The sequence below is a fragment of the Ochrobactrum sp. SFR4 genome (assembly GCF_019730395.1).
GTDB lineage: Bacteria > Pseudomonadota > Alphaproteobacteria > Rhizobiales > Rhizobiaceae > Pseudochrobactrum.
The window spans coordinates 1-57,671 of record NZ_JAAPBB010000012.1; the positions used below are offsets into that span (position 1 = coordinate 1).

General features: G+C 51.0%; 56 protein-coding genes, 3 tRNA genes and 2 pseudogenes. 6 read left to right on the forward strand and 55 right to left on the reverse strand.

What is annotated here, in order from left to right; all coding sequences use genetic code 11:
- From HBA93_RS13790 to HBA93_RS13800, 3 genes and pseudogenes are all read right to left on the reverse strand, one after another.
- Window positions 1-191: pseudogene (locus tag HBA93_RS13790) on the reverse strand (hypothetical protein); the annotation flags it as partial.
- Between the two features lie 12 nt (window positions 192-203).
- Window positions 204-1,061, reverse strand: coding sequence for a tRNA 2-thiocytidine(32) synthetase TtcA (ttcA, locus tag HBA93_RS13795; protein ID WP_121993448.1), 858 nt, complete (start codon window positions 1,059-1,061; stop codon window positions 204-206).
- Window positions 1,062-1,320: 259 nt separating this feature from the next.
- Window positions 1,321-2,436 (reverse strand): DmpA family aminopeptidase, encoded by a 1,116-nt coding sequence (locus HBA93_RS13800; protein ID WP_221723662.1) that lies wholly within the window; start codon window positions 2,434-2,436, stop codon window positions 1,321-1,323.
- Between the two features lie 1,167 nt (window positions 2,437-3,603).
- Here HBA93_RS13800 and uvrA point away from each other — a divergent pair.
- The gene (gene uvrA / locus HBA93_RS13805) at window positions 3,604-6,525 is read left to right on the forward strand and encodes an excinuclease ABC subunit UvrA (RefSeq protein ID WP_221723663.1); all 2,922 of its coding nucleotides are present in this window, start codon (window positions 3,604-3,606) and stop codon (window positions 6,523-6,525) included.
- Window positions 6,526-6,612: 87 nt separating this feature from the next.
- On the opposite strand, the gene HBA93_RS13810 is transcribed toward uvrA, so the two are convergent.
- On the reverse strand, window positions 6,613-8,172 hold the full coding sequence (locus HBA93_RS13810; protein WP_221723664.1) for an NAD(P)H-hydrate dehydratase: 1,560 nt from the start codon (window positions 8,170-8,172) through the stop codon (window positions 6,613-6,615).
- A gap of 377 nt (window positions 8,173-8,549) precedes the next feature.
- Between HBA93_RS13810 and HBA93_RS13815 the strand changes: the two genes are divergently transcribed.
- Complete coding sequence (locus HBA93_RS13815) at window positions 8,550-8,888, forward strand: P-II family nitrogen regulator (protein WP_028233793.1); 339 nt, start codon at window positions 8,550-8,552, stop codon at window positions 8,886-8,888.
- Between the two features lie 66 nt (window positions 8,889-8,954).
- Window positions 8,955-10,364, forward strand: a complete 1,410-nt coding sequence (gene glnA, locus HBA93_RS13820) for a type I glutamate--ammonia ligase (protein WP_121993363.1) — start codon at window positions 8,955-8,957, stop codon at window positions 10,362-10,364.
- 178 nt (window positions 10,365-10,542) lie between these two features.
- Here the strand turns inward: glnA and HBA93_RS13825 are convergent, their stop codons facing one another.
- The 4 genes and pseudogenes from HBA93_RS13825 to HBA93_RS13840 form a co-directional block, all read right to left on the reverse strand.
- The gene (locus HBA93_RS13825; protein WP_221723665.1) at window positions 10,543-11,343 is read right to left on the reverse strand and encodes an ATP12 family chaperone protein; all 801 of its coding nucleotides are present in this window, start codon (window positions 11,341-11,343) and stop codon (window positions 10,543-10,545) included.
- 41 nt (window positions 11,344-11,384) lie between these two features.
- Window positions 11,385-12,038 (reverse strand): HAD-IA family hydrolase, encoded by a 654-nt coding sequence (locus tag HBA93_RS13830; RefSeq protein ID WP_221723666.1) that lies wholly within the window; start codon window positions 12,036-12,038, stop codon window positions 11,385-11,387.
- Between the two features lie 65 nt (window positions 12,039-12,103).
- Window positions 12,104-12,964 (reverse strand): annotated as a pseudogene (locus HBA93_RS13835) (DMT family transporter); the annotation flags it as partial.
- Between the two features lie 139 nt (window positions 12,965-13,103).
- Window positions 13,104-14,087: an RluA family pseudouridine synthase gene (locus tag HBA93_RS13840; RefSeq protein ID WP_221723668.1), complete on the reverse strand. Its 984-nt coding sequence runs from the start codon at window positions 14,085-14,087 to the stop codon at window positions 13,104-13,106.
- 507 nt (window positions 14,088-14,594) lie between these two features.
- Between HBA93_RS13840 and HBA93_RS13845 the strand changes: the two genes are divergently transcribed.
- Entirely contained in the window at window positions 14,595-16,391 is a 1,797-nt protein-coding gene (locus HBA93_RS13845; RefSeq protein ID WP_121993358.1) for a glucan ABC transporter ATP-binding protein/ permease, read from the forward strand.
- 164 nt (window positions 16,392-16,555) lie between these two features.
- Here HBA93_RS13845 and HBA93_RS13850 read toward each other — a convergent pair whose 3' ends face one another.
- The 33 genes from HBA93_RS13850 to rpsL form a co-directional block, all read right to left on the reverse strand.
- Window positions 16,556-17,869, reverse strand: a complete 1,314-nt coding sequence (locus HBA93_RS13850; RefSeq protein ID WP_221723669.1) for a replication-associated recombination protein A — start codon at window positions 17,867-17,869, stop codon at window positions 16,556-16,558.
- Window positions 17,870-17,953: 84 nt separating this feature from the next.
- Window positions 17,954-19,345 (reverse strand): DegQ family serine endoprotease, encoded by a 1,392-nt coding sequence (locus HBA93_RS13855; RefSeq protein ID WP_502910116.1) that lies wholly within the window; start codon window positions 19,343-19,345, stop codon window positions 17,954-17,956.
- 369 nt (window positions 19,346-19,714) lie between these two features.
- Complete coding sequence (gene rplQ, locus HBA93_RS13860) at window positions 19,715-20,140, reverse strand: 50S ribosomal protein L17 (RefSeq protein ID WP_121993355.1); 426 nt, start codon at window positions 20,138-20,140, stop codon at window positions 19,715-19,717.
- 42 nt (window positions 20,141-20,182) lie between these two features.
- Window positions 20,183-21,196, reverse strand: coding sequence for a DNA-directed RNA polymerase subunit alpha (locus HBA93_RS13865; protein WP_121993354.1), 1,014 nt, complete (start codon window positions 21,194-21,196; stop codon window positions 20,183-20,185).
- Window positions 21,197-21,301: 105 nt separating this feature from the next.
- Complete coding sequence (gene rpsK / locus HBA93_RS13870) at window positions 21,302-21,691, reverse strand: 30S ribosomal protein S11 (RefSeq protein ID WP_022710962.1); 390 nt, start codon at window positions 21,689-21,691, stop codon at window positions 21,302-21,304.
- A 236-nt stretch (window positions 21,692-21,927) separates the two neighbouring features.
- Window positions 21,928-22,296, reverse strand: coding sequence for a 30S ribosomal protein S13 (gene rpsM, locus HBA93_RS13875; protein ID WP_075654838.1), 369 nt, complete (start codon window positions 22,294-22,296; stop codon window positions 21,928-21,930).
- Window positions 22,297-22,885: 589 nt separating this feature from the next.
- Entirely contained in the window at window positions 22,886-23,470 is a 585-nt protein-coding gene (locus tag HBA93_RS13880; protein ID WP_022710959.1) for an adenylate kinase, read from the reverse strand.
- Window positions 23,467-24,807 carry a preprotein translocase subunit SecY gene (secY, locus tag HBA93_RS13885; protein ID WP_121993352.1) on the reverse strand — a complete coding sequence of 447 codons (1,341 nt, stop codon included), beginning with the start codon at window positions 24,805-24,807 and terminating at the stop codon, window positions 23,467-23,469. Before secY ends, HBA93_RS13880 begins: the two co-directional genes overlap by 4 nt.
- Before the next feature lie 152 nt (window positions 24,808-24,959).
- Window positions 24,960-25,433: a 50S ribosomal protein L15 gene (gene rplO / locus HBA93_RS13890; RefSeq protein WP_075654834.1), complete on the reverse strand. Its 474-nt coding sequence runs from the start codon at window positions 25,431-25,433 to the stop codon at window positions 24,960-24,962.
- A 20-nt stretch (window positions 25,434-25,453) separates the two neighbouring features.
- Window positions 25,454-25,651 (reverse strand): 50S ribosomal protein L30, encoded by a 198-nt coding sequence (gene rpmD, locus HBA93_RS13895; protein ID WP_022710956.1) that lies wholly within the window; start codon window positions 25,649-25,651, stop codon window positions 25,454-25,456.
- A 48-nt stretch (window positions 25,652-25,699) separates the two neighbouring features.
- A complete protein-coding gene (rpsE, locus tag HBA93_RS13900; protein WP_022710955.1) occupies window positions 25,700-26,260 on the reverse strand; it encodes a 30S ribosomal protein S5 in 561 nt (186 codons plus the stop codon).
- Window positions 26,261-26,536: 276 nt separating this feature from the next.
- Window positions 26,537-26,899: a 50S ribosomal protein L18 gene (rplR, locus tag HBA93_RS13905; RefSeq protein WP_075654833.1), complete on the reverse strand. Its 363-nt coding sequence runs from the start codon at window positions 26,897-26,899 to the stop codon at window positions 26,537-26,539.
- A gap of 12 nt (window positions 26,900-26,911) precedes the next feature.
- Complete coding sequence (rplF, locus tag HBA93_RS13910; protein ID WP_022710953.1) at window positions 26,912-27,445, reverse strand: 50S ribosomal protein L6; 534 nt, start codon at window positions 27,443-27,445, stop codon at window positions 26,912-26,914.
- Window positions 27,446-27,485: 40 nt separating this feature from the next.
- Window positions 27,486-27,884, reverse strand: coding sequence for a 30S ribosomal protein S8 (gene rpsH, locus HBA93_RS13915; protein WP_022710952.1), 399 nt, complete (start codon window positions 27,882-27,884; stop codon window positions 27,486-27,488).
- Window positions 27,885-27,897: 13 nt separating this feature from the next.
- A complete protein-coding gene (gene rpsN, locus HBA93_RS13920; protein ID WP_121993351.1) occupies window positions 27,898-28,203 on the reverse strand; it encodes a 30S ribosomal protein S14 in 306 nt (101 codons plus the stop codon).
- Window positions 28,204-28,229: 26 nt separating this feature from the next.
- Window positions 28,230-28,787 (reverse strand): 50S ribosomal protein L5, encoded by a 558-nt coding sequence (rplE, locus tag HBA93_RS13925; protein WP_121993350.1) that lies wholly within the window; start codon window positions 28,785-28,787, stop codon window positions 28,230-28,232.
- A complete protein-coding gene (gene rplX, locus HBA93_RS13930) occupies window positions 28,780-29,091 on the reverse strand; it encodes a 50S ribosomal protein L24 (RefSeq protein ID WP_022710949.1) in 312 nt (103 codons plus the stop codon). Before rplX ends, rplE begins: the two co-directional genes overlap by 8 nt.
- A gap of 13 nt (window positions 29,092-29,104) precedes the next feature.
- A complete protein-coding gene (gene rplN / locus HBA93_RS13935) occupies window positions 29,105-29,473 on the reverse strand; it encodes a 50S ribosomal protein L14 (RefSeq protein WP_022710948.1) in 369 nt (122 codons plus the stop codon).
- A gap of 79 nt (window positions 29,474-29,552) precedes the next feature.
- Window positions 29,553-29,783, reverse strand: coding sequence for a 30S ribosomal protein S17 (gene rpsQ, locus HBA93_RS13940; RefSeq protein ID WP_022710947.1), 231 nt, complete (start codon window positions 29,781-29,783; stop codon window positions 29,553-29,555).
- Window positions 29,784-29,795: 12 nt separating this feature from the next.
- A complete protein-coding gene (gene rpmC / locus HBA93_RS13945) occupies window positions 29,796-29,996 on the reverse strand; it encodes a 50S ribosomal protein L29 (RefSeq protein WP_022710946.1) in 201 nt (66 codons plus the stop codon).
- 11 nt (window positions 29,997-30,007) lie between these two features.
- On the reverse strand, window positions 30,008-30,421 hold the full coding sequence (gene rplP / locus HBA93_RS13950; RefSeq protein WP_022710945.1) for a 50S ribosomal protein L16: 414 nt from the start codon (window positions 30,419-30,421) through the stop codon (window positions 30,008-30,010).
- A gap of 39 nt (window positions 30,422-30,460) precedes the next feature.
- Window positions 30,461-31,171, reverse strand: a complete 711-nt coding sequence (gene rpsC, locus HBA93_RS13955; RefSeq protein WP_022710944.1) for a 30S ribosomal protein S3 — start codon at window positions 31,169-31,171, stop codon at window positions 30,461-30,463.
- Window positions 31,171-31,560, reverse strand: coding sequence for a 50S ribosomal protein L22 (rplV, locus tag HBA93_RS13960; RefSeq protein ID WP_022710943.1), 390 nt, complete (start codon window positions 31,558-31,560; stop codon window positions 31,171-31,173). The genes rpsC and rplV overlap by 1 nt, the downstream gene beginning before the upstream one ends.
- A 2-nt stretch (window positions 31,561-31,562) precedes the next feature.
- A complete protein-coding gene (rpsS, locus tag HBA93_RS13965) occupies window positions 31,563-31,841 on the reverse strand; it encodes a 30S ribosomal protein S19 (protein WP_022710942.1) in 279 nt (92 codons plus the stop codon).
- A gap of 15 nt (window positions 31,842-31,856) precedes the next feature.
- Window positions 31,857-32,690, reverse strand: coding sequence for a 50S ribosomal protein L2 (rplB, locus tag HBA93_RS13970; protein ID WP_022710941.1), 834 nt, complete (start codon window positions 32,688-32,690; stop codon window positions 31,857-31,859).
- Window positions 32,691-32,710: 20 nt separating this feature from the next.
- Window positions 32,711-33,004 carry a 50S ribosomal protein L23 gene (locus HBA93_RS13975; protein WP_022710940.1) on the reverse strand — a complete coding sequence of 98 codons (294 nt, stop codon included), beginning with the start codon at window positions 33,002-33,004 and terminating at the stop codon, window positions 32,711-32,713.
- On the reverse strand, window positions 33,001-33,621 hold the full coding sequence (rplD, locus tag HBA93_RS13980) for a 50S ribosomal protein L4 (RefSeq protein WP_121993349.1): 621 nt from the start codon (window positions 33,619-33,621) through the stop codon (window positions 33,001-33,003). The genes HBA93_RS13975 and rplD overlap by 4 nt, the downstream gene beginning before the upstream one ends.
- Window positions 33,621-34,349 carry a 50S ribosomal protein L3 gene (gene rplC, locus HBA93_RS13985; RefSeq protein WP_022710938.1) on the reverse strand — a complete coding sequence of 243 codons (729 nt, stop codon included), beginning with the start codon at window positions 34,347-34,349 and terminating at the stop codon, window positions 33,621-33,623. Before rplC ends, rplD begins: the two co-directional genes overlap by 1 nt.
- A 26-nt stretch (window positions 34,350-34,375) precedes the next feature.
- Entirely contained in the window at window positions 34,376-34,684 is a 309-nt protein-coding gene (rpsJ, locus tag HBA93_RS13990; RefSeq protein ID WP_002964363.1) for a 30S ribosomal protein S10, read from the reverse strand.
- Window positions 34,685-34,765: 81 nt separating this feature from the next.
- Window positions 34,766-35,941 carry an elongation factor Tu gene (gene tuf, locus HBA93_RS13995; RefSeq protein ID WP_022710937.1) on the reverse strand — a complete coding sequence of 392 codons (1,176 nt, stop codon included), beginning with the start codon at window positions 35,939-35,941 and terminating at the stop codon, window positions 34,766-34,768.
- Window positions 35,942-36,005: 64 nt separating this feature from the next.
- The gene (fusA, locus tag HBA93_RS14000; protein WP_121994027.1) at window positions 36,006-38,090 is read right to left on the reverse strand and encodes an elongation factor G; all 2,085 of its coding nucleotides are present in this window, start codon (window positions 38,088-38,090) and stop codon (window positions 36,006-36,008) included.
- Between the two features lie 30 nt (window positions 38,091-38,120).
- Window positions 38,121-38,591 carry a 30S ribosomal protein S7 gene (rpsG, locus tag HBA93_RS14005; protein WP_121994028.1) on the reverse strand — a complete coding sequence of 157 codons (471 nt, stop codon included), beginning with the start codon at window positions 38,589-38,591 and terminating at the stop codon, window positions 38,121-38,123.
- A 69-nt stretch (window positions 38,592-38,660) separates the two neighbouring features.
- Complete coding sequence (rpsL, locus tag HBA93_RS14010) at window positions 38,661-39,032, reverse strand: 30S ribosomal protein S12 (protein ID WP_022709963.1); 372 nt, start codon at window positions 39,030-39,032, stop codon at window positions 38,661-38,663.
- Window positions 39,033-39,534: 502 nt separating this feature from the next.
- On the opposite strand from rpsL, the gene HBA93_RS14015 reads away from it, so the two are divergent.
- Window positions 39,535-39,843: a hypothetical protein gene (locus HBA93_RS14015; RefSeq protein ID WP_022709964.1), complete on the forward strand. Its 309-nt coding sequence runs from the start codon at window positions 39,535-39,537 to the stop codon at window positions 39,841-39,843.
- 216 nt (window positions 39,844-40,059) lie between these two features.
- On the opposite strand, the gene rpoC is transcribed toward HBA93_RS14015, so the two are convergent.
- The 12 genes from rpoC to HBA93_RS14075 all read right to left on the reverse strand — a co-directional run bounded on the left by rpoC (window position 40,060) and on the right by HBA93_RS14075 (window position 54,405).
- The gene (gene rpoC, locus HBA93_RS14020) at window positions 40,060-44,262 is read right to left on the reverse strand and encodes a DNA-directed RNA polymerase subunit beta' (protein WP_121994029.1); all 4,203 of its coding nucleotides are present in this window, start codon (window positions 44,260-44,262) and stop codon (window positions 40,060-40,062) included.
- Window positions 44,263-44,507: 245 nt separating this feature from the next.
- A complete protein-coding gene (rpoB, locus tag HBA93_RS14025) occupies window positions 44,508-48,644 on the reverse strand; it encodes a DNA-directed RNA polymerase subunit beta (protein ID WP_121994030.1) in 4,137 nt (1,378 codons plus the stop codon).
- 298 nt (window positions 48,645-48,942) lie between these two features.
- Entirely contained in the window at window positions 48,943-49,314 is a 372-nt protein-coding gene (gene rplL, locus HBA93_RS14030) for a 50S ribosomal protein L7/L12 (protein WP_121994031.1), read from the reverse strand.
- A 51-nt stretch (window positions 49,315-49,365) separates the two neighbouring features.
- Entirely contained in the window at window positions 49,366-49,884 is a 519-nt protein-coding gene (rplJ, locus tag HBA93_RS14035) for a 50S ribosomal protein L10 (protein ID WP_022709968.1), read from the reverse strand.
- A 374-nt stretch (window positions 49,885-50,258) separates the two neighbouring features.
- Window positions 50,259-50,957: a 50S ribosomal protein L1 gene (rplA, locus tag HBA93_RS14040; protein ID WP_116087607.1), complete on the reverse strand. Its 699-nt coding sequence runs from the start codon at window positions 50,955-50,957 to the stop codon at window positions 50,259-50,261.
- 4 nt (window positions 50,958-50,961) lie between these two features.
- A complete protein-coding gene (gene rplK, locus HBA93_RS14045; RefSeq protein ID WP_022709970.1) occupies window positions 50,962-51,390 on the reverse strand; it encodes a 50S ribosomal protein L11 in 429 nt (142 codons plus the stop codon).
- Between the two features lie 175 nt (window positions 51,391-51,565).
- Window positions 51,566-52,096, reverse strand: a complete 531-nt coding sequence (gene nusG / locus HBA93_RS14050) for a transcription termination/antitermination protein NusG (RefSeq protein ID WP_116087609.1) — start codon at window positions 52,094-52,096, stop codon at window positions 51,566-51,568.
- Between the two features lie 50 nt (window positions 52,097-52,146).
- Window positions 52,147-52,347, reverse strand: coding sequence for a preprotein translocase subunit SecE (gene secE, locus HBA93_RS14055; RefSeq protein WP_022709972.1), 201 nt, complete (start codon window positions 52,345-52,347; stop codon window positions 52,147-52,149).
- 344 nt (window positions 52,348-52,691) lie between these two features.
- A tRNA-Trp gene (locus HBA93_RS14060) sits at window positions 52,692-52,767 on the reverse strand.
- 63 nt (window positions 52,768-52,830) lie between these two features.
- Window positions 52,831-54,006: an elongation factor Tu gene (gene tuf, locus HBA93_RS14065; RefSeq protein ID WP_022710937.1), complete on the reverse strand. Its 1,176-nt coding sequence runs from the start codon at window positions 54,004-54,006 to the stop codon at window positions 52,831-52,833.
- A 215-nt stretch (window positions 54,007-54,221) separates the two neighbouring features.
- Window positions 54,222-54,295, reverse strand: a tRNA-Gly gene (locus HBA93_RS14070).
- A gap of 25 nt (window positions 54,296-54,320) precedes the next feature.
- A tRNA-Tyr gene (locus HBA93_RS14075) sits at window positions 54,321-54,405 on the reverse strand.
- Window positions 54,406-54,685: 280 nt separating this feature from the next.
- Between HBA93_RS14075 and rlmB the strand changes: the two genes are divergently transcribed.
- A complete protein-coding gene (gene rlmB / locus HBA93_RS14080; RefSeq protein WP_221723671.1) occupies window positions 54,686-55,576 on the forward strand; it encodes a 23S rRNA (guanosine(2251)-2'-O)-methyltransferase RlmB in 891 nt (296 codons plus the stop codon).
- Between the two features lie 212 nt (window positions 55,577-55,788).
- Here the strand turns inward: rlmB and HBA93_RS14085 are convergent, their stop codons facing one another.
- Both HBA93_RS14085 and HBA93_RS14090 read right to left on the reverse strand, forming a co-directional pair.
- Complete coding sequence (locus HBA93_RS14085; protein ID WP_122094261.1) at window positions 55,789-56,223, reverse strand: CBS domain-containing protein; 435 nt, start codon at window positions 56,221-56,223, stop codon at window positions 55,789-55,791.
- A gap of 187 nt (window positions 56,224-56,410) precedes the next feature.
- A complete protein-coding gene (locus tag HBA93_RS14090; protein ID WP_221723672.1) occupies window positions 56,411-57,148 on the reverse strand; it encodes a rhomboid family intramembrane serine protease in 738 nt (245 codons plus the stop codon).
- Window positions 57,149-57,671: the final 523 nt, after the last annotated feature.

Below are 57,671 nucleotides of genomic sequence, written 5' to 3' on the forward strand. Positions count from 1 at the left end.
GGGGGGGGGGGGGGGGGGGGGGGGGGGGGGGGGGGGGGGGGGGGGGGGGGGGCGGCGGGGACCAGGGGGGCAGCCGAGGGCTTCTGGCGGAGATCACCACTGTCCAGCCGGCGAAAGCGCGGCAGAATTTCAGTATCAGCGGTCGAGCTGAGCAAATCAGCCAGCCAGTTAATCTCGTGATGATCAAACATGTTCTGCTTCCGTTATTCTTCTGAGGGGGAGGATAGTTCCGGCGCCATCAGCGACGCAAAATCAAAAATCTTACGATCCAGCAAATGGCTCGGACGCACATTGGCCAGCGCACGGATCATCGTATCTTTACGACCTGGCATGCGCTTTTCAATATCGGTCAGCATGGCCTTCATCATATTGCGCTGTAGGCCATCCTGACTGCCGCACAGATCACAAGGAATGATCGGGAATTCCATCGCTGTGGCAAATTTTGCCAGATCATCTTCCGCCGCATAGGCTAATGGGCGCAAGACCAGCAAATCGCCTTCATCATTCAGCAGTTTCGGTGGCATCGACGCCAGACGACCACCATGGAACAGATTCATGAAAAAGGTTTCGAGAATATCTTCGCGGTGATGGCCAAGCACCAGCGCCGAGCAGCCCTCTTCACGCGCAACACGGTAGAGATTACCACGGCGCAAACGCGAGCAAAGCGCACAATAGGTCTGATTTTCCGGCACCTTATCCGTCACGATCGAATAGGTATCCTGATATTCAATGCGATGGGTAATCTGATTTTTGGTCAGATAATCCGGCAGAATATGTTTCGGAAAATTCGGCTGTCCCTGATCGAGATTGCAGGCAATCAGATCGACCGGCAACACACCGCGCCATTTCAAATCAAGCAGCAAAGCCAAGAGGCCGTAGGAATCCTTACCGCCGGAAAGCGCAACCAGCCAGCGGTCACCCGGACGCACCATGGCAAAATCATCCATCGCCTGACGGGTCTGGCGCAGCAAACGCTTGCGCAGCTTGTTGAAACCCACCGAGGACGGCACATTGCGAAACAGCGGATGACATCCGTCTCCGCCCATATCCTCATCGCTCATGGATGCATAATCATCCAGCTCCTGACTGATATCGGAAACCGGCGCAGGCTTGGCCAATTTGTCCTGCAAATCTGAACCTGTATCGCCGTTCAGGGCTGTGTCGTGAATATTCATAGATATCTCTGCTGCAAAAACTGCTGTTAGAGCGACCTTTGTGTGCCAAGTCTGGCACACGGCGCTCGATAGCATCGAATAAAGCGAACCGTCCACGTTCGCAACAAAGAAGCGGCTTTTCAGCCGCCTCTTCAATCAGAAATCGTTATTTCTTGAGCCTGTTATATTTTTTCATCACTTCCATAAGCCGGTCATGCGGAAGAGCGTAAGAGATGTTATCGTCCCGCCCCTTCATAGTTTCCGCCGCAATCATCGCATTGATAATCGCTTCTTCCGTAGCCAAGGCTGTGGCATGAATAAGCGGATCCATTTTATGATTAGAGACCATCTCCAATTGGCTATTTTCTTCACGGCTATAGGCATCAGGATTGGCCGTTGAAAAGGCAATGAAAATATCCCCGCTGCCATTGGCACCAAAACCACCGACACGACCAAGCCCGACAGAGACACGGCGTGTCAGTCGCTTGAGCTGATGCGGCAAAAGCGGCGCATCCGTTGCCACGACAACGATAATCGAGCCGCTCTCTTCACGCGTCCATGAGGTATCCTGCATCAGCTCAGTGATTTCCTCACCAACCGGCACACCGGCAATCATCAGGTCCTGTCTTCTGCCGAAATTGCCCTGCACCAGTACACCAACAGTATAGTCGCCCTCTTCATCGCTCAGTTTACGCGATGAAGTACCCGTACCACCTTTAAAGTGAAACAGGTTCATACCGGTGCCGCCGCCGACATTCCCCTCGGCAATTTTGCCGCCCGCAGCATTATCCAGCGCGGCATAGACATGCTCTTTCTTCACATGCATGCCGTTAATATCGTTCAGAATACCATCCCATGTTTCAGCAACCACCGGCAGAAGCCAGTAAAGGTCTTTGAAATGCGGCCCTGTCAGATCATTATCAATCAGCCAAGACACCACGGAATCCCGCACCACACCCACGCTGTGTGTATTGGTGATCGCAATCGGTCCTTCAAGGAAACCGCTCTCCTCAATCCATGTCGTGCCGGTCATCTCGCCATTACCGTTGAAAGATGTCCAGCCGGCAAAAACCGGATTAAATGTCTTTCCCCGTGGCAGGATAGCAGTGACACCGGTGCGCGCAGGGCCTTTGCCGGTTTCAAGCCTGCCCTCGCCCTCAATAATCGTCGAATAACCAACGGTCACGCCTTCAACATCGGTAATGGCATTATTCGAACCTGTTGTTCCTGTAAACGGAATACCGAGATCGCGTGCGCGCGGTTTATGCGATGTGCTTGTCATTAAAAATTTCCATATTCTGCAATCAAACAACTTCGCGATAGGCAGGAGCCACCTCGCACAAAACTGTTACAGACAAAAAACAACGTCTTTGTCCTGATTTTTGAGAACCCTCCGTAGCGGTATGTCGTCATGCTCCCCGATACCGCCGCGGGCATATAAGCACCGCAAATTTATCCGCGCAATTGCTTTCATTCCACCGTTACCGTCAGGTTTATGTCATCATCAGAATTTTGGGGAGAAGATAAATCAGGGAAGAGGCACATCTGCCTCGGCAACAAGTTTATACAACATACAAAAATGCCCTGCCGCTCACTTATTTTGGCGCGCAGGGCTTTTGATTGGGGTTCATCCCATTTTGCCGGTAGTCATTCGCCGACAAGATTTCAAATATCTGCCATGATGGCAGTTTATTTGCAGTAGAGATAAATTGTTGCTCTTTCAGTAAAACCACACTTCAACTTTCATTTGTGACAGTCTGGTTCCGAACCGCAGATATAGCATTCAGCCATATTTTCAGAACCGTACCACTTTCAGCAAATCCGTAACTGCATCATCTGTTGCCGAAGCATTCAGACAGGTAAATTGCGTTATTGACCATTCTATTCAAACTATTTTTCAGATAGCTTTCACAGAAATCCGGTAGTTTCAGAAAAAACATTATTTTTCGACGATATAATATCGTCATGCATGGTCAGGTGGACTCATCCTTATATTCCTCCTGTTTCGCGCGGAACAGTATAAGTTCCTGTCTGGGCTTTCGCCCGTCTTCAGCTGTTCGGGACTTACATCCCTTTCCTCCGCTGATGCTGAAGACAATTTCAGTGTGCTCTCAGGACAGCGCATCGTCAACTGATAGGTTTTCACATTATATTACATCGTCATTTGATGAACTTAGACAAGAAATCCTGCTTTGCAGCGATTACAACCAAAATCTGACTGGACTTAAGTTCATATTTTGTTCTATAACCTTTTGCAAAATTGCGGGAAAGCAGCTGGACTGTCATTAGTGCAGCGCAGTTTCGCAGAACAGAGTACAAATCCGGTCAATATTGAGTTTGAGCAGAGCACACCTATATAAATGTCTGAGTTTCGGCTGCGGACAGAGTAATCTCTGCTTGTCTGATTTAACCGGCCAATTGTTATGCATCCAACGCAGGCACAATGCTGATGAGCGATCAAAAATTTATCTCCATTCGCGGCGCCCGCGAACATAATCTGAAAAATATTGATATTGACCTTCCCCGTGACAAGCTGATTGTCATGACCGGCCTGTCCGGCTCGGGCAAGTCATCGCTCGCTTTCGATACAATCTATGCGGAAGGTCAGCGTCGTTACGTTGAGAGTCTTTCAGCCTATGCGCGCCAGTTTTTGGAAATGATGCAAAAGCCGGATGTTGACCAGATTGATGGTCTGTCTCCTGCCATTTCTATTGAACAGAAAACAACCAGCCGCAACCCGCGCTCAACGGTCGGTACTGTCACCGAGATTTATGACTATCTGCGCCTGCTCTATGCACGCGTTGGTGTTCCTTATTCTCCGGCTACCGGCTTGCCGATTGAAAGCCAGACAGTCAGCCAGATGGTTGACCGTGTGATGGCTTTTGAAGAAGGCACCCGCCTCTATATCATGGCGCCGATTGTACGCGGCCGTAAGGGTGAATACCGCAAAGAGCTCGCTGAACTGCAGAAAAAAGGCTTTCAGCGCGTCAAAATTGACGGTGTTTTCTATGAAATAGCTGACGCACCGGCGCTGGATAAGAAATACAAGCACGATATTGATGTGGTTGTTGACCGCGTTGTGGTGCGTCCTGATCTGGCTTCCCGTCTGGCCGACAGTCTGGAAACCTGCCTGCAACTGGCTGAAGGTCTGGCAATTGCAGAATTTGCTGACAAGCCGTTACCACCGGAAGAAACCGCAGCAGACAGCGTCAATAAATCCAAAAACGACACCCATGAGCGCGTGCTGTTCTCGGAAAAGTTCGCCTGTCCTGTCTCCGGCTTCACGATTGCTGAAATTGAACCGCGCCTGTTCTCCTTCAATAATCCGTTTGGTGCCTGCCCGACCTGTGACGGCCTTGGTTCACAGCAGGCCATTGATCCGAACCTGATTGTGCCGGATGAAACTCTGCGCATGAAAGACGGGGCAATCGCGCCTTGGGCAAAATCCTCTTCGCCTTATTACAATCAGACTTTGGAAGCACTGGGCAAAGCCTATGGTTTCAAGCTGACAGATAAGTGGCAGGATTTGAGTGAAGATGCCCAAAAGGCTGTGCTTCATGGTACCAAAGGCAAAGAAATTACCTTTGTTTATAAGGACGGCTCGCGCTCTTACGAAACAACCAAGACATTTGAAGGTGTTATTCCTAATCTGCAGCGCCGCTGGAAGGAAACTGATTCCAACTGGTCGCGTGAAGAGATCGAACGCTATATGTCGGCCACCCCTTGTCCGGCTTGCGCAGGCTATCGCCTGAAACCGGAAGCACTGGCAGTTAAAGTCGGCAAGATGCATATCGGCCAGTTAACGGAAATGTCGATCCGCAATGCAGATCAGTGGTTCAGCACGATTGACCAGCAGTTCAATGATAAACAGAACGAAATTGCTGCCCGTATTCTGAAAGAAATCCGTGAGCGCCTGCGCTTCCTCAACGATGTGGGGCTGGATTATCTGTCACTGTCGCGTAATTCCGGCACACTGTCCGGCGGTGAAAGCCAGCGTATTCGCCTCGCCTCGCAGATCGGCTCCGGTCTGACCGGCGTTCTCTATGTGCTCGATGAGCCATCCATTGGCCTGCATCAGCGCGATAATGCCCGTTTGCTCGACACACTGCGTCACCTGCGTGATCTCGGCAATACCGTGATCGTGGTTGAGCATGATGAAGATGCTATTCTCACTGCCGACTATGTCGTTGATATTGGTCCGGCAGCCGGTGTTCATGGCGGTCAGATTATTGCTAAGGGCACACCGTCCGAAGTGATAAACAATCCAAATTCTATCACCGGCAAATATCTGTCCGGCGCTTTGCAAGTTATGGTTCCGGCAGAACGCCGTAAGATTACAAAGTCCAAGCGTATTAAAGTTGTCGGCGCCCGTGCCAATAATCTGAAAAACGTAACCGGTGAAATTCCGCTCGGCACCTTTACCGCAGTAACCGGCGTGTCCGGTGGCGGTAAATCCACATTCCTGATTGAAACCCTGTATAAAGCTGCCTCACGTAAAATCATGGGCTCCCGCGAACATCCGGCAGAACACGACCGGATTGAAGGTTTGGAACTGCTGGATAAAGTGATTGATATTGATCAGTCCCCGATTGGCCGTACGCCGCGCTCCAATCCGGCCACTTATACCGGTGCATTCACACCAATCCGCGACTGGTTCGCCGGCCTTCCGGAAGCAAAGGCACGTGGCTATCAGCCTGGTCGTTTCTCATTCAACGTCAAAGGCGGGCGCTGCGAGGCCTGTCAGGGTGACGGTGTTATCAAGATTGAAATGCACTTCCTGCCTGATGTTTACGTGACTTGTGATGTTTGTAACGGCAAACGCTACAACCGCGAAACACTGGAAGTTCTGTTTAAAGGCAAGAGCATCGCCGATGTTCTTGATATGACGGTTGAAGAAGGTGTGGAATTCTTTGCTGCGGTGCCAAGTATCCGCGACAAGATGGAAACGCTGAACCGCGTCGGTCTTGGCTATATCAAGATCGGCCAGCAGGCGACCACCCTCTCCGGCGGTGAAGCCCAGCGCGTTAAACTCGCCAAAGAACTATCCCGTCGCGCAACCGGCAAGACGCTGTATATTCTTGATGAGCCAACCACAGGTCTGCATTTCCATGACGTTGCCAAACTGCTGGAAGTGCTGCACGAACTGGTCGATCAAGGCAATACGGTTGCTGTTATCGAGCATAATCTTGAAGTCATCAAAACCGCTGACTGGGTATTGGATCTCGGCCCTGAAGGCGGTGACGGTGGTGGTGAAATCGTCGCAGCCGGTCGTCCGGAAGACATCGTCGTGGAACCACGCTCCTATACCGGCCACTTCCTGAAGGAACTGCTGGAACGCCGTCCTGACGGAAAAACACTCGCAGCTGAATAAATAAAAACGCCGCCTCATAAAACAGGCGGCGTTTTTATTGAATAATACGAGAACGAAAAATCAGTTCTGTGGCCTGATTTTCTTATCTCAGTGCTTCCCGTTTCTCAGGGATATGCTGTCATTTGAGAGCAAGCCGTTTTTCTCAAGCTTTGCCCATATTTTTACAATCAGGTCAGGCATATCTTCGGCGATTAGGCCGGCCGGTGCTTCCTCAGCAAAACAATTTGCAGTTTCCGCATGTATCCACACCGCCGCACAGGCAGCCTCAAAAACCGGCATGCCCTGTGCGCATAGCCCTGCAATAATACCGGTCAGTACATCACCGGAGCCGGCAGTTGCCAGTAATGCATTGCCATTACTGTTAATTGCAGCACGGCCATCCGGTGCGGCAATTACCGTATCCGCGCCTTTATAAATCACTACACTATGGCTGAGCTGAGCAGCTTGCCGCGCTTTCTCAACCTTACTCTGACTATCTGTAACCAATCCGCCGAATAACCGCTGAAACTCTCCCTCATGCGGTGTCAGTACCAGCGAACAGCGTGATCGTTCTGCGGCAGCAAACAGTATTTGCGGCGGATCTTTAAATGCCGTGATTCCATCAGCATCCAGAACCAGTGCTTCCAAACCGGCTTCATCTGCACTATCCGCCAGTAATGCACATACCAGCTCCCGCGCCCTTGGCAGATCACCAAAGGCAGGTCCCAGAACCGCGGCTTTGACTTTTCTTGCTCTGATAAAATTCAGAACGTCAACAGTTTCACCTAACGGATACAGCATTGTGCCCGTCAGATGCGCGGCATGAACAGGTAATGCGTCCGGCGGTGCAATCATTGTCACCAACCCCGCCCCTGTACGCGCAGCGGCTGCAGCACTCAGACGTGCAGCACCGGTGGACATCATCCCGCCGGAAAACACCCCGACATGGCCACGTGTGAATTTATGGGCATTGATCTGAGCAACAGGCAGAACATCACGCCAGAGCTCCGGCAGATTTTCATAAAGCCTGACCGGTATTGTTTCGAATACCGTATTTTCAATGCCTATATCGCGGACATGCACTTCACCGCATAACTCACGTCCCGGCTGTAATAAATGCCCGGGCTTCTTACGGAAAAACGTAACCGTATGCTGCGCATGCACTGCCTCACCCTTAACCTGCCCGTCCAGTCCGGATACACCGCTTGGCAGATCAATGGCACAGACAGATACACCGGACATGTTCAGCCTTGTGATACAAGTTGCCAGCGCTCCGCTTACATCTCGCACAAGCCCCGCACCGAGCAAAGCGTCCACAACCAGCGAATAATCTTCAGGTATAAAATGGTGAAGCGGCAGAACCTGCCCGCCCGAAGACAAATAGTCAGCATAGGCAAGAGCCGCCTCACTGTTCGTTTTGGGTTGTTCCGTATAAAAACAAGCCACAGATATGCCCGCCGCCTTCAATAGCTTTGCGACGACATAGCCATCGCCGCCATTATTGCCGGAGCCACAGAGCACAGCGACAGAACGAACATCAGGCCAAAATCTGACAATCTCTTCAAGCACCGCCTGACCGGCGCGCTGCATCAGACGATAACCTGCAACACCACCCGTAATGGTAATCCGGTCAGCTTGCCCCATCTCTTCCGGCGTCAACAACTCCATATCAGGCTCCTGCGAGAATGCTTATTACTTCACACATGCTTATTTAGAACGCACAATGCCTAAATTTTAGGCAACTAAAATCCGGTATTCATATTTATCACTGCCATTTCTTCATGCAAAGGCAACGCAGATGCAGCCTTGCCTGAAATTTCTGCACATTCTTTGCCGTGTGTGAATTTCACCTTTCGGCATCATTTGAAAATAAATTAAACATTTCAACAGGCTGCATCAAAGACTGCCAATTAAAATTCTGCCTGCCCATAAAAAATTATAAAATTTTACCCGTCAGATTATAAATTCGCAGATTTTGGCATGATTTATGCTTATGATATTTCAAGGCCATGTAAGGCTCAGAAATAAACGGAGGCAGCATTCTGATGAAAAAAATCGAAGCTATCATTAAGCCTTTCAAACTTGATGAAGTCAAAGAAGCACTTCAGGACGTAGGCCTGCAAGGTATCACCGTTCTGGAAGCCAAGGGTTTCGGCCGTCAAAAAGGCCATACTGAACTGTATCGTGGCGCGGAATATGTTGTTGATTTTCTGCCAAAGGTAAAAATCGAAGTCGTGCTTGCCGATGATGCAGTCGATGCAGCGGTAGAAGCCATCCGTAAAGCCGCGCAAACCGGCCGTATCGGCGATGGTAAAATCTTTATCTCCAGCGTTGAAGAAGTGATCCGCATCCGTACCGGCGAAACCGGCCCTGATGCTATCTGATATGTAAGCCACCGGTTTTCCGGACAAAATTTTCTCAGTTTAACGTCGTTCAATAGGAAAATGCATATGACGACCGCCCATGACATTCTGAAACTGATCTCCGACAACGACGTAAAATTCGTTGACCTGCGTTTTACTGACCCTAAGGGCAAGCTGCATCACGTCACTATGGATGTGGGTATGGTTGATGAAGAAATGTTTTCTGACGGCGTTATGTTCGACGCCTCCTCCATCGGCGGCTGGAAAGCCATCAATGAATCCGACATGGTTCTGATGCCGGATCCGGCTTCCGCGCACATGGATCCGTTCTTTGCAGCATCCACACTGGTTCTGCTTTGCGATATTCTGGATCCGGTTACCGGTGAAAACTACAACCGCGATCCGCGCGGCACTGCCAAGAAAGCAGAAGCCTATGTGAAATCACTTGGCATCGGCGACACTGTTTTCATCGGCCCGGAAGCTGAATTCTTCATCTTCGACGATGTAAAATATAAGAACGATCCTTACAACACAGGTTTCAAGCTGGATTCCAGCGAACTGCCATCGAATGATGACACCGATTACGAAACCGGAAATATGGGTCACCGTCCGCGTGTTAAAGGCGGTTATTTCCCTGTTCCGCCAATCGACAGCTGTCAGGATATGCGCTCGGAAATGCTCACAGTTCTGTCCGAAATGGGCGTAACCGTTGAGAAGCATCACCACGAAGTTGCAGCCGCTCAGCACGAACTCGGCGTGAAATTCGACACCCTCGTCGCTAATGCCGACAAGATGCAGCTCTTCAAATATGTGGTTCACCAGACTGCAAATGCCTATGGCAAGACCGCAACCTTCATGCCGAAGCCGATCTTCGGTGACAATGGCTCGGGCATGCATGTTCACGTATCCATCTGGAAAGACGGCAAGCCGACTTTCGCCGGTAATGAATATGCCGGTCTGTCAGAAAGCTGCCTGTTCTTCATCGGCGGCGTGATCAAACATGCCAAAGCACTGAATGCCTTCACCAACCCTTCGACCAACTCTTATAAGCGTCTGGTTCCGGGTTATGAAGCGCCTGTTCTGCTGGCCTATTCCGCCCGCAACCGTTCAGCTTCCTGCCGTATTCCATTTGGTAATTCGCCAAAATCAAAGCGTCTGGAAGTCCGCTTCCCTGATCCGACAGCAAACCCATACTATTGCTTTGCTGCCATTCTGATGGCTGGTCTGGACGGTATCAAGAACAAGATTCATCCTGGTCAGGCAATGGATAAAGATCTCTATGATCTGCCGCCAAAAGAACTGAAAAAGATCCCTACCGTTTGCGGCTCGCTTCGTGAAGCGCTCCAGAGCCTCGACAAAGACCGTGCCTTCCTTAAAGCAGGCGACGTATTCAGCGATGATCAGATCGACAGCTTCATTGAACTGAAAATGCAGGAAGTCATGCGCTTTGAAATGGCTCCGCATCCGGTTGAATTCGATATGTATTACTCCTGCTGATACATCCTCCCGAAACAAGAAACCCCGCCAATGGCGGGGTTTTTTATTTACTTGGCAAATAGTGAATCTAATTGGCAGGAAATCAACGTAAGATACTGATTGTTTTATATTTATCGATATAAAAAAGCCGCGCCAGACAAACCGGCGCGGCTTAAATTTGCAGCAACTTTGCTGTTAATTACAGCACACGTACCAGCGCATCAGCAGCACGGATTTCCTTCTCCCGCCATGCACGACGTGCCTGCGCCTCTTCATCCTCACCCCACTGTTCAATCGTCCAGTCTTCATCAACATGAGCGGCTTTCCATGCCGTATCCACATCGATGGCACCTTTAAACAATGCCAGACCGGTGATTGCCGAGCCGCAAAGTGTGGTCATCACATGCAGAGCCGCCAGCGCGACAGGATCTGAAACCATTCGCAGATGCGCACCGAAAGCAGCCAGTGCTTCGCGTGGCTGCGCTACATGCATCAGGCCTTCTGTAACCTCGAAATTCGCACCGAGTGTAGCGGCCCAATCAAGCAGCGGATCCCAATGTTCACGCTGACGGTTAACCAGTTCTTTCGGGCTGTCTGCGCGGTAGCACAGCAGATCAGTACCGGCGAAGCGCAGAATTTCTTCCAGCACCGCCTGCGTTTCCGCAGCAACACCATCAATCGCCGTATTGACCAGACGGGTTGCAGGCATATCGGCCGGATTAATATGCGTATCCTGACGGGCAAATTCTTCTGCCACGATCTGCGCAGCCGCTTCCGTTGGCAGAACCAGCTTGTTACGCAGCGGCGTATTGACCAGCTTGCCATCCAGCAATATGGCAAAACCGCCAGCTTCATAGGCAGCGACAGTCACATCCTTATAGAAACGCTTCGGCAATGGCGTCAGCATCTGCTTTTGTGCGCGGATAACCGGATCAGGATCAGACAGCATCGCCTCGTGATCGAGCCGTGCCTGTTCGATATCTTCAAGAATATTGCGCATTTTATTTCCTAAATATTTCGGTTCAAAATCTCACCACGCCATCAGCGGGCAAGCTGACCCAACAAATCCGACGGATGATGCAATATAGTTGCTGCACCCGCTTCGCTTAATCTGTCTGGCTTATGATAGCCCCAGTTTACACCGATTGCTGTGGCACCGGCACTGCCTGCCATCATCATATCGTAAGTCGTATCACCGATTACAAAGGTCTGCGAGACATCACAACCCGTCTCATGGCAACATTCCAGCACCATTGCCGGATGCGGCTTGGACGGACAATCATCTGCACAGCGGGATACAAGAAAATTCCGGTCGAAACCATGGCGCTCCATCACCGAGATCACACCACGGCGGGATTTTCCTGTCACCATGCCCAACAGAATATCATCCTGCACAGCCAGAGCATCAATCAATTCGGAAATGCCGTCATAAAGCGGCTCGTCAAAATCATGTTCGAGCCGGATTTTACGAAATTGCTGCTTATATTGCTCGGTCAGATGCTCAACCTCAGCCCCCATAGGAATACCGGAAATCTGCGAAATCGCCAGATTGAGCGTCAGACCGATAATTTCCTGTGTCTCGCTTAGTTCCGGAACGCGCAGACCTGCATTCGCAAAGGTCTCGGCCATACAACGATGAATAACACCGCCGCTATTGACCAGCGTTCCGTCACAATCAAACAGCACCAGTTTCATAGTGAGGCTTTTTCCTGCATAGTTTTTGCCAAATCAGCATCAAATTGCTGTGCTGCTTTACGCACAGCAATACGCTGCGCATAATTAGCGATAAATAATCCGCCTGCGATCAGGCCAAGCGCTGCGAATAATTTCCAGCTCATAGGCTCGCCCAGCACAAATCCGCTCAGCATTACCCCGAAAGCAGGGATCAGCAGTGCAAAATTCGACAGTGCCGAAGCAGGATAACGGCGGATCATCCAGAACCACAACGGATAGGTAAAGGCGACAATAAAGGCCGATTGGAACACAAAAGCCGCATAGGTCAGCATGGTCGGGTCACGAACAGCATCCCCCAGCATCGGCGCGAAAGGTAAAGGTACAATCGCCGCAATCAACAACTGATAGAGCAAGGTTTTTTCCGGTGCAGCGTCGCTCAGCGGCGTCTTCTTGATAACCAGTGTCGTCGCCGCCCAGAACACGCTGGAGATCAGACAGAGAATATCGCCGTAAATGGCATTCTCGCCGGGCATCGACAATTCGTCCGAGAGAACCAGCACCACACCACCGAATGCAACAATCATACCGACAACGGTGAGTACCCGCATCCGCTCCCCCAACAGGAAATGCGCGCCGATTGCCACCCAGAACGGCATAGTATTCATCATCAGCGTGGAGCGTCCGGCACTGGTAAAATCCAGCCCCGCAAAAATCAGAACAAATTCCAGACCGAACAACAGCCCGATCACCAGACCGGGAATAAGCGTTTTGTCTTTTTCAAACAGGGCAATACCGCGAAAACGGCACCAGAGAAAAACAAGAAAACCGCCGACAAAAGAACGCGCAGCCGCCATATACATCGGGTTGAAACCCTGATTGCCGATTTTAATGGCAACCTGATTCATCCCCCAGCTGACGCAGATAAACAGCATCAGCGCCACACCCATTGTATCAATCGTCGCGCGGCGCTCATAACCTGTCACCAGCCGTCCTGTTGCCGACGCCGCGCTCCCTGCTGCCCTGCCCATTTCATCCCCGCTTCAAACACATTCCGGCCTGTTATGCGGCGGAACATACAATCAACTATCAGTCCTGTTCCGCATCCGCATCAAAACCAAGCAGGTTCCATGACTGCACCATATGCGGCGGCAATGGCGCTGAAACATCAATCATACCACCGCCCGGATTAGGAATGCGGATACGGCGCGCATGAAGATGCAAACGGTTCTGCACACCACCCGGGAAATCCCAGTTGATATCAGCTTCAAAATATTTCGGATCACCGATAATCGGATGACCAAGATACAGCGCATGCACACGCAACTGGTGGGTACGGCCGGTATAGGGCTCCATTTCCAGCCATGACAGGTTTTGACCGGCTGTTTCCAGCACACGGTAGAAAGAGACGGCGTGATCGGAATCCGGCTCACCATGCTGGCAAACGCGCATACGGTCACCATCCGGTGTGCTGTCTTTTACCAGCCATGTGGAGATTTTGTTCTCGCGCTTGCGCGGCACGCCCTTCACCAAAGCCCAATAGGTTTTCTTGGTATCACGCTCACGGAATGCTTTGGTCAGCGCCTGCGCAGCACCACGGGTTTTCGCCACGACCAGAACACCGGATGTGTCACGATCAAGACGATGCACCAGACGCGGCTTTTCGCCTTTTTTATTGCGCCATGCTTCCAGCATCGAATCGACACTGCGCACCACACCCGAACCGCCCTGTACGGCCAGACCGGATGGTTTATTGAACACATAAACCTTCTCATTCTCAAAAATCAGCATTTTCTTGAGAACATCACCATCCCCCTGATTGCGGATGGTCTTGCCAGTCAGCGGAGTGTTGTCTTCTTTTTCGTCGAGACCCAGCGGCGGAACACGCACGGACTGCCCTGCCTGCAAACGGCTGTCAGCTTTCACCCGCCCGCCATCCACACGGATCTGGCCGGAGCGCAGCAGCTTTTGCAAATGCCCGAAGCCCAAGCCCGGAAAATGCACTTTGAACCAGCGATCAAGGCGCATGCCTGTTTCGTCTGCATCTACAGTTTTAAGTTCTACGCCAGCCATATTCTGTTTATTCCGCTAAAATTCGGGGCACAATCACGGCGACAAATACAATGTCTTTCGTGCAGCCAATATACTCTGAAATATGCTCCTAGAGCATTTCGCAGCCAAATGGAAACATTAGATGACACAGGAACTGTTCAGAACATGTTTTCTGCATGGACTCATGCTTAAAGGCGACCTGCATCCGCCTGTAACCGTAAAGCGCAAAAACACTTAAGAATAAGCTCTCTGGCACCGGATTCTCACCGAATATTTAAATCCATTAAACTTTCTGAACATTCTATAAAATCATTCATTTTCAGTATGTTACATAAAACTATCACAGCAGGTTACAATCCGTTGTAATTTATGGTCAGTTTCGCACTTAAATTGCCACTTATGGACACCAATTTTCATTGCAGTTTCAGGCAATCAGGATCATGGTCCCGCTGCCGCTAAACATTTGTTTTTCTGACCGCAATCTGACTGGCGGATATAATTCGGTCAGACATTATACCGGAGTGGCCCGTGTCTATTGTGCGCGTTTACTGGAGATCCCTGCAATATCTCTCAGCCGAGAGAACAGCGACAGCACTTATCGTACTGGCGAATATTGCGCTTGGTGTGATCACCATTTTTGAACCTGTACTGTTTGGTCGGGTCATTGATGCAATTTCGCAAAAGACTGTAATTATACCGACTCTCGCTCTCTGGGCGGCTCTCGGTGTTTTCAACATTATCGCTGTGGTGCTGGTCGCCCGTGGCGCTGACCGGCTGGCGCACAAGCGCCGCCTCGGCGTCCTGACCAAATCTTACGAAGGCATCATTACAATGCCGCTGGCATGGCATCAGCAGCGCGGCACATCCAACGCATTGCACACACTGATCCGCGCGACAGACACGCTGTTTACGCTGTGGCTGGAATTCATGCGTAACCACCTGACCACAGTTGTGGCACTGGCTGTGCTGATCCCGACTGCGCTGAGCATGGATGCGCGTCTGACACTGGTTTTGATGGTGCTTGGTGCAATTTATGTAATGATCGGTCAGCTGGTAATTCAGAAAACCAAAGATGGTCAGGCTGCAGTTGAGCGTCACCATCACAAAGTGTTTGAGCATATCAGCGATACAATCAGCAATATTTCCGTTCTGCAGAGCTATAACCGTATCAATGCGGAAGCTTCTGCCCTGCGTGATTACGCGGCAACTCTGGAGAAAACCCAGCGTCCGGTGCTGAACTGGTGGGCGCTGGCCAGCGGCCTGAACCGTATGGCCTCCACCATTTCTATGGTTATCGTGCTGCTGGTCGGTGCTTATCTGGTTTCCAAAGGCCAGTTGCGCGTTGGTGAAGTGATTACCTTTATCGGTTTTGCCCAGCTGATGATCGGCCGTCTCGATCAGATCAGCAATTTCATCAACCAGACTGCCTCTTCCCGTGCGAAACTCGAAGAATTCTTCGCAATGGAAGATGCTGTGGCCATGCATGAAGAACCACAATCTGCCAATGATCTGAAAAATGTGCAGGGTGAAGTTGTTTTTGACAAAGTGACCTATGAATTCCGCAATTCCGGTCAGGGCGTCTATGATATTTCCTTCACTGCCAAAGCCGGTCAGACCGTGGCAATTGTCGGCCCGACAGGTGCCGGCAAAACCACACTGATCAATCTGCTGCAGCGTGTTTATGATCCTGTGGCCGGTCACATCACCATTGACGGCACAGACACCCGCAATGTCAGCCGTTCATCGCTGCGAAAAGCCATGGCAACGGTGTTTCAGGATGCCGGTATGTTCAACCGCTCGATTGAGGATAATATCCGTATCGGTGCGGAAGGCGCGACCAATGAAGAAGTGCATGCTGCCGCCAAAGCTGCCGCTGCTCATGAATTCATTCTCGCGAAAAGCGAAGGCTATGACACGGTTGCCGGTGAGCGTGGCTCACAGCTGTCCGGTGGTGAACGTCAGCGTCTGGCGATTGCCCGTGCTATCCTTAAAGATGCGCCTATTCTGGTGCTTGATGAAGCAACCTCCGCGCTCGACGTGGAAACCGAAGGCATGGTCAAACAGGCGATTGATGATCTGAGTTCTGACCGCACTACCTTTATCATTGCGCACCGTCTCTCGACTGTGCGCAATGCTGATCTGGTGCTGTTCCTTGATAAAGGCCATATCATTGAAAGCGGCAGCTTCAATGAGCTGGCAGCCAAAGGCGGTCGCTTTGCCTCGCTGCTGCGTGCAGGCGGCCTGATGGCTGAACAGGCAGAGCTGACTGATGACATTGAAGAAAACAGCAATGTCACACGGTTCCCGTCCAAGGCGACAGCATAAACCACTCTGAATCTAAAAATGATAAAACCCGGCTAGAGCATTTTACAGCTAAATATTTATTTAGCGTCGTACAAATGCGGCTCAAAAAAGGTTAGAGCGGCGTGCATGATTCAACTCATGCACAAACCGCTCTAACCACCGGGTTTTATTGTATTTATGCGATATTATTTCTGATTGCGTTCAATCCGCAACTTCGCCCAATAATCAAGACGTTTACGGATCTCCCGCTCAAAACCACGCTCCGGCGGATCGTAATATTGCTGACGCCCCATTTTTTCAGGGAAATAATCCTGACCCGAAAATGCATCCGGCTCATCATGGTCGTAGCGGTAGCCTTCATTATAGCCTTCATCACGCATCAGCTTGGTTGGTGCGTTAAGAATGTGCTTCGGCGGCAGCAGAGAGCCGTTTTCTTTGGCAGCGCGTCTGGCAGCTTTATAGGCCATATAAACACCGTTGGATTTCGGTGCGGTTGCCAGATAGACGCAAGCCTGCGCCAGTGCCAGTTCTCCTTCCGGTGATCCGAGATAATCATAGGCATCTTTGGCAGCATTACAGATAACAAGCGCCTGCGGGTCGGCAAGGCCGATATCCTCAACTGCCATTCGTACCAAACGGCGTCCGAGATAAAGCGGGTCTTCACCCGCATCAAACATTCGACTTAAGTAATACAGCGCCGCATCGGGATCAGAGCCGCGTACAGACTTATGCAGTGCCGAAATCAGGTTATAGTGCCCGTCCTGCCCTTTGTCATAGACCGGTGCACGGCGCTGAACGATGTCCTGCAATTGTTCGGCGGTAAACACTTCTTCCGGCCTTGCCGCACGCCAAACTTCCTCAGCGAGCGTAAGCGCCGCACGGCCATCACCATCTGCCATACGCACCAGACTGGCACGGGCATCCGCATCAAGCGGCAATGGCTTCTGCTCCACCTCTTCGGCTCTGGCAAGCAAAGTCGTGATGCTGCTCTCATCATGTGGTTTGAAGGTCAAAACCCGCGCACGGGACAACAGAGCGGCATTGAGTTCAAAAGACGGGTTCTCGGTCGTCGCACCGATCAACACGACTGTGCCGTCCTCCATCACCGGCAGGAAGCTATCCTGCTGCGCACGGTTGAAGCGATGTATCTCGTCGACAAACAGCAATGTCTGGCGGCCGGACATGCGCCGCGCTCTTGCTGTTTCAAAAACTTTCTTGAGATCGGCAACACCGGAGAAAATTGCCGAGATTTGCTCAAAAGCCAAATCTGTATGGCCGGCCAGCAAACGCGCGATGGTAGTCTTACCTGTTCCGGGCGGTCCCCAGAAGATCATTGAGCCGAGGCTGCCTGCAGCAATCATACGGGAGAGAATCCCCTGCTCACCGGTCAGATGCTCCTGCCCAGTAACCTCGCTTAAAGATCGCGGGCGCAAACGATCTGCCAGCGGGCGGTTACGGTCAGCCAATGGATCCGGCGCAGAAGAAAATAAATCACTCATAGCAACAGGCCGGATTGCTTTCGCAAACCGGCCTCCCCGTTTCTGTTATACACCAACGGCTACAGAGGAACCGTGTGATAAAAATCAGCGAACAAACTGACGGTAAATTACACCATCCCGCTCAATATCCAAACGCCATAATGCATTGCGTCCGGCAGAAAGAACAGTCTGCAGATCATCCACATTGCCAATCGCTGTACCGTTTACGCCGCGCACAATGTCACCTGCACGCAAATTCATTGCCTGCGCCGGTGTATTGTCTTTAACGCCGCTGATCATAACACCGCGCGTTGTCGGAGCTACACGGGCTTTACGGGCGAGTTCCGGCGTAATGTCCTGCACTTGTGCACCAGCTAACGGGTTACGGCCTGTAATCTCACGTGCCGGCACTTCTTTTGGCGGCTGAGCAAGCTTAACAGCAACATCACGGGATTTGCCGTCATTCAGAACAGTCATCTGTACAGTATTGCCAATACCGGCAGTCGACACACGGTAGGCCAATGCATCCGGATTATCAACTTTGACACCATCAATGGCAGTAATCACCTCACCGACCTTGATACCGGCCTCTGCGACAGGACCTTTTTCAACAATCTCCGTAATCAACGCACCGGAAGGCTGTCTTAAACCAAGACCGGCAGCAATATCCGGTGTAATCGCCTGAAATGTTGCACCGACATAAGGGCGCTCAAACTTGTCACTGCCGCTTTCCGCAGATTTGACCACTGCGGCAACCATATTGGACGGAATAGCAAAACCAATACCGACAGAGCCGCCGCTGCGCGAATAGATCGCTGTATTGATACCGATCAGATTCCCCTGCATATCAATCAGCGCACCGCCGGAGTTGCCGGGATTGATCGCCGCATCCGTCTGGATAAAGAAGTCGAAGTCCGAAACACCGACCTGCGTACGCGATTGCGCAGAAACGATACCACTGGTCACTGTCTGTCCGACACCGAACGGATTACCAATAGCCAGCACCAGATCACCAACTTCAACCTTATCGGAATCGGCCAGTTTTACAGTCGGAAGCTGCTCTTTGGCATCAATCTTGAGAATGGCCAGATCAGTCGTCACATCATTGAGCAGCAGCTTAGAGGAAAACTCACGACCGTCCGCCAGCGCAACTTTAATATCGTCAGCACCATCAATCACGTGATTATTGGTCACAATCAGACCGGAACCATCCACGATCACACCGGAACCGAGCGATTGCTCAAAGCGTGGCTTATTAGGGCGCATCTGGCCGCCGAAGAACTGTTCAAAAAACGGATCACCGGCAAATGGCGAGCGCTGCTGAACTTTACGGCCGGCATAGACATTTACAACCGCACCGGAAGTTGATTTCACCAAAGGCGCATAGGATAGCTGAATATCACTATGGGACTGCGGCACTTGCTTCTCAGCGATCGCAGGTGTGCTGACAGCCGGAGCAAAAACAGAAATAGTACCTGCCGCAATAACACCAGTCAGCAAAACAGCCAGGCCGGCCTTGTAAATTTTACCTAAGCATCCAGATTTATTGACCGGATCATTCTGCAGATGTGAAGCCATACTTGTATCCCACTTTTCGGAAACCGACTGATTAGGATGAATATAGGCTGCAAAACAGGACGGAAAAGAGGCTGATCCACAAACATAAAATTAAATTATTGTAATAGAACAATCTCTTAGACAAAGTTTATAGAAATAAAAAAGGGGCCATAAGGCCCCTTAATTTATATAATCTGTTCCAAAGCATTTCCAGCAAAAGTGCGAAGCGGTTTTGCGTCGGATAATGCATGAAACAAAAAGATAGAGCGGTTCTACGATTTTTTATTAACCGGAACCGCTCTATGCAGATTATGCAGCTTCTGCTTCAGCAGCTTCAGCTTCAACGCGTGCGCGATCAGCAGCGCCTTTAGCAGTGATATCGCGTTCTACGAACTCGACAACTGCCAGAGGAGCATTGTCACCGGTACGGAAACCGGCTTTCATGATGCGGATATAGCCGCCGTGACGGTCAGCATAACGGGTTGCCAGAACGTCGAACAGTTTCTGAACCAGCTGTACGTCGCGGATAGCCGAAATGGCCTGACGACGTGCATGCAGATCACCGCGCTTGCCGAGAGTGATAAGCTTCTCAACGATCGGACGGATTTCCTTTGCCTTAGGCAAAGTTGTTACGATCTGTTCGTGTTCAATCAGCGAAGCAGCCATATTGGCGAACATTGCCTTACGGTGGCTTGCAGTCCGGTTCAGCTTACGGAGTGTCTTTCCGTGGCGCATGAGCCTTCTCCTTTAAAATCTATCTTCCGGTCGCAACCGGTCTCAATATTGATCTTCGTAGCGCTTAGCGAGATCTTCGATATTTTCCGGCGGCCAGGTCGGGATTTCCATACCGAGATGGAGTCCCATCGACGCCAGAACTTCTTTGATTTCGTTCAGCGACTTGCGGCCGAAATTCGGAGTCCGCAGCATTTCGGCTTCTGTCTTCTGGATCAGATCGCCGATATAAACGATGTTATCGTTCTTCAGGCAGTTTGCAGAACGGACAGACAGTTCCAGTTCATCCACTTTCTTAAGCAGAGCCGGATTGAATGCGAGTTCAGCAACCTGTTCCTGCGGAGCTTCCTTCTGCGGCTCGTCAAAGTTGACGAAGATCGCAAGCTGGTCCTGAAGAATACGGGCTGCATAAGCAACTGCATCTTCACCAGTGACAGAGCCGTTGGTCTCAACATTGAGGATCAGCTTGTCATAATCGAGAACCTGTCCCTCACGGGTGTTTTCGATTTTGTAGGAAACCTTACGTACCGGTGAATAGAGGCTGTCAACCGGAATAAGACCGATCGGAGCATCTTCAGCGCGGTTACGGTCAGCAGGCACATAGCCCTTGCCCGTATTGACAGTGAATTCCATGCGGATTTCAGCGCCCTCATCGAGGGTGCAGATGACGTGATCCGGATTAAGGACTTCAACATCACCAACCGTCTGGATATCACCAGCCGTTACGACGCCTGGTCCTTCCTTGCGGACAACCATGCGCTTAGGTCCATCGCCTTCCATGCGGATAGCGATTTCTTTAACATTCAGTACGATATCGGTTACGTCTTCACGTACGCCGTTGATCGACGAGAATTCATGCAGAACGCCGTCAATCTGAACAGCAGTCACCGCAGCACCGCGCAGCGAAGAAAGAAGAACGCGACGAAGCGCGTTACCCAATGTCAGACCGTAACCGCGTTCAAGCGGTTCAGCCACAACAGTGACCTTATTCTTCGAGCCCTGGGTCAGAAAGTCGACCTTGTTTGGCTTGATCAGTTCCTGCCAGTTTTTCTGAATCATGTGCTTTCCTTTAATCTAGCTTTGCCACTATCCAATCGTGGCAACAGAGAGCGGAAACCACGAAAGACCTGAACATAAGTTCGGGCCCTTGCGGCGATGGACTGATTAGACGCGACGCTTCTTGCGTGGACGGCAACCATTGTGCGGGATCGGGGTCACATCACGGATCGAAGTGATTGTGAAACCGGCAGCCTGCAGAGCGCGAAGTGCGGATTCACGGCCGGAACCCGGACCGCAAACTTCAACTTCCAGCGAACGCATGCCGTGTTCCTGAGCCTTCTTGGCGCAATCTTCAGCAGCGATCTGAGCAGCAAAAGGAGTCGACTTACGCGAACCCTTGAAGCCCTGTGCACCAGCTGAAGACCAGGCAATCGCATTGCCCTGTGCGTCTGTGATAGTGATCAGTGTGTTGTTGAATGACGAATTAACGTGAGCAACACCCGAGGAAATATTTTTACGTTCGCGACGACGAACGCGACCGGCATCTTTAGCCATAACTAGTCCTTCCAATTGATCTCGACACCGCCGTAATACCAGCGGCTCCACCGACATATCTGACCATCAGGCAAGACATGTCTGGATCTGTTTATCGGCACCTCTCGGAGCCAAACTTTCAAGACACTCCGTAAACGGAGCATAATCTGCGCTTATCTCTAATCGGTTCCATAAAGGTGAGGCAGAGACGAGCAAATACCGGAGCCGTTTTATAAAACAGCTCCGGTACCAGCAAATTACTTCTTCTTACCGGCGATTGCCTTTGCAGGACCCTTACGGGTACGAGCATTGGTGTGGGTACGCTGACCGCGAACCGGCAGGGAGCGACGATGACGCAGACCGCGGTAGCAGCCCAGATCCATCAGACGCTTGATGTTCATCGAAACTTCACGACGCAGATCACCTTCAACCTGGTAATCGCGGTCAATGGTTTCACGGATCTGCAGAACTTCAGCATCTGTCAGCTGATTTACACGGCGATCAAGCGCGATGCCGACCTTTTCCATGATTTCAGCAGCAAATTTAGGGCCAATACCGTGAATATACTGAAGTGCAATGATCGCACGCTTATTCGTTGGAATGTTTACGCCAGCAATACGTGCCATGCGCTTTCTCCTGTATGAACCGCACGATAACAGCCGCATCGGCATGTTTTATAATCATGCGGTAGTTTTAAATATTACAGCACCGGCAAACCGGTTCACGCTGTAATGAGCTCTACCGAACGCTATCCGCAAGCTGTTCTCACAAAAATCTGCAAGTTAACGGCTAATAACACGTCCGAAATCCAAGAGATCCACCGGATTTTCAACAAAACCGGATCTGTTCTCTATGCCTGCACCGAACCACCGGATACAGACAGCATAAAAATGAACGAAACCGGAAAACCGGTTGCGCCCATCTGAATTAAGCGAATTGTCGCTGTCTTTGACGGAATCGTGAGGAAAAGTCAACCTCTAAGAGAGAACAGGCGTAAATGCTTATCATTTCGTTAGAGCATTTCCAGTTTTGATTAAATCAGAGGAAATGATCTTATCTATTTGTTTTACGCATTTCCTGACGCAAAACCGGTTCCCACTTTTGCTGGAAATGCTTTAATAGCAAATTGAAAATACCTGTTCCTCAAAGACAAAGCGCCGACCCGATATTATCAGATCAGCGCTTTGAATTTTTAAAAAAGACCGGATCAGACGATCAGGCAGGAAGCAGAAGCTTTTCAATCTCTGCTGTAACATCAGCCATAGCGGCCATGCCGTCTACCAGCTTCAGTTCACCGGTACCTGCATAATAATCAGACAAAGGTGCGGTTTTCTCACGATACTCAACCAGACGCTTGCGGAAAGCCTCAGGATTGTCATCTGAACGGACGGTGCCGCCTGCAGCAATGGTTTCCGCAACGCGGTTTTCCATACGCTTGATCAGAGCAGTCTCATCTACCTTCAGCTCAATCACCGCATCCAGTTCAGCATGCTTTTCTTTCAGCATACCTGTCAGCGCCTGCGCCTGAGGCACTGTACGCGGATAACCGTCAAGGATAAATCCGCCTGCACAGTCCGGCTGATCGATGCGATCCGAAACAATCGCATTGACGATCTCGTCCGAAACCAACTGACCTGCATCCATAACTGCTTTGGCACGTTTACCGACTTCAGTCTGTGCGGCAACAGCCGCACGGAGCATGTCACCGGTTGAGAGCTGGGGAATGGCATATTTTTCTGTCAGAATTTTTGCCTGAGTTCCCTTGCCTGCACCCGGAGGTCCTAAAAGTATAAGTCTCATCTCGCCCGTCTTCCCCCACGAAGTTTGGATTTTTTAATCAGCCCCTCATATTGATGAGCAATGAGATGACCCTGAATCTGAGCAACGGTATCAAGCGTTACGTTGACAACAATAAGCAGGGACGTACCACCGAGATAGAAAGGTACACCGGCCGCTGAAATCAGGAACTCAGGTACAAGACAGACAATCACGATATAGATAGCGCCAACCACTGTAATACGGGTCAGGACATAATCAATATATTCAGCAGTACGCTCACCCGGACGGATACCCGGAATAAAGCCTGAATGTTTCTTCAGCTGGTCAGCAGTGTCCTTAGGATTAAAGACGATAGCTGTATAGAAGAAGCAGAAGAATGCCATCAGCGCTGCATAAAGGAACATATAGATCGGCTGACCGTGACCGAGAGCAGCCAGCAGTGTGCTTCCCCAGGCAGGCATGCTTTCTGTATTTGCGAATCCGGCAACAGTTGCAGGCAGCAAGAGCAGCGAAGATGCGAAGATCGGAGGAATAACACCGGCAGTGTTAAGCTTCAGCGGCAGATGCGAGGTTTCGCCCTGCGCCATACGGTTACCCACCTGACGCTTCGGATACTGGATCAGAAGACGACGCTGAGCGCGCTCAACAAACACGATGATCGCAATCAGAGCAATTGCCAGCAGGATCACAGCAAGGATCAGCGCTGTTGACAATGCACCTGTGCGGCCGAGTTCCAGAGTACCGGAAATAGCCTGCGGAAGGTTCGCAACAATACCGGCAAAGATGATCAGCGAAATACCGTTACCGATACCGCGCGCAGTAATCTGCTCGCCGAGCCACATCAGGAACATTGTACCGCCGACAAGCGTAATCACCGAAGTGATGCGGAAGAATAGTCCCGGCTCAGACACAATACCGCTGCCGGATTCAAGCCCCACAGAGATTGCATAGGCCTGCACAAGCGCCAGAAGCACTGTACCGTAACGTGTATACTGATTGATAACTTTACGTCCGGCTTCGCCCTCTTTCTTCAGCGCTTCAAGAGAAGGCACCACAGAGGTCATAAGCTGTACGATAATCGATGCCGAAATATACGGCATAATCCCGAGCGCAAAAATCGCCATACGGGCAACAGCACCGCCGGCGAACATATTGAACAGCCCCAGCACACCCTGGCTGTGCTGCTGGAACGACTGGGCCAGCGCGTCAGGATTAATGCCCGGCAAAGGAATATAGGTACCGAAACGATACACAAGCAGAGCCCCGAGCGTAAACCAGATACGCTTCTTGAGCTCAGTCGCCTTCGAAAAGGCTGAAAAATTCAAATTGGATGCAAGCTGTTCAGCAGCCGATGCCATGAGATTACTCCGGTCTGTCGTACGTCAGAATCTGACGCCCCTCCCCAGATATGCCCATAGACAACAAGGCGCAAGTAGGCACATGCAATCAATAGGCATAAAGTTGAAAACGGCGGCACTAAGGCCGCCGTCTTGAAGGTATTTCTGAGGCCTTATTCGGCAGAAGCAGCTTCAGGTAATTTTACCGAACCGCCTGCTTTTTCGATCTTCTCGATCGCAACCTTAGAAGCACCGGCAGCTTCAATCACCAGCTTAGCTGTGATTTCGCCATCGGAAACAACGCGGAAACCATCCAGAGCGCGACGGATGATACCGGCAGCGATCAGGGCTTCAGAGGTAACGGATGCTTTTGCATCCAGCTTACCGGCATCCACAGCTTCCTGAATGCGACCAACCGACACAACATTAAACTTCTTAGCGAAGATGTTGGTGAAGCCGCGCTTTGGCAAGCGACGGTAGATTGGCATCTGGCCGCCTTCAAAACCATTGATGGACACGCCTGAACGGGACTTCTGACCCTTCACACCGCGACCACCGGTCTTGCCGGAGCCGGAACCGATACCACGGCCAACGCGTTTGCGGGCCTTGGTTGCACCTGGGTTTTCACGCAGATCATTAAGTTTCATGATAATTCTCCTGCGCTTGATTAAGCTTCGTCCACAACGCGGACGAGGTGCGCAACCTTGGCAATCATACCACGAACGGAAGGTGTATCTTCCAGTGTGCTGCGGCGGCGCATTTTGTTAAGACCGAGACCAACGAGCGTAGCACGCTGTTCTTTCGGACGACGAATTGGGCTACCAATCTGTTCAACGGTAACCGTTTTGCCTTTAGTCGAAGACATAACTTTGTTCCTTAAGTCCTTGCGGGGCTAACGCCCCTCACCCAATGGTTATTCTTCACCGGCAACTACGTCGTGACGACGAGCCTGCAGTGTGGAATACTTAATACCGCGCTGTGCAGCGATATCTTTCGGGTGCATCTGATGCTTCAGCGCATCAAAAGTTGCACGCACCATGTTGTATGGATTGGATGAGCCAAGCGACTTGGCTACAACGTCCTGAACGCCGAGGGTTTCGAAAACCGCACGCATTGGACCACCAGCGATGATACCTTTACCGGCAGGTGCCGAACGAAGAAGAACCTTACCGGCACCATGACGACCCTGCACATCGTGGTGCAGTGTACGGCCTGAGCGCAGCGGAACAAAAATCATATCGCGCTTGGCAGCTTCAGTTGCCTTGCGGATTGCTTCAGGCACTTCGCGAGCCTTACCATGACCAAAGCCTACACGGCCCTTCTGATCACCAACAACGACCAGAGCAGCAAAACCGAAACGACGGCCGCCTTTAACAACTTTGGCAACGCGGTTGATGTGTACCAGCTTATCGACGAATTCGCTGTCACGCTCTTCGCGGGCGCGATCTTCGCGATTACGTTCTTTCTGTGCCATTTCCTAATTCCTTTTTCTTTTCCGGAAGCACAAGTGAAACATTAACAAGCTATTAAACCCGAAAATGCACAAATTGACACCCGCAGTTCAGCTCTCTGATAAATCAGAAACCAAACCGGAAGTGTCATTACATCAGACCAGAACCGTAAACGGTTATGAAAATATGATGCGTAGTCAGCTTACAGCAATAAAAAGTGAGTCACTTAAGCCTCACGGCGCTGTAATACAGAAAAAATGTCGTCAAATGCAAGCACCTGACGACATTTTTTAATTTTATTAGAAGCTGAGACCAGCTTCGCGTGCTGCGTCAGCAAGAGCTTTCACACGGCCGTGGAAAATATATGCACCACGATCGAAGACAACTTCTGCTACGCCGGCTTTAGCGGCGCGTTCTGCAACCAGCTTACCAACTGCAGCGGCTGCTGCACTGTCTGCACCAGTCTTCAGGGACTTTTTCAGGTCACCGTCAAGGGTGGAAGCAGCAGCAACAGTGTGACCACGTACATCATCGATAATCTGTGCATAGATATTCTTAGATGTACGGTGTACGCTCAAGCGCAGGCGGCCATTCGAAACAGCTTTGAGCTGACGACGAACGCGTGCAGCACGGCGCTGAATAGTTTGTTTAGGCGATGCCATAACACGTGTTCCTTATTTCTTCTTACCGGCCTTGCGGACGATAACTTCACCGGCATACTTAACGCCTTTACCTTTATAAGGTTCTGGCGAACGGTATTCGCGGATCTCGGCAGCAACCTGCCCGACAACCTGCTTGTCAATACCGGAGACAACGATTTCCGTTGGCTTAGGTGTTGCAACAGTGATGCCAGCTGGAACATCGTATACAACTTCATGGCTGAAACCCAGCGAAAGCTGAAGGTTTTTGCCCTGCATAGCAGCACGATAACCAACGCCGGAGATTTCAAGTTTCTTTTCGAAACCGTCTTTAACACCGACGAAGATGTTGCTGATCATGGTACGGGCCATGCCCCACTTAGCGCGGGCGTCTTTCGACTGGGACAGAGGAGTAACGCTTACAGCGCCCTCTTCCATCTTCACGCTTACTTCATCACTTACGACGAACTTCAGTTCGCCTTTCGTGCCTTTGGCAGTAACAGTCTGACCATCAACGCTGGCGGTCACGCCTGCCGGAACCGGCACGGGTTTTTTACCGATACGAGACATTGTTAACCCTGTCCGTTTCTATGTTCACCACTCAGCCACATCAGAAGATGCGGCAGAGCAGCTCACCACCAACGTTTTGCTCACGAGCCTGATGATCAGCCATTACACCCTTAGGAGTGGAAAGAATGCTGATACCAAGGCCGTTAGCGACCTGAGGAATCGACTTTACTGAAACGTAAACGCGACGGCCCGGCTTGGAAACGCGGGTCAGTTCACGGATTACTGGCATACCTTCGTAATATTTCAGTTCGATTTCGATTTCGGATTTACCGTTGTCAAAATCAGTCTGTGTATATCCGCGAATGTAGCCTTCAGCCTGCAACACGTCCAATACGCGTGCACGCAGCTTGGAAGCCGGGGTTGTAAGCTTGGTCTTTTTACGACCGATAGCATTACGGATGCGGGTCAGCATATCGCCGATAGGATCTGACATAGTCATATTATAACTCTCCTTACCAGCTCGACTTCACGACGCCTGGCACCTGGCCGAGCGAACCCAGCTGGCGCAACGCGATACGCGACATCTTAAGCTTGCGGTAGAAACCGCGTGGACGTCCGGACACTTCGCAACGGTTGCGAATGCGAACCTTGGAGGAGTTACGTGGCATCTCAGCCAGCTGAATGGTAGCGCGGAAGCGCTCATCCAGAGGCAGGGACTGATCCATAACAATTGCCTTCAAACGTGCACGCTTTTCAGCATGACGCTTAACCAACTTTTCGCGGCGCTTGTTTTTTTCGACTGCGCTAGTCTTGGCCATTTTTGATTACCTCGCTACGCTTGCCGTTACTGGCGGAACGGGAAGTTGAAGGCGCGCAGAAGAGCGCGGGCTTCATCATCCGTTGGTGCAGTCGTGCAAACGATGATGTCCATGCCCCAGATCTGATCAACTTTATCGTAGTTGATTTCTGGAAACACGATGTGTTCCTTGATACCCATGGCGAAGTTGCCACGACCGTCAAAGCTTTTAGGATTCAGACCGCGGAAGTCGCGAACGCGTGGAAGCGCGATCGTGATCAGACGATCCAAAAATTCGTACATACGCTCACCGCGCAGGGTGACTTTCGTACCGATCGGCATATCTTCACGGAGTTTGAAGGTAGCGATCGAGTTGCGTGCACGGGTGACAACGGCTTTCTGACCGGCGATCTGACCCAGATCTTCGGCAGCACGCGCAGGCTTTTTGGAGTCTGCTGTGGCTTCGCCAACACCCATATTGATTACAACTTTCGAAACGCGTGGAATCTGCATTTCGTTGCTGTATTTGAACTCTTCAAGCATAGCTTTACGGATTGTATCCTTATAAAGCGTCTTGAAGCGTGGTTCACTCTTTGCTTCAGCCATCGATCGACTCTCCGGAACGTTTTGCTACGCGTACCTTCTTGCCGTCTTTTTCGACGAAACCAACGCGTGTTGGCTTACCGTCTTTAGGATCAGCAATCGCCAGGTTTGACAGATGGATTGCGGCTTCTTTCGAAATAATGCCGGCTTCCTGAGTCTGTGTCTGACGCTGATGGCGCTTAACAATATTGATACCGCTTACGAAAGCCTGATCTTCTTTCGGCAAGACCTTGATCACTTCACCGGTACGGCCCTTGTCCTTACCGGCAAGCACAACAACGCGGTCGCCTTTGCGAATCTTTTGCATCGTCGAACTTCCCTTACAGAACTTCTGGAGCCAGCGAGATGATCTTCATGTGGCTCTTAGCGCGAAGTTCACGCGGAACCGGTCCGAAGATACGTGTGCCGATAGGCTCTTTCTTGTTGTCAATCAAAACAGCAGCATTGTTATCAAAACGGATAACGCTGCCATCTGGGCGACGAATGTCTTTGGCTGTGCGAACCACAACCGCCTTCATTACGTCACCTTTTTTAACGCGGCCACGAGGAATCGCTTCCTTGATGGACACCACAATGATGTCACCAACGGAAGCGTATTTCCGTTTCGAGCCGCCCAGCACCTTGATGCACATGACACGACGTGCGCCGGAGTTATCCGCCACGTCGAGGTTTGTTTGCATCTGAATCATGACTGGCCGCCTTCTTATCTCTCAGCTGGTTAAGGGCTCCTGCCCTACCTAAGCTGCGTGTTTAATGTTAGCCCGTTGCTTAGTTCGCGAGAACTACCCAACGTTTGTCTTTCGAAATTGGAGCAGATTCCTGAATGGAAACCTGATCACCAACCTTGAACTGGTTGTTTTCGTCATGCGCTTTGTACTTCTTCGATTGACGAATAATCTTCTGAAGCAGTGGATGCGCGAAACGGCGCTCCACTTTAACAACGACAGTTTTGTCGTTCTTGTCGCTGACGACAACGCCCTGCAGAATGCGTTTAGGCATTATTTAAATTCCTTATGCCTTGCTTTCGGCCGCCTTCTGGCGGGCAATAGTCTTAATACGTGCGATATCGCGGCGAACCTGTTTCACACGTGCGGTTTTTTCTAACTGACCAGTGGCTTTCTGAAAGCGCAGGTTAAACTGCTCTTTCTTCAATCCACCCAACTGTTCAGTCAGCTGGTCGAGGCTTTTCGCCCGGATGTCTGCGGCTTTCATAGCTGTCTCTCTTATTCAGCGATGCGTTGAATAAAACGCGTCTTGATCGGCAGCTTCGCAGCTCCGAGTCGGAGAGCTTCACGTGCCACATCTTCAGGTACGCCGTCAAGCTCAAACATAACACGACCTGGTGCTACGCGGCATGCCCAGTAATCAACTGAACCCTTACCTTTACCCATACGGACTTCGGTAGGCTTGGAAGTTACTGGTAGATCCGGGAAGATCCGGATCCATACACGACCGGCACGTTTCATGTGACGGGTAATAGCGCGGCGAGCGGCTTCGATCTGACGTGCGGTAACGCGTTCAGGCTCGACTGCCTTCAGACCGAAAGCACCGAAGTTCAGATCCGTACCGCCCTTGGATTCACCGTGAATACGGCCCTTGAACTGCTTACGGAACTTTGTGCGCTTAGGCTGCAACATTGTTCTCTACTCCAATATTCTAACCGAAAACGCTTAAAATTAAGCGTTTTCGCGGCGGCGGTTCGACTGCGGACCCTGAGCGTCAGCTTCAATCGCACGACGTTCGGAAGCCATTGGGTCATGCTCAAGGATTTCGCCTTTGAATACCCAAACTTTCACGCCGCAGATACCGTAAGCGGTCTGTGCTTCAGCTGTACCGTAGTCAATATCAGCGCGCAGAGTGTGAAGAGGAACGCGACCTTCACGGTACCATTCCATACGAGCAATTTCTGCACCGCCAAGACGACCCGAACAATTAATACGGATGCCTTCTGCGCCGAGACGCATTGCGGACTGAACAGCACGCTTCATAGCGCGACGGAATGCCACACGGCGTTCCAGCTGCTGAGTGATCGACTGAGCAATCAGAGTAGCATCAACTTCTGGCTTGCGAACTTCAACAATGTTGAGAACTGCATCAGAGTTGGTCATATCGGAGAGCTTCTTGCGAAGCTTTTCGATATCTGCACCCTTCTTACCGATAATGATGCCCGGACGAGCCGAGTGAATGGTCACACGGCACTTCTTGTGCGGACGTTCAATCACGATTTTGGAGATCGCAGCCTGCTTGAGTTCTTCAGTCAGGTATTTGCGGATCTTCAGATCTTCATGAAGCAGCTTACCGTATTCGCCGGTATTCGCGTACCAACGCGAATCCCAGGTACGGTTGATGCCCAGACGAAGACCGATCGGATTAATCTTCTGGCCCATTATGCGGCCTCCCCTTTTTCGGCGACTTCGCGGACAACGATGGTCAGGTGAGAGAACGGACGTTCAATCCGGCTCGCCTTACCACGGCCACGCACATGAAAGCGCTTCATGACGATCGACTTGCCAACAGAAGCTTCCGCGACGATCAAAGCATCAACATCGAGGTCGTGATTGTTTTCTGCGTTGGCGATTGCCGATTCAAGCGTCTTCTTAACTGTCTCTGCAATGCGCTTACGCGAGAATGACAGATCAGCAAGTGCCGCGTTGACTTTCTTGCCGCGGATCAGAGCCGCGACAAGGTTAAGTTTCTGCGGGCTAACGCGAATCGTGCGGGCGACGGCTTTCGCCTCGTTATCCTTAAGCTGGCGCGGAGCCTTGGCCTTGCCCATACTTACTTCCTCTTCGCTTTCTTGTCCGCACCGTGACCGTAATAGGTACGGGTTGGAGCGAATTCACCGAACTTGTGTCCGACCATTTCTTCGGAGATGGACACAGGAATGTGTTTATTACCGTTGTATACACCAAAGGTCAGGCCAACAAACTGCGGCAGGATCGTGGAGCGACGGCTCCAGATCTTGATGACCTCATTACGACCGCCGGAGCGTACCTTCTCAGCCTTCTTGAGAAGATAGCCGTCAATAAACGGTCCTTTCCAAACTGAACGAGCCACTTTAGACTACCTCTCTTATTTCTTACGCTGATGACGCGAACGCATGATGAATTTGTCCGTCGCCTTGTTCGAGCGTGTCTTCTTGCCCTTCGTAGGTTTGCCCCACGGAGTAACTGGATGACGACCACCCGAGGTACGACCTTCACCACCACCATGTGGGTGATCAACCGGGTTCATGGCAACGCCGCGTACGTGTGGACGCTTACCGCGCCATACGGAACGACCGGCTTTACCGTCGTTGGTGTTGCCGTGATCCGGATTGGATACAGCGCCAACAGTTGCGAGACAACCGGAATGTACCAGACGCTGTTCACCGGAATTCAGGCGAAGGATCGCCATGCCCTGGTCACGGCCAACGAGCTGTGCATAGGTACCGGCCGAGCGAGCGATCTGACCGCCCTTACCTGGCTTCATTTCCACGTTGTGGATGATGGTACCAACCGGCATCGCACCGAGTGGCATCGCATTACCTGGCTTAACGTCAACCTGTGCGCCGGAGATAACCTTGTCGCCGACAGCAAGACGCTGTGGTGCCAGGATGTAGCTCAGCTCACCGTCTTCGTAGCGGATCAGCGCGATGAATGCGGTACGGTTTGGATCGTATTCCAGACGCTCAACAGTAGCGGACACATCGTGTTTCGTACGCTTGAAATCAATAAAGCGATACGTACGCTTGTGACCACCGCCCTGATAGCGAACAGTGATACGACCGGTGTTGTTACGACCGCCCTTTTTAGTCAAACCTTCGGTCAAAGCTTTGACCGGTTTGCCTTTGAAGAGCTCCGAACGATCCACGATGACCAGCTGACGCTGGCCAGGAGTGATCGGGTTAAAGTGCTTGAGTGCCATTGTCTTTACTCCACGGCCTCTCAGAGACCAGTCGAAACGTCGATGCTCTGGCCTTCAGCCAAAGTTACGATCGCTTTCTTGACATCGCTCTGGCGCCCAACAATACCGCGGAAACGCTTCACTTTGCCTTTACGCACAGTGGTGTTCACAGCTGTAACTTTCACGCCGAAAAGCGCTTCTACTGCAGCTTTGATCTCTGGTTTCGTGGCCTTGCGGGCTACGTTAAAGACGATCTGGTTAAATTCGGAAACCATGGTCGACTTTTCGGTAATGACCGGGCTAACGATCACATCATAGTGACGAAGATCTGTCATTTGAAACGCTCCTCGAGGGCTTCGACAGCTGCCTTGGAAAGGACGAGCTTGCCACGGCGAAGAATGTCGTAAACGTTGATGCCCTGTACAGGCAGCACATCAATATTCGGGATATTGGATGCAGCCAGCTTGAAGTTGGCGTCGATTTCCGAGCCACCGATCAGCAGTGCGTTTTCCAGACCGAGATTAGCAAACTGGCTTACCAGCAGCTTGGTCTTGGCTTCTGCAGCTGCCAGATCATCAATGATGATCAGATCAGAGGCTTTAACCTTAGCCGAAAGGGCGTGACGCAGAGCCAGAGCACGAACCTTCTTAGGAAGATCATGTGCATGGCTGCGGACTACAGGGCCATGAGCCTTACCACCACCACGGAACTGTGGTGCACGAGCGGAATGGTGACGGGCGCGGCCGGTACCCTTCTGCTTGTACATTTTTGCACCGGTACGTGCAACTTCACCACGGGTCAGAGTCTGGTGGGTACCCTGCTGACGGCGAGCGAGCTGCCAAAGGACAACGCGCTGAAGGATGTCATCGCGCGGCTCAAGACCGAAGATTTCTTCGGACAGCTGCACTTTACCGGCATCCTTGCCTTCAAGTGTTGTAATTGTGAGATCCATTATTCGGCTCCCTCAGTCGCTGCAGGTTCTGCAACCGCAGCAGCTTCACCTTTAGCTTGGCGCAGGCCAGCTGGCTTAGGAGCATTTTCTGGCAGCGATACTTTTACAGCATCACGAACATAGATCCATGCACCCTTGGAACCAGGAACAGCACCGCGAACAAGGATCAGGCCGCGATCGAGGTCGGTAGAAACGACTTCGATATTCTGCGTGGTTACACGGGTCTGACCCATGTGACCGGCCATTTTCTTGCCTTTAAATACTTTACCTGGATCCTGACGCTGACCGGTCGAACCATGGGCACGGTGGGATACCGAGTTACCATGAGTTGCGCGGCCGCCGCCGAAGTTGTGACGCTTCATAACACCGGCAAAACCTTTACCGATTGTTGTACCTGTAACGTCAACTTTCTGACCGGCTACAAAATGCTCAGCAGTGATTTCTGCGCCTACATCCAGAAGATTGTCTTCTGAAACGCGGAATTCAGCTACTTTCGCTTTTGGTTCAACTTCAGCCTTCGCGAAGTGACCGCGCAGAGCCTTGGTCGTGTTCTTCACCTTGGCCAATCCTACGCCAAGCTGTACGGCTGTGTAGCCGTTTTTTTCTACTGTGCGCTGAGCTACAACGTGGCAGTTCTCCATGCGGAGTACTGTCACCGGTACATGCTCGCCAGCGTCTGTATAAACGCGGGTCATGCCCAGCTTTTGTGCAATAACACCTGAACGCATCGGTTCGTTCCTTCCGTCCTCAAGCCTTACAGCTTGATCTCGACATCAACACCAGCCGACAGATCCAGCTTCATCAGCGCATCTACAGTCTGTGGGGTTGGGTCAACGATATCGAGAAGGCGCTTATGAGTGCGCATCTCGAACTGCTCGCGGCTCTTCTTATCGATGTGCGGCGACCGGTTAACTGTGAACTTTTCGATCCGTGTTGGCAGAGGGATCGGTCCGCGCACATTGGCACCGGTACGCTTGGCAGTCGACACGATTTCGCGGGTCGAAGCGTCAAGGATCCGATGGTCAAACGCCTTAAGGCGAATGCGGATATTTTGACCGTTCATTTGATTTGTTCCTTATTACGCGGGACGTTTGGCTTTGAAGATGATCTTAAACCACCAAACCAAACGCCCTGCACAAATCTATTATTCGATGATCGAAGCGACGATACCTGCACCAACGGTGCGGCCACCTTCACGGATCGCGAAACGGAGTTTTTCTTCCATAGCGATTGGCACGATCAGCGCAACATCAACAGTTACGTTGTCGCCCGGCATAACCATTTCCACGCCTTCTGGCAAGGTCACAATACCGGTTACGTCAGTTGTACGGAAGTAGAACTGCGGACGGTAGTTTGTGAAGAATGGTGTATGACGGCCACCTTCGTCTTTGGTCAGAATATAAGCTTCTGCCTTGAACTTGGTGTGTGGCTTAACCGAACCTGGCTTGCAGAGAACCTGACCACGTTCAACGTCATCACGACCTACACCGCGAACCAGTGCGCCGATGTTGTCGCCGGCCTGGCCCTGATCGAGCAGCTTGCGGAACATTTCAACGCCGGTAACAGTTGTCTTGCCGGTAGCTTTGATACCAACGATTTCAACTTCTTCACCAACTTTAACGATACCGCGCTCTACACGACCGGTAACAACTGTACCACGGCCGGAGATCGAGAATACGTCTTCGATTGGCATCAGGAACGGCTGGTCAACAGGACGTTCCGGAGTTGGGATGTAAGCATCAACAGCGGCCATCAGTTCACGAACTGCATCTTCACCGATTGTCTTGTTGCTGTCTTCCAGAGCTGCCAGAGCCGAACCCTTAACAACTGGAATATCATCGCCCGGGAAGTCGTATTTCGACAGAAGTTCGCGAACTTCCATTTCTACGAGTTCGAGCAGCTCAGCATCATCAACCTGATCAACTTTGTTCAGGAACACAACGATTGCAGGCACACCAACCTGACGAGCGAGCAGGATGTGCTCACGGGTCTGTGGCATCGGGCCGTCAGCAGCGTTAACAACCAGGATCGCGCCGTCCATCTGCGCAGCACCGGTGATCATGTTCTTAACATAGTCAGCGTGACCTGGGCAGTCTACGTGTGCGTAGTGGCGGTTTTCTGTTTCATATTCAACGTGCGAGGTCGAAATGGTGATACCGCGGGCTTTTTCTTCCGGTGCGTTATCGATCTGGTCGTAAGCGCGGAAGTCACCAAAGAATTTGGTGATTGCAGCTGTCAACGAGGTCTTACCATGGTCAACGTGACCGATTGTGCCGATATTGACGTGCGGTTTGGTACGTTCAAATTTGCTCTTTGCCATCTGAGCTCTCCATCAATTTAGCCTGCTCAGGCATTCTAATTTTAACGAGCGTAAGCCAAAAGGCTTACGCGAACTTCTTCTGAATTTCTGCGGCGACCGCAGCCGGAACCGGCTCATAATGGTCGAACTGCATGGTGTACTGGGCACGACCCTGAGACATCGAACGCAGGTTGTTCACATAACCAAACATGCTGGCCAGTGGAACATTTGCATTGACGACGGTGGCAATACCACGGGCTTCGGTACCGGAAATCTGACCGCGACGGGAATTCAGATCACCAATAACGTCACCAACGTAATCCTCAGGTGTCACGACTTCGACCTTCATGATCGGTTCGAGCAACTGAGCGCCGGCTTTCTGTGCACCTTCGCGGAATGCTGCACGGGCAGCGATTTCGAAGGCCAGAACAGACGAGTCAACATCGTGGTATGCACCATCGATAAGGGTCGCCTTAACACCGAGCATAGGGAAGCCAGCCAGAGGACCTGCACCCATAACGCTTTCGATACCCTTCTGAACGCCCGGGATGTATTCCTTAGGAACAGCACCACCAACGATCTTGGATTCGAAGATGAAGTCATCGCCCTCATGCGGCTCAAATACGATCTTAACACGAGCAAACTGACCGGAACCACCGGACTGTTTCTTATGTGTATAGTCGATTTCAGCCTTACGGGTGATGCTTTCACGATAGGCAACCTGCGGCTGACCAACGTTAGCTTCAACCTTGAACTCACGACGCATACGGTCAACCAGAATGTCGAGGTGAAGTTCACCCATACCGGCAATAATGGTCTGACCGGATTCTTCGTCCGACTTAACGCGGAATGAAGGATCTTCAGCAGCCAGACGGTTCAGGGCGATACCCATCTTTTCCTGGTCAGCTTTAGTCTTTGGTTCAATCGCGATTTCGATAACCGGCTCAGGGAATTCCATACGTTCCAGAATAACAGGCTTCAGCGGGTCGCAGAGCGTGTCACCGGTTGTAGTTTCTTTAAGGCCAGCCAGAGCAACGATATCGCCGGCAAATGCTTCTTCGATATCTTCACGGGAGTTCGAGTGCATCTGCAGCATACGGCCGATGCGCTCACGCTTGCCCTTAACGGTATTTTCAAGGGAAATACCCTTGGTCATTTTACCGGAATAAATACGGGCAAAAGTCAGAGAGCCAACGAACGGATCGTTCATGATCTTGAATGCAAGCATCGAAAGCGGTGCTTCATCCGAAGATTCACGAGTTGTTTCTGTCTCGGTCTTAACATCAATGCCCTTAATCGCAGGAACATCAACAGGAGACGGCAAGTAAGCAACAACAGCATCCAGCAGAGGCTGAATACCACGGTTTTTAAATGCAGTACCGCACAGAACAGGATGGAACTGAACAGCGATCGTACCCTTACGGATCAGAGCGCGCAGCTCATCATTGGTTGGCAATGTGCCTTCCAGATAAGCTTCCATTGCAGCTTCATCGATTTCAACAGCAGCTTCGATCAGCTTTTCACGATATTCTTCAGCTTTAGCCTGAAGATCAGCAGGAATTTCTTTTTCCTCTGCTGCCGCACCGATGGAACCATCCCAGACATATGCCTTCATCTCAATGAGATCGATAACACCCTGGAATTCGTTTTCGGCGCCGATTGGCAGCTGAACACAAAGAGCCTGCGCACCGAGGCGCGATGCAACCATTTCTACGCAACGGTAGAAATCAGCACCGATCTTGTCCATTTTATTGACAAAGACCATACGCGGTACATGGTACTTTTCAGCCTGACGCCATACGGTTTCAGTCTGCGGCTCTACACCGGCGTTAGCATCGAGAAGCGCAATCGCACCGTCGAGAACACGCAGGGAACGCTCAACTTCAATCGTGAAGTCAACGTGTCCCGGAGTATCGATGATGTTGAAGCGACGCTTTTTGCCATCCTGACCCTGCCAGAATGTGGTAGTCGCAGCAGAGGTAATGGTAATACCACGTTCCTGCTCCTGCTCCATCCAATCCATTGTGGAGGCGCCGTCGTGTGTTTCACCGATTTTATGGTTCTTACCTGTGTAGAACAGGATACGTTCAGTCATCGTCGTCTTACCGGCGTCGATGTGAGCCATAATACCGAAATTACGGTAGTCTTCGATTTTATATTCGCGGGCCATAATATTTGCTCTTTGAATAGAGTTCGACGATTACCAGCGGTAATGCGAGAATGCGCGGTTAGCTTCAGCCATACGGTGCGTATCTTCACGCTTCTTAACAGCCGAACCACGGTTGTTTGCAGCATCAAGCAATTCGCCGGACAGACGATCAATCATCGTTGTTTCGTTGCGGTTGCGAGCAGCATTGATCAGCCAGCGGATTGCCAGCGCCTGACGACGCTCAGGGCGAACATCAACAGGAACCTGATAAGTCGCACCACCTACACGGCGGGAGCGCACTTCCACATGCGGCGCAACATTGTCGAGCGCCTGATGGAACATCACCAGACCATCCTGTTTAGCCTTGGCTTCAACAGAATCCAGAGCACCGTAAACGATGGACTCTGCAACAGATTTCTTACCATGAAGCATGATTGCATTCATGAATTTGGTCACAACCAGATCGCCAAACTTTGGATCCGGATTGATTTCACGCTTTTCAGCACTGTGACGACGGGACATATTTGTCTCTTTAATTACATCGGGCTCAACTCACCTGAGGATCAGATGGCCGGTATCCCCGGAAAATTATTATTTAGGACGCTTAGCACCATACAGCGAACGACGCTGTTTACGGTTTTTAACACCCTGGGTATCGAGCACACCACGGATGATGTGGTAACGCACACCCGGCAAATCCTTGACGCGGCCGCCGCGGATCATAACTACCGAGTGTTCCTGAAGGTTGTGACCTTCACCCGGAATATAACCAATGACTTCAAAGCCGTTGGTCAGACGAATCTTTGCTACTTTACGCAGCGCCGAGTTCGGCTTCTTCGGGGTCGTTGTATAAACGCGGGTACATACACCGCGCTTCTGTGGGTTTGCCTGCAGAGCAGGAACCTTATTACGCTTAACCTGCGCCTGGCGAGGTTTGCGGATCAGCTGGTTTACGGTAGGCATTGAACCTTCCTCTACTAAATAAACTCGTATCTTTTGCCCAAATGGGCCGTTTCACCGTTATGCATATGCACAAAATCGGACATTGTGCCAACGCTAGCGCTGGCATGCCCGAACAAAAGCAGAGGAAGTCACCTTCATGCGAACGGCAATTTGCATTTTAGATCGTAAAACGAACCCTGTTTGAGACAAACTCCAGAGTGTGTCACTCCGGAACAGCCAGCCTCACATCGGCTCAGATGGTGTGCTGATACGCTTAAAGGTGCGTTTCGTCAAGACCGGCAGCGGAGTTTTCTGATTTATGACAGACAAATCGGAATTTCAGCCCTTAAAAGCGGGTAATTTTGTCTGAAAATGCATCACTTGTTATGCAAATCACATAAAATACCGGCAGAATCCTTATCCGGCTGTCCTTTTGGATCATTATCTTTTATGCAGACAGTCTGATTCAGCCGTTTCAGGCCCTGATACAGGGCGAGTTTAACCGGAAATTAAGGAATGCCCCGTGTCAGACACAAATCCCGATTCGAATGAAGTGTTTCTCATTATTGCAGATGCATGGAAAGACGGCGAGAGCGATCCCGTCAATGTCCACATCCTGTTGAAATCGGAACCGGAAGAGGATGTCATTCAGGCAACTTTGGAAATCCTTGCCAATGAAGGTTTTGCTGAAGCCGAAATTACCGAAATCGGCACATTGACCGAACAGCCGGAAGAAGAACCATATCTGAGCGGTTATAATACCGCCCTCTCCGGTCAGGTTGCGATGATCGAATTTGATGGCTCCCATGAAGATGATGAAGACGAAGAATAATCGTCCCTCACCTTATTTATGATAAAGCGCCGCTTCATGCGGCGCTTTTTTTATGAACAGTTTTCCTGCCCGCTAAAGCATGTCTGGCTCAAATGGATTCATTTTGCGTTCACGAACATACGGCAACCAAAAGAGTCTAAAGTTCCGTTAAACGCGACACGCTCTAACAAAAAGGCCACCCGAAGGTGGCCTTTTTTCATTTCTTATAATGTCGGATTATTCCGCTGCATTATTGGTCATATCGACCAGCATTGCATTTGCAGCATCCGCACCGGAAGTTTTGCGGCGCTCATCGATAATCAGATCATCGCGGGCTGTCGCAATACGACGGATCTGGCTCATCATACCGCCGGTACCGGCAGGGATCAGACGACCAACAATCACGTTTTCCTTCAGACCCTGCAGCGTATCCATCTTACCGGCAACTGCTGCTTCGGTCAGAACGCGGGTTGTTTCCTGGAAGGAAGCAGCCGAGATGAAGGAAGGTGTCTGCAACGATGCCTTCGTAATACCGAGCAGAACCGGCAGACCTTCAGCAGGTTTCTTGCCGTCTTCAACCAGACGATCATTGATTTCGTCAAGTTCAATACGGTCAACATGATCACCCGGAATATAGGTGCTGTCACCGGATTCCGTGATCTCAACCTTCTGCAGCATCTGACGAACGATCACTTCAATATGCTTATCGTTGATCGTCACGCCCTGCAGACGGTAGACTTCCTGAATTTCGTTCACGAGGTAAGAAGCAAGTGCTTCCACGCCCTTGATCGCCAGAATGTCATGCGGTGCAGGATTACCGTCGAGAATATAGTCACCCTTTTCGATCGCATCGCCATCCTGAAGATGGAAAGGCTTGCCTTTAGGGATCAGATATTCAACCGGCTCCAGATTATGGTCATTCGGTTCAATAATGATGCGGCGCTTGTTCTTGTAATCGCGGCCGAAACGGATTGTACCATCAACTTCAGCGATGATCGCATGATCCTTCGGACGACGAGCTTCGAACAGTTCAGCCACGCGTGGCAGACCACCGGTAATATCCTTGGTCTTCGCGCTTTCCATAGGCAGACGGGCAATCACGTCACCGACGCGAACCGTTGCACCTGGCTCAACCGAGAGAATGGTCTCAACGGAGAGCTGGAAGCGGGCTTCACCACCCTTCGACAGTTTCGCAACTTTGCCGTTCTTGTCTTTAACAACGAGAGCAGGCTTCAGATCCGAACCGCGCGGGGTCGAACGCCAGTCAATAACAACGCGCTTGGTGATACCGGTGGATTCATCGGTGTTTTCAGCAACCGACAGACCGTCAACCATATCTTCGAACTCAATCACACCTTCAACTTCGGTGATGATCGGACGGGTATACGGGTCCCACTCGGCCAGACGCTGACCGCGCTTCACTGCATCACCGTCATCGACGAACAGGCGCGAACCATAGGTTACACGATGACTTGCACGTTCCTTGCCGGACGCATCCATGATGAGAACGGCCATGTTACGGCCCATAACCACCAGATGACCGTCGGAATTGCGAACCACATTGCGGTTACGCAGTGCAACAGTACCTTCATAGGAAGCTTCCAGATAGGAGCTGTCCACAACCTGCGCTGTACCACCAAGGTGGAACGTACGCATGGTCAGCTGAGTACCAGGCTCACCGATCGACTGCGCAGCGATAACACCGACAGCTTCACCTTTGTTCACCGGAGTACCGCGTGCAAGGTCACGACCATAGCACTTGCCGCACACGCCGGAGCGGGTGAGACAGGTCAGAGCCGAACGAATACGAACGGTCTGGATACCGGCTTTTTCGATCACTTCCACATGACGCTCTTCGATCATGTCGCCGGAAGCAACAATCAGCTCACCCGTAGCCGGATGATTGATGTCGTCCAGAGCAACACGGCCCAGAATACGCATACCGAGCGAAGCAACGATCTGACCCGCATCAACGATCGGGTTCATTGTCAGACCAACGGTTGCACCGCAATCCGGTTCAGAAATGATCGCATCCTGCGCAACGTCAACGAGACGGCGTGTCAGATAACCGGAGTTAGCGGTTTTCAGAGCCGTATCGGCCAGACCCTTACGGGCACCGTGTGTCGAGTTGAAGTACTCGTTCACGGTCAGACCTTCTTTAAAGTTCGAGATAATCGGTGTTTCGATAATCTCGCCCGAAGGCTTGGCCATCAGACCGCGCATACCGCCGAGCTGACGCATCTGTGAAGGCGAACCACGGGCACCGGAGTGCGACATCATATAGATGGAGTTCATCTGCTTCTGACGACCGGTTTCCGGATCGAATTCAACAGCCTTAATGCGGGCCATCATTTCGTCGGCGATCTTGTCAGTCGCTTTACCCCAGGCATCAACAACCTTGTTGTACTTTTCGCCCTGAGTAATCAGACCGTCATTGTACTGCTGTTCATATTCCTTGGCCAATGCTTCTGTATCGGCAACGATCTTCGCCTTGGCATCAGGAATGACCATGTCATCCTTACCGAAGGAAATACCGGCACGGCAGGCATGGGCAAAACCGAGCTGCATGACGCGGTCACAGAAGATCACTGTCTCTTTCTGACCGCAATGACGGTAAACCAGATCGATCATCTTGGAGATGTTCTTCTTGGTCATTTCCTGATTGCAGATATCAAAAGGAACATTGACGTTCTTTGGCAGCAATTCACCGAGGATCAGACGACCAGGCGTTGTATCAAAGAGTTTCGATACAGGTTTGCCTTCGGCGTCAACAGACTTGAAGCGGCCTTTGATCTTGGTGTGCAGCGTAACGGTCTTGGTTTCCAGCGCATGCTGCAATTCGCCCATATCAGCGAAGACCATGCCCTGACCAGGTTCGTTTTCAGCAACGATCGACAGGTAATAGAGGCCGAGAACCATATCCTGCGACGGCACGATGATCGGAAGACCGTTTGCCGGATGCAGAATGTTGTTGGTCGACATCATCAGAACGCGTGCTTCAAGCTGCGCTTCAAGCGACAGCGGCACGTGAACAGCCATCTGGTCACCGTCGAAGTCCGCGTTAAACGCAGTACAAACGAGCGGATGCAGCTGGATTGCCTTACCTTCAATCAGCGTTGGTTCGAAAGCCTGAATACCAAGACGGTGCAGCGTCGGCGCGCGGTTAAGCAGAACCGGATGCTCGCGAATAACCTCATCAAGGATATCCCAAACCTCTGGGCGTTCTTTTTCAACCAGTTTCTTCGCCTGTTTAACAGTCGAAGAGAAACCCTTAGCGTCAAGACGTGCGTAGATAAACGGCTTGAACAGTTCCAGAGCCATTTTCTTCGGCAGACCGCACTGGTGCAGTTTCAGCTCAGGACCGGTCACGATAACCGAACGACCGGAATAGTCGACGCGTTTACCGAGAAGGTTCTGACGGAAACGACCCTGTTTACCTTTCAGCATATCCGAAAGCGACTTCAGCGGACGCTTGTTCGCACCGGTAATGGTACGACCGCGACGGCCGTTATCGAACAGAGCATCCACAGCTTCCTGCAGCATGCGCTTTTCGTTACGGATAATGATGCCAGGTGCACGAAGCTCCATCAGGCGCTTCAGACGGTTGTTACGGTTGATCACACGACGGTAAAGGTCGTTCAGATCGGAAGTCGCAAAGCGGCCGCCATCCAGCGGCACCAGAGGGCGCAGATCCGGCGGGATCACCGGAACGATCTTCATGATCATCCACTCAGGACGGTTGCCGGATTCCATGAAGTTCTCAACGATTTTGAGACGCTTCATCAGCTTCTTGGTCTTCAGTTCCGAAGTGGTTTCGGCCAGATCAGTGCGCAGCTGCACAGCAATCTTTTCGAGTTCCATTGTCGCCAGAAGATCATAAATCGCTTCCGCACCGATCAGTGCTGTGAACTGGTCTTCACCGAATTCATCAACAGCGATCATATATTCTTCTTCTGAAAGCAGCTGATGCTCTTTCAGGGAAGTCAGACCTGGTTCTGTGACGATGTAGTTTTCGAAATACAGAACGCGTTCGATATCCTTCAGCGTCATATCAAGCAATGTACCGATACGCGAAGGAAGCGACTTCAGGAACCAGATATGGGCAACAGGAGCAGCCAGTTCGATATGGCCCATGCGCTCACGACGCACGCGTGACAGCGTTACTTCAACGCCGCACTTCTCACAGATAATGCCCTTGTATTTCATGCGCTTGTACTTACCGCACAGGCACTCATAGTCCTTGATCGGGCCGAAGATACGGGCACAGAACAGACCATCGCGTTCAGGTTTGAACGTACGGTAGTTGATCGTTTCTGGCTTTTTGATCTCGCCGTATGACCAGGACAGAATCTTCTCAGGGCTGGCAATCGAAATCCGGATGGAATCGAATGTCTGCACCGGAGCCTGAGGATTGAAAAGATTCATGACCTCTTGGTTCATGCCGTTCTCCTTAGGGCATCATGCTTCACAAAAGTTGGCCTACTTCGCGACAGCATCATGCGTTTGAATCTATATGCAGAGCAATATCCGGCACAGGCTTTAGCGCCCTGATACTCTCTGACGGGCAATTGCCCTAATCTGCGCAACGGCCAGACACAGCGCCTGAAACCGTCATTCTTTCAAAACATACTGCCGAATAATGGCAATAATGGCGTGGCGCGGAAAACCGCGTCACGCCTTTGTTTTTACTCTGCTGCGTCAGGCAGCTCTGTCGGCGCTACAAGGTCGCGTGTGTCGTCGAGTTCGACATTCAGACCAAGCGAACGCATTTCCTTCACGAGAACGTTAAAGCTCTCCGGAATACCCGCTTCGAATGTATCGTCACCACGTACAATCGCTTCATAAACCTTGGTACGGCCTGCCACGTCATCAGACTTGATGGTGAGCATTTCCTGCAGCGTGTAAGCTGCACCATAGGCTTCAAGCGCCCAGACTTCCATTTCACCGAAGCGCTGACCACCGAACTGCGCCTTACCACCCAGCGGCTGCTGTGTGACGAGCGAGTAAGGTCCGATCGAACGGGCGTGGATCTTATCATCAACCAGGTGGTGCAGTTTGAGCATATAAATATAGCCCATTGTCACCTGACGATCAAAAGGTTCGCCTGTACGGCCGTCATAGAGCGTCGACTGACCGGAAGTTGCCAGACCTGCATCTGCAAGCATCGCATTGATGTCTGCTTCAACAGCACCGTCAAAGACCGGCGTTGCAATCGACACACCGCGCTTCACCTGATCTGCAAGCATGAGGACACTGTCGTCATCATAAGAGCGAACCGGTTCGTTACGGTCGTTGTCCGGATAGATATGTTCCAGAGTGTCACGCAGCGGCTGGATATTTGCGGTCTCTTTATAGACCTCGATCAGTTGCCCGATCTTCTTACCCATACCGGCACATGCCCAGCCCAGATGTGTTTCCAGAATCTGGCCCACATTCATACGGGACGGCACACCCAGAGGGTTAAGCACGATGTCCGCATGGGTACCATCTTCAAGGAACGGCATATCTTCTACTGGCAGAATGCGGGAAACCACACCCTTGTTACCGTGACGGCCGGCCATCTTGTCGCCTGGCTGGATCTTGCGCTTAACAGCAACAAAGACCTTAACCATCTTCATGACGCCCGGAGCCATTTCGTCGCCGCGCTGAACCTTTTCGACTTTATCCATGAAGCGTGTTTCAAGCAGCTTCTTGGATGCGTCATACTGGTTGCGCAGAGCTTCAAGTTCGCTCTGGCTCTTTTCGTCTTCAACGGCAAACTGCCACCACTGGGAACGCGGATATTCAGTCAGAATATCGCGGTTAACCGCAACGCCCTTCTTGAAGCCCTTAGGACCAGCAGCAGTAATCTTACCTTCCAGCATATCTGCCAGACGACCATAGGTGTTACGGTCAAGGATAGACTGTTCGTCGTCGCGGTCTTTTGCCAGACGTTCGATTTCTTCACGCTCAATCGCCATTGCGCGTTCATCTTTTTCAACGCCGTGGCGGTTGAAAACACGAACTTCCACAACAGTACCGTATGTTCCCGGAGGCATACGCATTGAGGTGTCACGGACGTCAGAAGCCTTTTCGCCAAAGATAGCGCGCAGAAGCTTTTCTTCCGGCGTCATCGGGCTTTCACCCTTTGGTGTGATCTTACCGACGAGAATATCGCCAGGATGAACTTCGGCACCGATGTAGACAATACCGGCTTCGTCGAGGTTCTTCAGTGCTTCTTCCGATACGTTCGGAATATCACGTGTGATTTCCTCAGGTCCGAGCTTGGTATCACGGGCAGCAACTTCGAATTCTTCGATATGGATCGAAGTGAACACGTCATCCGAAACAATCTTTTCAGAAAGCAGGATGGAGTCTTCGTAGTTGTAACCGTTCCAAGGCATGAACGCGACGAGCACGTTACGGCCAAGCGCCAGATCACCCAGATCGGTTGACGGACCATCAGCAATGATGTCGCCCTTCCCTACACGATCACCAACGCGCACAAGCGGACGCTGATTGATGCAGGTGCTCTGGTTGGAGCGCTGGAACTTCATCAGACGATAAATGTCAACACCGGACTTCGAAGGATCGAGGTCTTCGGTTGCACGGATAACGATACGTGTCGCATCCACCTGATCAACAATACCGCCGCGACGTGCACCAATAGCTGCACCGGAGTCACGGGCAACAATCGGCTCCATACCGGTACCGACAAACGGCGCTTCCGCACGTACCAGAGGCACGGCCTGACGCTGCATGTTCGAGCCCATCAGAGCGCGGTTGGCGTCGTCGTTTTCCAGGAACGGAATAAGCGCGGCAGCAACAGAAACCAGCTGCTTCGGCGAAACGTCCATCAGATCCACGTTTTCACGCGGCGCCATCAGAACTTCACCGGAGTGACGGGAAATTACGAATTCTTCAACGAATTCGCCATTTTCACCGATTTCAGCATTGGCCTGAGCAACATAGTGCTTGGCTTCTTCCATAGCGGAAAGATAAACGACTTCATTGGTGATCTTGCCGTCAATAATTTTACGGTAAGGGCTTTCAATGAAACCATATTTGTTGACGCGCGCAAAAGTTGCGAGCGAGTTGATCAGACCGATATTCGGACCTTCCGGTGTTTCAATCGGGCAGATACGGCCGTAATGGGTCGGATGAACGTCGCGGACTTCAAAGCCTGCGCGTTCACGGGTCAGACCGCCAGGTCCGAGAGCCGACAGACGACGCTTATGGGTAATTTCAGACAGCGGGTTGGTCTGATCCATAAACTGTGACAGCTGCGAGGAGCCGAAGAATTCGCGAACAGCGGCAGCAGCCGGCTTCGCATTGATCAGATCCTGCGGCATGACTGTATCGATTTCGATCGAGGACATACGTTCCTTGATCGCACGTTCCATACGCAGCAGACCAACGCGGTACTGATTTTCCATCAGCTCGCCAACGGAACGCACACGACGGTTGCCGAGATTGTCGATATCGTCGATTTCACCCTTACCGTCACGCAGCTCAACGAGCGTTTTGATAACAGCCAGAATGTCATCTTTGCGCAGAACACGAACAGTGTCCGCTGCATCGAGGTCAAGACGCATATTCATCTTAACACGACCAACAGCCGACAGATCGTAACGCTCTGAATCAAACAGCAGCGATTCAAACATCGCTTCTGCGGAATCCATTGTCGGAGGCTCACCCGGACGCATCACGCGATAGATGTCGAACAGCGCATCCTGACGGGACTGATTCTTGTCAGCAGCCAGCGTATTGCGGATGTAAGCACCCACATTCACATGGTCGATATCAAGAATATTGATCTCGTTGCCGCCGGTTTCGAGCAGAATCTTCAGAGTCTTTTCGTCAATTTCATCACCGGCTTCGAGATAAATCTCACCGGTAGCATAGTTGACGATATCCTCTGCCAGATATGAACCGAGCAGATCATCATCCGTCGCGCGGATAGCCTTAACGCCCTTCTCCGCGATCTGCTTGGCAGCACGCGCAGTCAGCTTGCGACCGCTTTCAGCAACAACTTCGCCGGTATCAGCATCAAGCATATCGCCGATGATTTTCATACCTTTGAAGCGATCAGCCGAATACGGAATACGCCAGTTTTCGCCGTCACGTGTATAAGAGACAGCGTTATAGAAGGTCGAAAGAATTTCTTCGCCGTCCATACCCAGCGCCATCAGCAGCGATGTGGTAGGGATTTTACGACGACGGTCGATACGTGCGTAAACGATATCCTTGGCGTCGAATTCGATATCGAGCCAGGAACCGCGATACGGGATCACGCGCGCAGCGAACAAAAGCTTACCCGAAGAATGGGTCTTACCTTTATCATGGTCAAAGAATACACCAGGCGAACGGTGCATCTGCGAAACGATAACACGCTCCGTACCATTGACGATAAAGGTACCATTGTCGGTCATGAGCGGCATATCGCCCATGTAGACATCCTGTTCTTTGATGTCTTTAATGGACTTTGCGCCTGTATCTTCGTCAATATCAAAAACGATAAGACGCAGTGTCACTTTCAGCGGTGCTGAATAGGTCAGATCACGCTGGCGGCACTCATCCACATCGAACTTTGGCGCGTCGAATTCGTACTTGACGAATTCGAGCATAGAGGCCCCGGAAAAATCCGAGATCGGAAACACCGACTTAAAAACAGCCTGCAAACCTTCGTCAGGACGTCCACCCTTAGGTTCATCGACCATAAGGAACTGGTCATAGGATGCCTTCTGAACCTCAATGAGGTTCGGCATCTGGGCGACTTCTGGAATCTTGCCGAAAAATTTGCGTACGCGCTTACGACCGTTAAAAGAGTGGGTCTGAGCCATCGTCGCTCCTCGTTCTGTGCCTTACGGCGTTCTGAGCCCGTGGGAATACCAGGGCCTGTTGCTTGCCGTCTTACGACGGTCCTATGAACGGGTCAAAACCCGTTTCCTGACAGCTGCTCTTCTGTCAGGAAAAGGGTTTGTAACCGTTTGAACTATAAAATCTGCCACGTATCATGAAAGACATATACAGTTCATTATGCTATCCATTTTTGTTTGTCACCTAAAATCAGATGCTTACAAAAAACGTCCGCTCATAAGCGGAAAACGGCGGGCTGTTAAGCCCGCCGGATCACTCAAATTACTTGAGTTCAACCTTAGCGCCAGCTGCTTCGAGCTGAGCTTTGATTTTTTCAGCTTCGTCTTTCGACGCGCCTTCTTTAACAGCCTTAGGAGCACCTTCTACGAGGTCCTTAGCTTCTTTCAGGCCCAGACCGGTGATCGCGCGAACTTCTTTGATCACGTTGATCTTGTTTGCGCCGCCATCAGCGAGGACAACGTCAAATTCGGTCTTTTCTTCAGCGGCTGGTGCAGCAGCACCGGCAGCAGCAGCAACTGCTACAGGAGCAGCAGCAGATACGCCCCACTTTTCTTCAAGAAGCTTGGACAGTTCTGCAGCTTCCAGAACGGTCAGTGCGGACAGGTCTTCAACGATCTTTGCGAGATCAGCCATTTGTATATTCCTTTGATTAAGGTTTGAACTGTTATAACAGCGAGAACGGCCTTACGCCGCCTCGTTCTTCCGGGCATGTGCGCCGATAACGCGAGCAATTTGACCTGCTGGCGCGCTTGTGAGCACAGCGAGACGGGTGGCTGGTGTCTGAACCATACCAACCAGCTTGGCGCGCAGTTCGTCGAGCGACGGCAGGGAAGCAAGAGCTTTCACGCCTTCTGCATCGAGAGTAGTCGCACCCATAGAACCACCAAGAATGACAAGCTTGTCATTGGTCTTAGCGAATTCTACCGCTACTTTCGGAGCTGCAATCGGATCGATTGCATAAGCAATTACAGTCTGTCCGGTGAACAGATTTGCAATGCCTTCGGACTCCGTGCCCTGAAGAGCGATTTTGGCAAGACGGTTCTTCGCGACTTTAACGGCGCCGCCTGCTGCACGGACTTTTTCGCGAAGATCGCTCATCTGTGCAACTGTGAGACCGCTATAGTGGGCCACGACGACCGAACCGGACTCTTTGAAAGTGCCGTTCAGCCAAGTGACAAATTCGCGCTTTTCCGCTTTTTCCACTGTCTCTCTCCAGTTGATAAGAATACACAGGAGTATTCTTACCGGGTTGCCTTTGCCGGATAGCGTGTAAGAAGTGCTATCCAACTTACGAGGTTCCTGTCCCCTTCTCCTTCACCGCCCGAGAGCAGATCCGGTCAAGGCAACTACGGTTCAAACCTTAAAACACAGCAAAGCTGCAAAAAATAAGGTCATTCCACGTCTCATGCAGGCTCATAAAATTAAGGCGAACCACCTGCAATCTCGGACAGGATACCGGAGTTTTACTTCCGGTGATCCGGGCCCAGAGGCCCCGGAAACTTGTTTCAATTCGAATGTCGCAATTACTCGGGCAACATTTGAATCAGGCTTTTACAGATTTATTCCGTAAAAGCAAATCAGACGATTTTAACGCTCGAAGGTTCAACCTTGACGCCAACGCCCATGGTCGAAGAAACCGCTACGCGCTTCAGGTATTCACCTTTTGCACCGGCTGGCTTAGCTTTGAGAACTGCATCTGCGAAAGCGCGGATGTTTTCTTCCAGAGCCTTAACTTCGAAAGAAGCCTTACCAATACCTGCATGGATGATACCGGCTTTTTCAACGCGGAATTCAACTGCGCCGCCCTTGGAAGCCTTAACAGCACCGGCAACATCAACAGTCACAGTACCGACTTTAGGGTTTGGCATCATGCCGCGCGGGCCGAGAACCTTACCAAGACGACCAACGAGTGGCATCATGTCAGGAGTAGCAATGCAGCGATCGAAATCGATATTGCCGGCATTGATGGTTTCGAACAGGTCTTCCGCACCAACGATATCCGCACCGGCTTTCTTAGCTTCTTCAGCTTTGTCACCACGGGCAAATACAGCAACACGAACAGTACGGCCTGTACCGTTTGGCAGATTAACAACGCCGCGAACCATCTGGTCAGCATGACGTGGATCTACCCCGAGATTCATCGAAACTTCGATAGTTTCGTCGAATTTCGCAACAGCACGTTCCTTTACGAGACCAAGAGCAGTGCTCAGGTCGTAAAGTTTCATAGGCTCTACGCCTTCACGGATTTTAGCGACACGCTTTGAAATTTTCGCCATCGTATCAGCCTTCCACCTTCAGACCCATCGAACGGGCAGAACCTTCAACCATGCGCATTGCAGCTTCAACGTCAGACGCATTCAGGTCTTTCATTTTGGCTTCAGCAATTTCGCGCACTTTGTCACGGGAAACCGTGCCGGCAGAAATCTTGCCAGGCTCTTTCGAACCGGACTTCAGATTAGCAGCCTTCTTGAGGAAGTAGGTTACAGGAGGAGTCTTCATCACGAATGTGAAGGACTTATCCTGATAATAGGTAATCACGACCGGAACAGGCGAACCTTTTTCCATTTCCTGCGTGGCAGCGTTAAATGCCTTACAGAATTCCATGATGTTAATACCGCGCTGACCCAAAGCCGGACCGATTGGCGGCGATGGATTTGCGGCGCCAGCAGCTACCTGAAGCTTCAGCTGGCCTGCAACTTTTTTAGCCATTACTATCTGCCTTTTTTCTTGCCCCTCAGGGCAATGTTAAATGCCTTTACGGCACTCTATCACCACTGCATATGCAGCGTTGCAGCGGGTGGTCCGGTTAACAGAGCGGCTAAGCCTGCGCCCCTTCCACCCAATTTGTCACCTTGGTGACAACTCAGCCCTTAGGCTGAAATGATCAAAGCTTTTCAACCTGACCAAAATCGAGATCAACAGGTGTTGCGCGACCGAAGATCGACACTTCAACCTTCAGACGCGAACGATCATCATCAACTTCCTGCACGATACCGTTGAAGGAAGCGAAAGGACCGTCCGAAACACGTACAGATTCACCCACCTCAAACGACACAGAAGCGCGTGGACGCTCAACACCTTCTTCCACCTGAGAAAGAATCTGCTGAACTTCACGGTCACTGATCGGAACAGGCTTCGACTCTGTACCAAGGAAGCCGGTTACGCGCGGGGTATTCTTAATCAGATGATAGACATCATCTGTCAGATTGGCACGAACCAGAACGTAGCCCGGAAAGAATTTGCGCTCTGCGTCAACCTTGCGGCCGCGGCGCACTTCCACGATCTTTTCTGTAGGTACCAGAATTTTTTCAAAAAGATGAAACAGACCTTTTTGCTTCGCCTTTTCTTCGATTGCTTCAGCAACCTTTTTTTCGAAATTCGAATATGCGTGTACGATATACCAACGCGCAGTCATTATGCTTCTCCCGTATAGCTCACACCAGCCAAATGCCAACCAAGCCTATATTAACGACCGAGACTCAGAAGCAATTCAACGCCATAAGCCATCAACTGATCCGCAAAAAAGAAAAACAGCGCCGCCAGAAAAGCCATAATAACAACCATGACGGTTGAAATAACAGTTTCACGCCGGGTTGGCCACGTTACTTTAGCCGTCTCAGCACGAACCTGACGGAAAAAGGTAATCGGATTTGTTTTGGACGCCATTTGCCACTCTGCGCTTGAAAAAAATTAATCCCAATTAAAACAAGCCGTTAAGAATGTATTAATCAGAAAGAACTCACAAGATTACGGCACGTCGGACGAAAACTCAATCCCACGCACCGTTTACGTATTGCCCTACATAGAGCCGATTCCATAAAAAAACAAGCCCATATGCTAAGATATAATAAATTCCCGCATATCATGCACGGAAAGTGCATGGCGCCCCTGCCCTGTTGGCGGGTTAATATTACTTATAAAACGACTGCGCTGATACACAGGATCAGCTCACGATCTATTAAGCACAAAAAAGCGGCACTGTAAATCAATACAGTACCGCTTTTCTGAAATGGCAGGGGCAGCAGGGCTCGAACCCGCGACCTACGGTTTTGGAGACCGTCGCTCTACCAACTGAGCTATACCCCTAAACTCTTCCGCCCTAATCCGTCAGACCGGCGGACAAGGCTGGCGTACCAGCCTCGTGAAATCTTATTCGATGATCGAAGCGACGATACCTGCACCAACGGTGCGGCCACCTTCACGGATCGCGAAACGGAGTTTTTCTTCCATAGCGATTGGCACGATCAGCGCAACATCAACAGTTACGTTGTCGCCCGGCATAACCATTTCCACGCCTTCTGGCAAGGTCACAATACCGGTTACGTCAGTTGTACGGAAGTAGAACTGCGGACGGTAGTTTGTGAAGAATGGTGTATGACGGCCACCTTCGTCTTTGGTCAGAATATAAGCTTCTGCCTTGAACTTGGTGTGTGGCTTAACCGAACCTGGCTTGCAGAGAACCTGACCACGTTCAACGTCATCACGACCTACACCGCGAACCAGTGCGCCGATGTTGTCGCCGGCCTGGCCCTGATCGAGCAGCTTGCGGAACATTTCAACGCCGGTAACAGTTGTCTTGCCGGTAGCTTTGATACCAACGATTTCAACTTCTTCACCAACTTTAACGATACCGCGCTCTACACGACCGGTAACAACTGTACCACGGCCGGAGATCGAGAATACGTCTTCGATTGGCATCAGGAACGGCTGGTCAACAGGACGTTCCGGAGTTGGGATGTAAGCATCAACAGCGGCCATCAGTTCACGAACTGCATCTTCACCGATTGTCTTGTTGCTGTCTTCCAGAGCTGCCAGAGCCGAACCCTTAACAACTGGAATATCATCGCCCGGGAAGTCGTATTTCGACAGAAGTTCGCGAACTTCCATTTCTACGAGTTCGAGCAGCTCAGCATCATCAACCTGATCAACTTTGTTCAGGAACACAACGATTGCAGGCACACCAACCTGACGAGCGAGCAGGATGTGCTCACGGGTCTGTGGCATCGGGCCGTCAGCAGCGTTAACAACCAGGATCGCGCCGTCCATCTGCGCAGCACCGGTGATCATGTTCTTAACATAGTCAGCGTGACCTGGGCAGTCTACGTGTGCGTAGTGGCGGTTTTCTGTTTCATATTCAACGTGCGAGGTCGAAATGGTGATACCGCGGGCTTTTTCTTCCGGTGCGTTATCGATCTGGTCGTAAGCGCGGAAGTCACCAAAGAATTTGGTGATTGCAGCTGTCAACGAGGTCTTACCATGGTCAACGTGACCGATTGTGCCGATATTGACGTGCGGTTTGGTACGTTCAAATTTGCTCTTTGCCATCGCTGTCGCTCTCTTTCACCACAACGCTTAACTTATGCGCTGTAACAATTTTAATTGCCATATAACTTATCCTACGACCATATAGTCAAGGATATTATATAGTAGAACTAAAGCCCCGCCCCGCTACCGGATCGGAACTTTATCAACTCGCTTCCGGCTTAAGCTTTATTCAAAGCCCGCCAAGTTACTCACGCCATACCGCCCTGAAATAAATCTGGAGCGGGTAGCGGGAATCGAACCCGCGTATTCAGCTTGGAAGGCTGCTGCTCTACCATTGAGCTATACCCGCGCACTCTAAACTCCTGCTCTGGCAGTGGTGGAGGAGGTTGGTTTCGAACCAACGTAGGCTAAGCCAGCGGATTTACAGTCCGCCCCCTTTAACCACTCGGGCACTCCTCCAGAAACTCACTGCAAGCAGAGTTGAGCGACTAGGCATTCCGTTCACTGTGACCCCGTAGCGCTTGGCTCGTTTGTCGCTGTGAACGAGGCGGGTTATGCCGATAACACCCTGATAAGTCAACAGCTCTTTTTGAAAAAAATGCACAAAATTTTCACAGGCTTATCAATCTTCCACAATACGGGGCTTTTCAGGGGTAGTTTTCTCGCATCACGAAACTTTCCTGCCTGTGAATAAGGAAAGATGCTACCTTCAGGGCAGGAAAATCGGTATAGAGCGCTCATGAAAGATAAAAAATCGTCACCGGACTCATCCGGCTCCTCCTCCGGCACACCAAAAGATTCGCATTACGCGCGTCTGCGGCGCCAGTTTCGCGACCAAAAATCCGGCGGAAGCGAACAAAATTCGCAAAATAACCGGTTCCCCAAGCGGAAACCTGTAAAAGGCACACCTGCGGGCGACGGAATCACCCGTCTTTATGGCCTGCATACGGTAAAAGCCGCGCTGGAAAATCCACGTCGCAAAATTTCCCGCATGCTGGTCACTAAAAATGCCCTCGCCCGTCTGGAACTGGATGAAGCAACAATTGCCCGTCTCGCCCCTGAAATGGTTGAGCCACGCGATATTGATGCGTTGACCGGCTCCGAAGCGGTTCATCAGGGTGTTCTTATTGAAACTGCCGCGCTTAAACCGCGTAAATTGCAGGATCTGAAAGAAGGCAATCTGCTTTTGATTCTGGATCAGGTTACGGATCCGCACAATGTAGGCGCGATTTTGCGCTCCGCTGTGGCTTTCGGCGCAGATGCCTTGATTACCACGTCCCGTCACAGCCCGCAGGAATCAGGTGTTCTGGCCAAATCAGCATCAGGCGCGCTGGAAATGATCGACCAGATCGAAGTGCGTAATCTTGCTGAAGCGATTCAAGAATTGCATGAACTGGGTTACATGACTATTGGCCTTGATTCTGAAGGCCCTCAGGAAATGGAACACACGCTCAAGGGCGACAAGATTGCTCTCGTGCTTGGTGCGGAAGGTAAAGGTCTTCGCCAGAAAACCCGCGAAACAGTTACCGCATTGGCGCGGCTTGATATGCCGGGCGCAATTAAATCGCTCAATGTCTCCAACGCCGCTGCAATTTCACTTTATGCTGCCCAGCGTTTCCTGAGCAAATAACAAGTTTGAACAACAAAGCCCTGTATCGGGGATTCGTTGAGTGCCACTTTTAACAGTGACATTTTCCTGAATCACTTAATGCAGGGCTTTTCTAGAGCGTGTCGCGATTAATAGCATTCATGGCACTCGCTCTGGATTCTTTTAATTGTAGCATGTTCGCGAGCGCTAAATGAGGCCATTTAGCTGCGACATGTTTTAGTAAAAATCAGCACTCAGGCCGTGGCGATATATTGAATCATCTCGGCCGTTTCCTGTTCGGCCTGTTCAATACGACGCTTCACAACGTCACCAATCGAAATAATACCGACGAGATCACCGGCTTCATTTACCACCGGCACATGGCGGAAACGATGCCGTGTCATCATTTCCATGACATAATGAACATTGTCCTGCGGGCTGCAATGCAGCACTTTTGTCGTCATTGCTTTTGAAACCGGAAGCTCCAGAGCCTGCATTCCGTGATTGGCGCAAGCGCGCACAATATCCCGCTCGGAAAGAATCCCTGTATATCTGCCTTTGCCATCATCAACCAGCAAAGCACCGATCCGGTGTTCTGAGAGTTGTTTTGCTGCTGTTTCCAGATTCGCATCTGACCTGACAGTGAAAACATCACTGCCCTTCTGCTCCAGAATTGCGCGTACAGTCATTATTTCCTCCCGATAATGAAACACATCACATTTTCCTCCTGAAAACAGAGAGGATTATGGCATCAGGACGGCTGACCGGCACACAAAATGCTGCATAATGTTACAAGAACGGAAGAGCAGCATGCGTACTGGTGACCGTTGATTCAGTCTAACACAGAATCACGGAAGGCGATAAAACAAAGCAGTATCAGGAACGCCCGCGCAACAACAAAGCTATGCCGAAAAATCCGGCAACAAAACCACCGATATGCGCCTCCCATGCAATGCCTGACAATTCACCGGCCGGTGTCGCATAAAGCCCCGTAATCACATTGATGAGCAACCAGAACCCGACAAATGTCAGAACGGTGCGGTTTTGCAAGGTTTCGGCCACCGACAATAGCGGCCCGCCGAAAGCAGGCACCTGCCGTCCCGTCCCTGTATAATAAGTAACACGACGGAAACCAAAGCGCGCAGCTGCCCCCATCATGCCGGAGATTGCACCGGAAGCACCGACAAGCGGGATATTGCTGTCCGGATAAAGCGCGTAATGGGTGAATGCCGCCAGAATGGATGTGAATATCCAGAACAACAGAAATTTACGTGTGCCTATACGTCCCGCCAATGGTGAACCAAAAGCGGCAAACCACACGCTGTTCACTGCCAGATGAGCAAACCCGCCATGCATGAATGAATAGGAGATCGCAGTGAACCATGCTGTAATATCGGCAAAGCCACCCCATGCACTGAAACGCTGCGGGATAAATGCAAAATTCAGCAGGAACCAGATATATTGCGGATCACTTAGCAGATAGAATTGTACAATATATACGACAGCACAAAGTCCGATTAAGGCCACAACAACCGGCGGCATATTAAAGACCGGCTGAGAGCCGCCTTGTCCGCGGTCATCCTCTGTCCGGGTTTCATTGGCCGGCTGCTGCATATTATCCTCATCATGATTTACAAATTTATCGGCAGAGTGCTGTCGGAGCACAATGCGACAAGGTCTGTCTGCGGAATTTATCGCTCAAACAGGAACATAGAGCACTTCCGGTAAAAGTGGAAAGTGGTTTTGTCGCGGCATTTTACATCGGACATTTATATACAGGCCTGAAATATTCCGGTGAAATTCTTGAAAGCCTTGTCCGGATAAGAAAAAACCGCCTGTTAAACAGGCGGCGAACGGACAATATCGTCCGGACATAAATTCTGGAGTTCAAGCATAAGATGCAATCGGCAGCTCTCAATAAAATGCCTGCAACTTTTGCGTAAAAGTATCTAAACATACTTAATTGATTAATGCAATCGAAGCAAAGCGTTAACCATAAATTTTATTGTTCGTGGATGTTTGGCGCTCAATCATGGCTTGTTTACGTTCCTGTGCGCATATTATCGCCATCAAACATATTCAAAAATCCGCCAATCTCAGCTTCGGTTGGGAGTTTTTAACGGGTTTTGAAAATTAA

Coding starts and splice junctions, on each gene's coding strand:
- rpsC (WP_022710944.1), bottom strand. CDS start 31,171: ATGGGCCAGAAGATTAATCCGATCGGTCTTCGTCTGGGCATCAACCGT.
- ttcA (WP_121993448.1), bottom strand. CDS start 1,061: ATGAGCGATGAGGATATGGGCGGAGACGGATGTCATCCGCTGTTTCGC.
- nusG (WP_116087609.1), bottom strand. CDS start 52,096: ATGACTGCGCGTTGGTATATCGTACACGCATATTCGAATTTCGAAAAA.
- rplL (WP_121994031.1), bottom strand. CDS start 49,314: ATGGCTGATCTCGCAAAGATCGTTGAAGACCTGTCCGCACTGACCGTT.
- rplP (WP_022710945.1), bottom strand. CDS start 30,421: ATGTTGCAGCCTAAGCGCACAAAGTTCCGTAAGCAGTTCAAGGGCCGT.
- rplD (WP_121993349.1), bottom strand. CDS start 33,621: ATGGATCTCACAATTACAACACTTGAAGGCAAGGATGCCGGTAAAGTG.
- tuf (WP_022710937.1), bottom strand. CDS start 35,941: ATGGCAAAGAGCAAATTTGAACGTACCAAACCGCACGTCAATATCGGC.
- secE (WP_022709972.1), bottom strand. CDS start 52,347: ATGGCGTCCAAAACAAATCCGATTACCTTTTTCCGTCAGGTTCGTGCT.
- rpoC (WP_121994029.1), bottom strand. CDS start 44,262: ATGAACCAAGAGGTCATGAATCTTTTCAATCCTCAGGCTCCGGTGCAG.
- rpmD (WP_022710956.1), bottom strand. CDS start 25,651: ATGTCTTCGACTAAAGGCAAAACGGTTACCGTTGAACAGATTGGTAGC.
- rlmB (WP_221723671.1), top strand. CDS start 54,686: ATGAAAGATAAAAAATCGTCACCGGACTCATCCGGCTCCTCCTCCGGC.
- rpsN (WP_121993351.1), bottom strand. CDS start 28,203: ATGGCCAAGACTAGCGCAGTCGAAAAAAACAAGCGCCGCGAAAAGTTG.
- rpsH (WP_022710952.1), bottom strand. CDS start 27,884: ATGACTATGTCAGATCCTATCGGCGATATGCTGACCCGCATCCGTAAT.
- HBA93_RS13850 (WP_221723669.1), bottom strand. CDS start 17,869: ATGAGTGATTTATTTTCTTCTGCGCCGGATCCATTGGCTGACCGTAAC.
- secY (WP_121993352.1), bottom strand. CDS start 24,807: ATGGCATCGGCTGCTGAACAGCTTGCATCCAATTTGAATTTTTCAGCC.
- rplA (WP_116087607.1), bottom strand. CDS start 50,957: ATGGCGAAAATTTCAAAGCGTGTCGCTAAAATCCGTGAAGGCGTAGAG.
- uvrA (WP_221723663.1), top strand. CDS start 3,604: ATGAGCGATCAAAAATTTATCTCCATTCGCGGCGCCCGCGAACATAAT.
- HBA93_RS13800 (WP_221723662.1), bottom strand. CDS start 2,436: ATGACAAGCACATCGCATAAACCGCGCGCACGCGATCTCGGTATTCCG.
- HBA93_RS13825 (WP_221723665.1), bottom strand. CDS start 11,343: ATGCGCAATATTCTTGAAGATATCGAACAGGCACGGCTCGATCACGAG.
- rplO (WP_075654834.1), bottom strand. CDS start 25,433: ATGAAACTTAATGATCTGCGTGAAAACCCAGGTGCAACCAAGGCCCGC.
- HBA93_RS13830 (WP_221723666.1), bottom strand. CDS start 12,038: ATGAAACTGGTGCTGTTTGATTGTGACGGAACGCTGGTCAATAGCGGC.
- rplR (WP_075654833.1), bottom strand. CDS start 26,899: ATGGCATCGCCTAAACAAACTATTCAGCGCCGTGCTGCACGCGTTCGT.
- HBA93_RS13815 (WP_028233793.1), top strand. CDS start 8,550: ATGAAAAAAATCGAAGCTATCATTAAGCCTTTCAAACTTGATGAAGTC.
- rpsG (WP_121994028.1), bottom strand. CDS start 38,591: ATGTCCCGTCGTCACAGTGCTGAAAAGCGTGAAATCAATCCGGATCCA.
- rpoB (WP_121994030.1), bottom strand. CDS start 48,644: ATGGCTCAGACCCACTCTTTTAACGGTCGTAAGCGCGTACGCAAATTT.
- tuf (WP_022710937.1), bottom strand. CDS start 54,006: ATGGCAAAGAGCAAATTTGAACGTACCAAACCGCACGTCAATATCGGC.
- HBA93_RS13880 (WP_022710959.1), bottom strand. CDS start 23,470: ATGAGACTTATACTTTTAGGACCTCCGGGTGCAGGCAAGGGAACTCAG.
- HBA93_RS13975 (WP_022710940.1), bottom strand. CDS start 33,004: ATGACAGATCTTCGTCACTATGATGTGATCGTTAGCCCGGTCATTACC.
- HBA93_RS14085 (WP_122094261.1), bottom strand. CDS start 56,223: ATGACTGTACGCGCAATTCTGGAGCAGAAGGGCAGTGATGTTTTCACT.
- rpsM (WP_075654838.1), bottom strand. CDS start 22,296: ATGGCACGTATTGCTGGCGTAAACATTCCAACGAATAAGCGTGCGATC.
- HBA93_RS13810 (WP_221723664.1), bottom strand. CDS start 8,172: ATGGAGTTGTTGACGCCGGAAGAGATGGGGCAAGCTGACCGGATTACC.
- HBA93_RS13865 (WP_121993354.1), bottom strand. CDS start 21,196: ATGATTCAGAAAAACTGGCAGGAACTGATCAAGCCAAACAAGGTCGAC.
- rpsJ (WP_002964363.1), bottom strand. CDS start 34,684: ATGAACGGTCAAAATATCCGCATTCGCCTTAAGGCGTTTGACCATCGG.
- rplE (WP_121993350.1), bottom strand. CDS start 28,787: ATGGCTGAAGCAAAGAGTGAACCACGCTTCAAGACGCTTTATAAGGAT.
- HBA93_RS13840 (WP_221723668.1), bottom strand. CDS start 14,087: ATGGCTGGCGTAGAACTTAAAACTGTAGATGCAGACGAAACAGGCATG.
- rplV (WP_022710943.1), bottom strand. CDS start 31,560: ATGGGCAAGGCCAAGGCTCCGCGCCAGCTTAAGGATAACGAGGCGAAA.
- rplK (WP_022709970.1), bottom strand. CDS start 51,390: ATGGCTAAAAAAGTTGCAGGCCAGCTGAAGCTTCAGGTAGCTGCTGGC.
- rplN (WP_022710948.1), bottom strand. CDS start 29,473: ATGATTCAGATGCAAACAAACCTCGACGTGGCGGATAACTCCGGCGCA.
- rplQ (WP_121993355.1), bottom strand. CDS start 20,140: ATGCGCCACGGAAAGACACTCCGTAAGCTGAACCGGACTGCAAGCCAC.
- rpsL (WP_022709963.1), bottom strand. CDS start 39,032: ATGCCTACCGTAAACCAGCTGATCCGCAAACCTCGCCAGGCGCAGGTT.
- HBA93_RS14090 (WP_221723672.1), bottom strand. CDS start 57,148: ATGCAGCAGCCGGCCAATGAAACCCGGACAGAGGATGACCGCGGACAA.
- rplB (WP_022710941.1), bottom strand. CDS start 32,690: ATGGCACTCAAGCACTTTAACCCGATCACTCCTGGCCAGCGTCAGCTG.
- rplX (WP_022710949.1), bottom strand. CDS start 29,091: ATGCAAAAGATTCGCAAAGGCGACCGCGTTGTTGTGCTTGCCGGTAAG.
- fusA (WP_121994027.1), bottom strand. CDS start 38,090: ATGGCCCGCGAATATAAAATCGAAGACTACCGTAATTTCGGTATTATG.
- rpsQ (WP_022710947.1), bottom strand. CDS start 29,783: ATGCCTAAACGCATTCTGCAGGGCGTTGTCGTCAGCGACAAGAACGAC.
- rpmC (WP_022710946.1), bottom strand. CDS start 29,996: ATGAAAGCCGCAGACATCCGGGCGAAAAGCCTCGACCAGCTGACTGAA.
- rpsK (WP_022710962.1), bottom strand. CDS start 21,691: ATGGCTAAAGATGCCGGTCGCGTTCGTCGTCGCGAACGTAAAAATATT.
- glnA (WP_121993363.1), top strand. CDS start 8,955: ATGACGACCGCCCATGACATTCTGAAACTGATCTCCGACAACGACGTA.
- rpsE (WP_022710955.1), bottom strand. CDS start 26,260: ATGGCACAGAAAGAACGTAATCGCGAAGATCGCGCCCGCGAAGAGCGT.
- rplF (WP_022710953.1), bottom strand. CDS start 27,445: ATGTCTCGTATCGGTAAAAAACCCGTGCCGGTTCCGGCAGGCGTGACC.
- rplC (WP_022710938.1), bottom strand. CDS start 34,349: ATGCGTTCAGGTGTTATTGCACAAAAGCTGGGCATGACCCGCGTTTAT.